The sequence below is a fragment of the Pseudomonas sp. SJZ077 genome (genome assembly GCF_007993905.1).
GTDB lineage: Bacteria > Pseudomonadota > Gammaproteobacteria > Pseudomonadales > Pseudomonadaceae > Aquipseudomonas > Aquipseudomonas mandelii.
The window spans coordinates 1-57,671 of sequence record NZ_VIUJ01000005.1; the positions used below are offsets into that span (position 1 = coordinate 1).

The 57,671-nt window shown below is 59.0% G+C and carries 53 protein-coding genes (1 of these 53 running past the window's edge); 42 read left to right on the forward strand and 11 right to left on the reverse strand.

All coding sequences use genetic code 11. The annotated features are described in order from the left end of the window. Positions 1-98: 98 nt before the first annotated feature. From FBY01_RS09835 to FBY01_RS09850, 4 genes are all read right to left on the reverse strand, one after another. Complete coding sequence (locus FBY01_RS09835) at positions 99-503, reverse strand: SufE family protein (RefSeq protein WP_010462851.1); 405 nt, start codon at positions 501-503, stop codon at positions 99-101. Then, a complete protein-coding gene (locus tag FBY01_RS09840; RefSeq protein WP_145307570.1) occupies positions 500-1,705 on the reverse strand; it encodes an aminotransferase class V-fold PLP-dependent enzyme in 1,206 nt (401 codons plus the stop codon). Before FBY01_RS09840 ends, FBY01_RS09835 begins: the two co-directional genes overlap by 4 nt. A 148-nt stretch (positions 1,706-1,853) precedes the next feature. Beyond that, positions 1,854-2,888, reverse strand: a complete 1,035-nt coding sequence (gene dapD / locus FBY01_RS09845; RefSeq protein ID WP_010462847.1) for a 2,3,4,5-tetrahydropyridine-2,6-dicarboxylate N-succinyltransferase — start codon at positions 2,886-2,888, stop codon at positions 1,854-1,856. A 33-nt stretch (positions 2,889-2,921) separates the two neighbouring features. Further along, positions 2,922-3,284 (reverse strand): ArsC family reductase, encoded by a 363-nt coding sequence (locus FBY01_RS09850; RefSeq protein ID WP_010462846.1) that lies wholly within the window; start codon positions 3,282-3,284, stop codon positions 2,922-2,924. A gap of 211 nt (positions 3,285-3,495) precedes the next feature. Between FBY01_RS09850 and FBY01_RS09855 the strand changes: the two genes are divergently transcribed. Beyond that, a complete protein-coding gene (locus FBY01_RS09855; RefSeq protein ID WP_010462844.1) occupies positions 3,496-5,130 on the forward strand; it encodes a Na+/H+ antiporter in 1,635 nt (544 codons plus the stop codon). Between the two features lie 23 nt (positions 5,131-5,153). Here the strand turns inward: FBY01_RS09855 and FBY01_RS09860 are convergent, their stop codons facing one another. The 4 genes from FBY01_RS09860 to map form a co-directional block, all read right to left on the reverse strand. Further along, positions 5,154-5,897, reverse strand: coding sequence for a M12 family metallopeptidase (locus FBY01_RS09860; protein ID WP_145307568.1), 744 nt, complete (start codon positions 5,895-5,897; stop codon positions 5,154-5,156). A 370-nt stretch (positions 5,898-6,267) separates the two neighbouring features. Next, complete coding sequence (gene dapC / locus FBY01_RS09865; protein WP_102595804.1) at positions 6,268-7,467, reverse strand: succinyldiaminopimelate transaminase; 1,200 nt, start codon at positions 7,465-7,467, stop codon at positions 6,268-6,270. 122 nt (positions 7,468-7,589) lie between these two features. Continuing rightward, positions 7,590-10,292: a [protein-PII] uridylyltransferase gene (locus FBY01_RS09870; protein WP_010462838.1), complete on the reverse strand. Its 2,703-nt coding sequence runs from the start codon at positions 10,290-10,292 to the stop codon at positions 7,590-7,592. A 50-nt stretch (positions 10,293-10,342) separates the two neighbouring features. Next, positions 10,343-11,125, reverse strand: coding sequence for a type I methionyl aminopeptidase (gene map / locus FBY01_RS09875; protein ID WP_010462836.1), 783 nt, complete (start codon positions 11,123-11,125; stop codon positions 10,343-10,345). A gap of 373 nt (positions 11,126-11,498) precedes the next feature. On the opposite strand from map, the gene rpsB reads away from it, so the two are divergent. The 23 genes from rpsB to ispD all read left to right on the forward strand — a co-directional run bounded on the left by rpsB (position 11,499) and on the right by ispD (position 37,636). Then, a complete protein-coding gene (gene rpsB / locus FBY01_RS09880) occupies positions 11,499-12,236 on the forward strand; it encodes a 30S ribosomal protein S2 (RefSeq protein WP_007907989.1) in 738 nt (245 codons plus the stop codon). Positions 12,237-12,426: 190 nt separating this feature from the next. Continuing rightward, positions 12,427-13,290 (forward strand): translation elongation factor Ts, encoded by an 864-nt coding sequence (tsf, locus tag FBY01_RS09885; protein WP_010462832.1) that lies wholly within the window; start codon positions 12,427-12,429, stop codon positions 13,288-13,290. A gap of 209 nt (positions 13,291-13,499) precedes the next feature. Then, positions 13,500-14,243: a UMP kinase gene (pyrH, locus tag FBY01_RS09890; protein WP_003172271.1), complete on the forward strand. Its 744-nt coding sequence runs from the start codon at positions 13,500-13,502 to the stop codon at positions 14,241-14,243. Beyond that, entirely contained in the window at positions 14,240-14,797 is a 558-nt protein-coding gene (frr, locus tag FBY01_RS09895) for a ribosome recycling factor (RefSeq protein WP_010462824.1), read from the forward strand. Before pyrH ends, frr begins: the two co-directional genes overlap by 4 nt. Positions 14,798-14,810: 13 nt before the next feature. Further along, positions 14,811-15,566 (forward strand): polyprenyl diphosphate synthase, encoded by a 756-nt coding sequence (gene uppS, locus FBY01_RS09900; RefSeq protein ID WP_010462822.1) that lies wholly within the window; start codon positions 14,811-14,813, stop codon positions 15,564-15,566. Continuing rightward, positions 15,566-16,372 (forward strand): phosphatidate cytidylyltransferase, encoded by an 807-nt coding sequence (locus FBY01_RS09905; protein ID WP_010462821.1) that lies wholly within the window; start codon positions 15,566-15,568, stop codon positions 16,370-16,372. The genes uppS and FBY01_RS09905 overlap by 1 nt, the downstream gene beginning before the upstream one ends. Continuing rightward, the gene (ispC, locus tag FBY01_RS09910; RefSeq protein ID WP_010462818.1) at positions 16,369-17,559 is read left to right on the forward strand and encodes a 1-deoxy-D-xylulose-5-phosphate reductoisomerase; all 1,191 of its coding nucleotides are present in this window, start codon (positions 16,369-16,371) and stop codon (positions 17,557-17,559) included. The genes FBY01_RS09905 and ispC overlap by 4 nt, the downstream gene beginning before the upstream one ends. Positions 17,560-17,612: 53 nt before the next feature. Beyond that, entirely contained in the window at positions 17,613-18,965 is a 1,353-nt protein-coding gene (rseP, locus tag FBY01_RS09915; RefSeq protein WP_010462816.1) for a sigma E protease regulator RseP, read from the forward strand. Between the two features lie 74 nt (positions 18,966-19,039). After that, positions 19,040-21,430, forward strand: coding sequence for an outer membrane protein assembly factor BamA (bamA, locus tag FBY01_RS09920; protein WP_145307566.1), 2,391 nt, complete (start codon positions 19,040-19,042; stop codon positions 21,428-21,430). A gap of 45 nt (positions 21,431-21,475) precedes the next feature. Continuing rightward, positions 21,476-21,979: an OmpH family outer membrane protein gene (locus FBY01_RS09925; RefSeq protein WP_010462812.1), complete on the forward strand. Its 504-nt coding sequence runs from the start codon at positions 21,476-21,478 to the stop codon at positions 21,977-21,979. Between the two features lie 3 nt (positions 21,980-21,982). After that, positions 21,983-23,038 (forward strand): UDP-3-O-(3-hydroxymyristoyl)glucosamine N-acyltransferase, encoded by a 1,056-nt coding sequence (lpxD, locus tag FBY01_RS09930; RefSeq protein WP_077748330.1) that lies wholly within the window; start codon positions 21,983-21,985, stop codon positions 23,036-23,038. 108 nt (positions 23,039-23,146) lie between these two features. Beyond that, positions 23,147-23,587 carry a 3-hydroxyacyl-ACP dehydratase FabZ gene (gene fabZ, locus FBY01_RS09935; RefSeq protein ID WP_008154051.1) on the forward strand — a complete coding sequence of 147 codons (441 nt, stop codon included), beginning with the start codon at positions 23,147-23,149 and terminating at the stop codon, positions 23,585-23,587. Then, positions 23,584-24,360, forward strand: a complete 777-nt coding sequence (lpxA, locus tag FBY01_RS09940; protein ID WP_010462807.1) for an acyl-ACP--UDP-N-acetylglucosamine O-acyltransferase — start codon at positions 23,584-23,586, stop codon at positions 24,358-24,360. The genes fabZ and lpxA overlap by 4 nt, the downstream gene beginning before the upstream one ends. A gap of 2 nt (positions 24,361-24,362) precedes the next feature. Beyond that, positions 24,363-25,493: a lipid-A-disaccharide synthase gene (gene lpxB / locus FBY01_RS09945; RefSeq protein WP_145307565.1), complete on the forward strand. Its 1,131-nt coding sequence runs from the start codon at positions 24,363-24,365 to the stop codon at positions 25,491-25,493. Positions 25,494-25,504: 11 nt separating this feature from the next. Then, a complete protein-coding gene (gene rnhB / locus FBY01_RS09950) occupies positions 25,505-26,131 on the forward strand; it encodes a ribonuclease HII (RefSeq protein WP_010462803.1) in 627 nt (208 codons plus the stop codon). Between the two features lie 76 nt (positions 26,132-26,207). Then, entirely contained in the window at positions 26,208-29,729 is a 3,522-nt protein-coding gene (dnaE, locus tag FBY01_RS09955; RefSeq protein WP_010462801.1) for a DNA polymerase III subunit alpha, read from the forward strand. 139 nt (positions 29,730-29,868) lie between these two features. Then, positions 29,869-30,816: an acetyl-CoA carboxylase carboxyltransferase subunit alpha gene (locus FBY01_RS09960; protein WP_010462799.1), complete on the forward strand. Its 948-nt coding sequence runs from the start codon at positions 29,869-29,871 to the stop codon at positions 30,814-30,816. Between the two features lie 133 nt (positions 30,817-30,949). Beyond that, complete coding sequence (tilS, locus tag FBY01_RS09965) at positions 30,950-32,278, forward strand: tRNA lysidine(34) synthetase TilS (protein ID WP_145307563.1); 1,329 nt, start codon at positions 30,950-30,952, stop codon at positions 32,276-32,278. 275 nt (positions 32,279-32,553) lie between these two features. Next, on the forward strand, positions 32,554-34,185 hold the full coding sequence (locus tag FBY01_RS09975; RefSeq protein WP_010462795.1) for a CTP synthase: 1,632 nt from the start codon (positions 32,554-32,556) through the stop codon (positions 34,183-34,185). 5 nt (positions 34,186-34,190) lie between these two features. Continuing rightward, on the forward strand, positions 34,191-35,036 hold the full coding sequence (gene kdsA / locus FBY01_RS09980; protein ID WP_010462794.1) for a 3-deoxy-8-phosphooctulonate synthase: 846 nt from the start codon (positions 34,191-34,193) through the stop codon (positions 35,034-35,036). A gap of 156 nt (positions 35,037-35,192) precedes the next feature. Next, on the forward strand, positions 35,193-36,482 hold the full coding sequence (eno, locus tag FBY01_RS09985; RefSeq protein WP_010462792.1) for a phosphopyruvate hydratase: 1,290 nt from the start codon (positions 35,193-35,195) through the stop codon (positions 36,480-36,482). Positions 36,483-36,653: 171 nt separating this feature from the next. Next, positions 36,654-36,932, forward strand: coding sequence for a cell division protein FtsB (gene ftsB / locus FBY01_RS09990; protein WP_008028992.1), 279 nt, complete (start codon positions 36,654-36,656; stop codon positions 36,930-36,932). Beyond that, positions 36,929-37,636, forward strand: coding sequence for a 2-C-methyl-D-erythritol 4-phosphate cytidylyltransferase (gene ispD, locus FBY01_RS09995; protein ID WP_145307559.1), 708 nt, complete (start codon positions 36,929-36,931; stop codon positions 37,634-37,636). Before ftsB ends, ispD begins: the two co-directional genes overlap by 4 nt. Positions 37,637-37,772: 136 nt before the next feature. On the opposite strand, the gene FBY01_RS10000 is transcribed toward ispD, so the two are convergent. Next, entirely contained in the window at positions 37,773-38,669 is an 897-nt protein-coding gene (locus FBY01_RS10000; protein ID WP_010462786.1) for a LysR substrate-binding domain-containing protein, read from the reverse strand. Positions 38,670-38,776: 107 nt separating this feature from the next. Between FBY01_RS10000 and FBY01_RS10005 the strand changes: the two genes are divergently transcribed. The 8 genes from FBY01_RS10005 (at position 38,777) to rpoS (ending at position 45,911) form a co-directional block, all read left to right on the forward strand. Continuing rightward, complete coding sequence (locus FBY01_RS10005) at positions 38,777-39,889, forward strand: S-(hydroxymethyl)glutathione dehydrogenase/class III alcohol dehydrogenase (protein ID WP_033059912.1); 1,113 nt, start codon at positions 38,777-38,779, stop codon at positions 39,887-39,889. 8 nt (positions 39,890-39,897) lie between these two features. Further along, positions 39,898-40,743, forward strand: coding sequence for an S-formylglutathione hydrolase (fghA, locus tag FBY01_RS10010; protein WP_010462782.1), 846 nt, complete (start codon positions 39,898-39,900; stop codon positions 40,741-40,743). Between the two features lie 43 nt (positions 40,744-40,786). Next, positions 40,787-41,260, forward strand: coding sequence for a 2-C-methyl-D-erythritol 2,4-cyclodiphosphate synthase (gene ispF, locus FBY01_RS10015; RefSeq protein WP_010462780.1), 474 nt, complete (start codon positions 40,787-40,789; stop codon positions 41,258-41,260). Beyond that, positions 41,257-42,315, forward strand: a complete 1,059-nt coding sequence (gene truD, locus FBY01_RS10020) for a tRNA pseudouridine(13) synthase TruD (protein ID WP_077748334.1) — start codon at positions 41,257-41,259, stop codon at positions 42,313-42,315. The genes ispF and truD overlap by 4 nt, the downstream gene beginning before the upstream one ends. After that, the gene (gene surE / locus FBY01_RS10025) at positions 42,303-43,052 is read left to right on the forward strand and encodes a 5'/3'-nucleotidase SurE (protein WP_077748335.1); all 750 of its coding nucleotides are present in this window, start codon (positions 42,303-42,305) and stop codon (positions 43,050-43,052) included. The genes truD and surE overlap by 13 nt, the downstream gene beginning before the upstream one ends. Positions 43,053-43,093: 41 nt before the next feature. Beyond that, positions 43,094-43,729 (forward strand): protein-L-isoaspartate(D-aspartate) O-methyltransferase, encoded by a 636-nt coding sequence (locus tag FBY01_RS10030; RefSeq protein ID WP_172901226.1) that lies wholly within the window; start codon positions 43,094-43,096, stop codon positions 43,727-43,729. A 211-nt stretch (positions 43,730-43,940) separates the two neighbouring features. Next, the gene (locus FBY01_RS10035; protein ID WP_077748336.1) at positions 43,941-44,798 is read left to right on the forward strand and encodes a peptidoglycan DD-metalloendopeptidase family protein; all 858 of its coding nucleotides are present in this window, start codon (positions 43,941-43,943) and stop codon (positions 44,796-44,798) included. A 105-nt stretch (positions 44,799-44,903) separates the two neighbouring features. Continuing rightward, a complete protein-coding gene (gene rpoS / locus FBY01_RS10040; protein ID WP_010462770.1) occupies positions 44,904-45,911 on the forward strand; it encodes an RNA polymerase sigma factor RpoS in 1,008 nt (335 codons plus the stop codon). Positions 45,912-46,384: 473 nt separating this feature from the next. Here the strand turns inward: rpoS and fdxA are convergent, their stop codons facing one another. Continuing rightward, the gene (fdxA, locus tag FBY01_RS10050) at positions 46,385-46,708 is read right to left on the reverse strand and encodes a ferredoxin FdxA (RefSeq protein ID WP_008154011.1); all 324 of its coding nucleotides are present in this window, start codon (positions 46,706-46,708) and stop codon (positions 46,385-46,387) included. A 142-nt stretch (positions 46,709-46,850) separates the two neighbouring features. Further along, positions 46,851-49,418, reverse strand: a complete 2,568-nt coding sequence (mutS, locus tag FBY01_RS10055; RefSeq protein ID WP_178113237.1) for a DNA mismatch repair protein MutS — start codon at positions 49,416-49,418, stop codon at positions 46,851-46,853. Positions 49,419-49,629: 211 nt separating this feature from the next. Here mutS and FBY01_RS10060 point away from each other — a divergent pair, with 211 nt between their 5' ends. The 10 genes from FBY01_RS10060 to FBY01_RS10105 form a co-directional block, all read left to right on the forward strand. Beyond that, on the forward strand, positions 49,630-50,364 hold the full coding sequence (locus FBY01_RS10060; RefSeq protein ID WP_077748338.1) for an XRE family transcriptional regulator: 735 nt from the start codon (positions 49,630-49,632) through the stop codon (positions 50,362-50,364). Between the two features lie 498 nt (positions 50,365-50,862). Continuing rightward, positions 50,863-51,210: a phage holin family protein gene (locus FBY01_RS10065; RefSeq protein WP_010462762.1), complete on the forward strand. Its 348-nt coding sequence runs from the start codon at positions 50,863-50,865 to the stop codon at positions 51,208-51,210. Positions 51,211-51,341: 131 nt separating this feature from the next. Then, a complete protein-coding gene (locus tag FBY01_RS10070; protein ID WP_010462760.1) occupies positions 51,342-51,926 on the forward strand; it encodes a hypothetical protein in 585 nt (194 codons plus the stop codon). Then, positions 51,923-52,105 carry a DUF2635 domain-containing protein gene (locus FBY01_RS10075; protein ID WP_010462758.1) on the forward strand — a complete coding sequence of 61 codons (183 nt, stop codon included), beginning with the start codon at positions 51,923-51,925 and terminating at the stop codon, positions 52,103-52,105. Before FBY01_RS10070 ends, FBY01_RS10075 begins: the two co-directional genes overlap by 4 nt. Further along, positions 52,105-53,601: a phage tail sheath subtilisin-like domain-containing protein gene (locus FBY01_RS10080; RefSeq protein ID WP_077748339.1), complete on the forward strand. Its 1,497-nt coding sequence runs from the start codon at positions 52,105-52,107 to the stop codon at positions 53,599-53,601. The genes FBY01_RS10075 and FBY01_RS10080 overlap by 1 nt, the downstream gene beginning before the upstream one ends. Before the next feature lie 80 nt (positions 53,602-53,681). Beyond that, complete coding sequence (locus FBY01_RS10085) at positions 53,682-54,029, forward strand: phage tail tube protein (protein ID WP_010462754.1); 348 nt, start codon at positions 53,682-53,684, stop codon at positions 54,027-54,029. Then, positions 54,026-54,322 carry a phage tail assembly protein gene (locus tag FBY01_RS10090; protein ID WP_010462752.1) on the forward strand — a complete coding sequence of 99 codons (297 nt, stop codon included), beginning with the start codon at positions 54,026-54,028 and terminating at the stop codon, positions 54,320-54,322. The genes FBY01_RS10085 and FBY01_RS10090 overlap by 4 nt, the downstream gene beginning before the upstream one ends. A 130-nt stretch (positions 54,323-54,452) precedes the next feature. Next, positions 54,453-56,330: a hypothetical protein gene (locus FBY01_RS10095; protein ID WP_077748340.1), complete on the forward strand. Its 1,878-nt coding sequence runs from the start codon at positions 54,453-54,455 to the stop codon at positions 56,328-56,330. Then, positions 56,317-57,552, forward strand: coding sequence for a DNA circularization protein (locus tag FBY01_RS10100; RefSeq protein WP_010462749.1), 1,236 nt, complete (start codon positions 56,317-56,319; stop codon positions 57,550-57,552). Before FBY01_RS10095 ends, FBY01_RS10100 begins: the two co-directional genes overlap by 14 nt. A gap of 2 nt (positions 57,553-57,554) precedes the next feature. Continuing rightward, positions 57,555-57,671 carry the start of a phage baseplate assembly protein gene (locus FBY01_RS10105; RefSeq protein ID WP_010462746.1) on the forward strand. Its footprint extends 927 nt past the window's final position, so the window shows 117 of its 1,044 coding nt (coding positions 1-117); the start codon lies at positions 57,555-57,557; its stop codon lies beyond the right edge, outside the window.

Here is a 57,671-nt window from a genome sequence, read left to right on the forward strand (position 1 = left end):
TCTCCCACGGTCTGTACTGGTCAGAGTCAGATGACGAGCTTTAGTCCCACCCACCCCTTCAAGTCTAAACATACAAGCGAGCCTGCTCGCGATGGCGATTAACCAGCCAACTCATTCATCCGCTGCAGCACCGCATTGAGGCCATTACTGCGCGAAGGCGACAGTTGCCGCGAAAGCCCAAGCTGATTGAACCACTCCGGCAAATCCACCTGGCGCAACTCATCCGCCGACAAGCCGTTGACCCGCGCCAGCAGCAACGCCACCAACCCGCGAATCAACCGCGCATCGCTGCTCGCTGCAAACTGCCAGTGACCGTCATTCAACGAACCCACCAGCCACACCTGACTTTCACAGCCATGCACGCGGTTGGCGTCGACTTTATCCACATCACTCAACGCAGGCAGACGGTCGCCCCATTGCATCAGCAGCCGCGCCCGCTGCTCCCAACCGGCGGCAGCCTGAAAGGTGTCGAGTGCCATGACGGCATCAGCCGGTAAGCTCATCGCAACAACTCCAGCGCCTGATCCAGCGCTTCAAAGAACCGTTCGAGGTCTTCTGAGTCGTTGTACAGCGCCAACGACACCCGGATCGCCCCGGCCAGTTCGAAGCTTTTGAGCAACGGCATCGCACAGTGATGACCGGCGCGCACGGCGATGCCCTGTTCGGTCAGCAAATGCGCCAGGTCAGAGTTATGCACACCCTCGACGACAAAACTGGCCAACGCCAATTGCGGTTTGCCCAGCAGTCGAATGCCATTGCGCGCTTCAAGCCCTTTCAATAAATAGTCATGCAGCGCCGCTTCATGGGCCGAGACCGCGTCCTGATCAAGCCCCGCGAGATAATCCAGTGTCGCCCCCAGGCCGATCACACCGGCAATCGGCGGAGTACCGGCCTCGAAACCCAGAGGCGCAGGGCGAAAGCGTGCGCTGTGGTAATCCGCATCCATCACCATTTCACCGCCGAACTGCCAATGGCGCAGTTGTTTCAGCGCCTCATGGCGACCGAACAGCACGCCCAGACCGTCGGGGCCATAGAGTTTGTGGCTGGAAAATACATAGAAGTCGCAACCCAGCGCCTGCACGTCATGCCGACCATGAACCACGCCTTGCGCGCCATCGACCACGGTCAACGCGTCGTGCGCCTTGGCCATCGCCAGCAAGGCGGGTAACGGCTGCCAGACACCGAGCACATTCGACAGCTGACTGACCGCCAGCAAACGGGTTCGTGGGCCGATCAATTTCGTGGCGGCGTCGAGGTCGATCACCCCATCGGCGTCCAACGGCAGGACCACCAGTTTCAAGTCGCGCCGGTGCGCCAGTTGCTGCCACGGCAGCAGGTTGGCGTGATGCTCCAGGGCGCTGATGACAATCTCATCGCCCGGATTGAATAGATGCTCAAGGCCATAGGCCAGGAGGTTCAGCGCGGAGGTCGCACCGTGGGTAAAGATGATCTGCCCGCAATCGCCGGCATTCAGCCATTGCGCGACTTTGCTGCGGCTGGCCTCGAATGCCTGGGTGGCATGGGCGCCGGGCAAGTGTTGCGCCCGATGTACGTTGGCCGCGCCGTTGGTGTAGTAATGCGTCAGCGCATCCAGCAAGGCTTGAGGTTTTTGCGTGGTGGCGGCGTTATCCAGATAGGTCTGGTCTTGCCGTTGGAGCGCGGCGATAGCCGGAAAGTCGGCGCGCCAGGGAGAGAGAATCATCATGCTGTCGGGCCCTGGTCAACATGGGCGGGTGAACACCTGACCTGATGGTCTGGTCTACGCCGAACCTGTAGGCGCGAAGCTTTTGGCGGCCTCAAGGGCCCCTTCGCGAGCAAGCTTCGCGCCTACAGGGTAATCCGTGTGACGCCGCTTAGTTGTGAGCGTGCAGCGCTTCGTTCAGTTCGATCGCCGATTTGTGGGTTTTGCATTCCACGGCACCGGTTTCCGAATTGCGACGGAACAGCAAGTCAGGCTGGCCAGCGAGTTCACGGGCCTTCACGACTTTCACCAGCTGGTTCTTTTCGTCCAGCAGTGCGACTTTGGTACCGGCGGTCACGTACAGGCCCGACTCGACGGTGTTGCGATCGCCCAACGGAATGCCGATACCGGCGTTCGCGCCGATCAGGCAGCCTTCGCCCACCTTGATCACGATGTTGCCGCCGCCCGACAGGGTGCCCATGGTCGAGCAACCGCCACCCAGGTCAGAACCCTTGCCGACGAAGACGCCAGCGGAAACGCGGCCTTCAATCATGCCCGGGCCTTCGGTGCCGGCGTTGAAGTTGACGAAACCTTCGTGCATCACGGTGGTGCCTTCGCCGACGTAGGCGCCCAGACGAATTCGTGCCGCATCAGCGATACGCACGCCGGCCGGAACCACGTAGTCGGTCATTTTCGGGAACTTGTCTACCGAGAACACTTCCAGCAGCTCGCCGCGCAGACGGGCTTCCAGTTGGTGCTCGGCCAGTTCTGCCAGGTCGATGGCACCCTGGCTGGTCCAGGCTACGTTCGGCAGCAGCGGGAACACGCCCGCCAGGTTCAGGCCGTGCGGCTTGACCAGACGATGGGACAGCAGGTGCAGCTTGAGGTAGGCCTCAGGCGTGGAGGTCAATTGGGCGTCTTCGGCCAGGATGGTCGCGACCAGCGGCTTGTGGCTCTCGGCCAGACGGGTCAACAGGGCGGCTTGTGCCGCATCGACGCCTTTCAACGCTTCAGCCAGTTGCGAGGCCTGAGCGGTAGTGAAGGCGAGGGCCTGATTGCCTTCGGTGTAGCCCAGAACCGGCGCGATGGCCGCGACCAGTTCGGCCGACGGGTTAAGCAGTGGCTGTGCGTAAAACACTTCCAGCCATGCGCCTTGACGGTTTTGAGTGCCGACACCAAAGGCCAGGCTGAACAGGGTAGTGGACATGTAAATACCTCTAACAAAATTGAACGGGCAGGCTTACTTGAGCGCCGCCGCGTAGATATCTGGCTTGAAGCCAATCAGGGTTCGGTCACCGAGATCGAGCACCGGGCGCTTGATCATCGAGGGTTGTGCGAGCATCAGTTCGATCGCTTTCGCTTGGTCGAGATCGGCTTTGCGTTCGTCGTCGAGCTTGCGAAAGGTCGTGCCTGCACGGTTCAACACCACTTGCCAGCCGTGCTCGTCGCACCATTGGGTCAGGTGTTCACGGTCGATTCCGGCCGTCTTGTAATCATGGAAGTCATAGCTGACAGCGTGTTCATCGAGCCAGGTGCGCGCCTTTTTCATGGTGTCGCAGGCTTTGATGCCGAAAAGGTGCAACGTTTTGCTTGAAACGGTCAAGGAATTGCCCCCTTTGCAGGTGCTGGAAATAAAAGGTGAAGGATTATGCCATGACCGGACGGTTTCGCGGCGGCCGCGGTCGTTTAGTCATCGTAAGCCCGCTGGGTTTGCGCTGTTTCAGGGTGATGCGACATTGGTGCAACGGTCAGCCCGCAGTCTAAGCGGCTAATATGGCACTTCAATGCTGTCGATTACCTGGGAACCGCGCTTTATGCAAACCGCCTACACCGTCCTGATCCTGCTGATGCTGGTGGGCCTTTCACGCCTGATCGGACGGGTGATCCCGCTGCCGTTGCCCTTGGTGCAAATTGCCGCGGGTGCGTTGCTCGCCTGGCCGACCCTGGGTCTGCATGTGGCGCTGGATCCGGAATTGTTTCTCTTTCTGTTCCTGCCGCCGCTGCTGTTCTCCGACGGCTGGCGTATGCCCAAACGTGAACTGTGGCGCCTGCGCGGGCCGATCCTTACCCTGGCGGTGGGGCTGGTGTTGTTTACGGTGGTCGGCGCTGGCTATTTCATACACTGGTTGTTGCCGAGTATTCCTCTGCCGGTGGCCTTTGCGCTGGCGGCCGTGTTGTCGCCGACGGATGCCGTGGCGGTCTCGGCGATTTCCCAGAACCGTTTGCCGACGCCGCTGATGCACATGCTGCAAGGCGAGGCGTTGATGAACGATGCCACGGGCCTGGTGACGTTCAAGTTTGCGTTGGCCGCAGCGGTGACCGGGGTGTTTTCGCTGGCGAATGCCAGTGTGACCTTTGTGCTGGTGGCGCTCGGCGGCCTGGCCGTCGGTGTGGCCTTGAGCTGGCTGGTGGGACGCCTGCGTTCCTGGATGATCGCTCGCGGCTGGGATGATCCGGCGACGCATGTGGTGTTCATGTTGCTGCTGCCGTTCGCGGCTTATGTGCTGGCTGAGCGTCTTGGCGCTTCCGGCATCTTGTCCGCCGTGGCTGCGGGGATGATGCAGAGCTGGCTCGACCTGCTCCCGCGCCAGACCAGCACTCGATTGCTCAACCGTAGCGTCTGGTCGTTGCTTGAGTTTGCTTTCAACGGCTTGATCTTTCTGCTGCTGGGATTGCAACTGCCGGACATCATCAAGGCGGTGGTCAGCCACGAAACATCGCTATGGCCGACGTTGCTGTATCGCTGTCTGGACGTAGTGGCGATTTTTCTGGTGCTGCTGTTGTTGCGCTTTGTCTGGGTGCAGAGCATCTGGCGCTTGTCTGTTTTGCTGCGACGCCTGCGCGGTAAAGGCGAAGTGACTCAAGTGCCGACCGCGCGCTCCTGCTGGCTGCTGACGGTCGGTGGCGTACGCGGGGCGGTGACACTGGCAGGCGTGCTTTCGGTGCCGCTGCTGATGGGCGGCGACGCATTCCCCGAGCGGGACCTGCTGATCTTCATCGCCGCCGGGGTGATTCTGCTGTCCCTGATCGCCGCCTGCATCGCTTTGCCGCTGTTGCTGCGCGGCATCGAAAAAAGCCCTGACGACAAGCGCCGCAATGAAGTGCGTGATGCCTGGCGCAAAACCGCTGAAGCGGCGATTCATGCACTGGAAGTCGAGGAAGCCAAGCCTGCGGATGCGGCCGAGGCCGCGTTGGCCGTCGAACTCAAAGCGCGGATCATGTCCGAATATCGGCATCAACTGGAGGTCTTCAATGACTCGGCCGAGGCCCAGGCATTGGCATTTCAGATGGACTTGCTGGAGCGGCGTCTGCGGTTGAAGGCGCTGCGAGCGCAGCGCCTGGAGTTGTACAAACTCAGTCGTCATCACCAGATTGGTGATGACGTGTTGCGAGAAGTGTTGGGTGAGCTGGATTTGAGTGAGGCCAACCTGGGTCAAGTGAAGGCATGAGCGAAGGGTCGACCTGGCGGTTTTCAGCGTGGGTAAATCGAGCTGATGAACTTGATATCTTGCTCGGACAGTTGGTTGTTTTGAGGGACTTCGATCTTGTCCCACATGACACTCGCAGGAAAGGCGTAGTGCATGATTGATTTCGGGTCGTAGGGTGTTTGCCGGGTGTGGCTGTAATCAAATTTTTTCAGGACATTCCGGTAAATCTCTTCTTCGGTCCAGCCGTGTTCTTTGAATTCGCGATAGAGAGCGGATAAATTCCAGTCCAGTGGCGCGTCGGGATGCTGATGTTCATGTTCAACCCCTAGTGCATGGCCGAACTCATGCATGGCAGCTACCGTGAAAAAAGAAGACTGGTAGTCGGTGCCCAGTATCATTGTGGGCAGGTGCGGGAGAATGTTTCGTGCGTCTGTCCCAATGACAGAGCTGCCTGCGCCATCTTTGAAGTGAGACAGTAATATTCGTATGTCCCCGTCATACAACTCGTCGTTATCGTCCAGCTCGATGAATTCGAATTTCAGGTTTACGTGGGGCGCCCATTGGTTGATGGCGGCGACGACGGCCTGGAACATGGCTTCGTCATAGCGTGTGATAGCAATGCGCAGCGTTTGGCCGTTGGTCCAGAATTTGGCAGGCGCCGCGACGCTTCGTGTCGTGCGGGAAAGGGAGTTGCCGATAGCCTCGTGATCGAGTGCTTCGGAGGCGTTAGTAGTAGAGCCGGCATCGTTGAGGCCGTAAGTACGGCAGCAGGGTTTTGGGATGTTCATATATTATTGCTACTTGTGGGTGTTTAAATATTTTGATGTTTTTAAGGCGCAAAAAAAATGCTCGCATGGCAGTTACATGTGTTCTGCGTTCGATAAGTAGTAATCGATATAAAGACAAGTAGCGAATATTGTGGTGTTTCAGTATGTTTTGGTTTGAAGGTGTTGTGTTGTGCGTTGTGAATGCTAAAGGTTTTTTTGCGTGGTTATGTATTTAGGAGTGGCTATATATACTGGGTGGTTTCTTTTATTTCGAGTATGCAGAAGTGCTACTGGTAAGAAGTGCATTCAAGTAATTTGAATGTCTGTAACGTGGTGAGTTCGGCTTTATAAACAAGCCCCGCGCCATGGGGTATGGCGCGGGGTGTCAGTGTTATTTATTGCGCGTAATAAAGGCGCGGATGCGTTCTGCGGCTTCTATGCATTCTGCCAGTGGCGCAACCAGCGCCAAGCGTACACGGCCTGCGCCCGGGTTGAAGCCATCAACTGCGCGGGACAGATAAGAACCCGGCACCACGGTCACGTGTTCTTCCACAAACAGATCACGGCAGAACGCCTCGTCATCGCCTTCAACATTCGGCCACAGGTAAAAACCACCATCCGGACGCTGTACATCCATCACCGGGCTGAGGATTGCCAGCACCGCATCGTACTTCTCGCGGTACAGCGCACGGTTGGCGCGCACATGTACTTCGTCATTCCACGCGGCGACGCTGGCCAATTGGGTTTGAACGGGCATGGCGCAGCCGTGGTAGGTGCGATAGAGCAGGAAGCCCTTGAGGATGTCGGCGTCACCGGCGACAAAACCTGAACGCAGGCCCGGCAGGTTGGAGCGCTTGGACAGGCTGTGGAACACCACGCAGCGTTTGAAGTCCTTGCGGCCCAGTTCCACGCAAGCGCTGAGCAGGCCCGGCGGCGGTGTCTGTTCGTCGAAATACAGCTCGCTGTAGCATTCGTCAGCGGCGATCACGAAGTCGTATTCGTCAGCCAGGGCGATCAGTTTTTTCAGGGTGTCGAGCGGAATCAGCGCGCCGGTCGGGTTGCCTGGCGAGCACAGGAACAGGATCTGGCAGCGTTTCCAGATGTCCGGCGAGACAGCGTCGAAATCCGGGTTGAAGCCGTTTTCGTCCAGGCACGGCAGATAGTGCGGCTTGGCTCCGGCGAGGAACGCCGCGCCTTCGTAGATCTGATAGAACGGATTCGGGCTGACCACCAGCGCGTCTTCGCCACGGTTGACCACGGTCTGGGTGAAGGCAAACAGCGCCTCGCGGGTGCCATTGACTGGCAACACGTTGCGCGCCGGGTCGAGCCAGCCGGTCGGAACGCTGAAGCGGCGTTCGCACCAGGCGGCGATGGCTTCACGCAGGGCGGGAATGCCGAGGGTGGTCGGGTACACGGCCATCTGATCCAGATTGCTTGCCAGGGCTTCAGCGACAAAGCTTGGCGAACGGTGCTTCGGCTCGCCGATGGACAGCGCGATGGCGCGCTTTTCCGGGTTTGGCGTGACGCTGCCGAGCAGGGCGCGGAGCTTCTCGAACGGATAGGGCTGCAACTGGTTCAGAGCGTTGTTCATGAGGGGGCCTCGTTCATTGTGGGAGCGAGCCTGCTCGCGAAGGCGGTGTGTCAGAAACGATGATGTTGACTGACCCTCCGCTATCGCGAGCAGGCTCGCTCCCACAGGGGAAAATTGTGAGTTCAGATACTGATGCGTGACAATTTGATATCGGGTTCGTTACTGACGGTCAGCTGTTCAACGATCGCATCTTGCAAGCGGGTACACAGCAGCGGGTCGGACAATGGCTGGTTGTTCGCGTCGGTGATAAAGAACACGTCTTCCACGCGTTCGCCCAAGGTCGCAATCTTGGCGTTCTGCAGTGACAGGTCGAACTCGAGGAAGATCGTGCCGATCCGCGCCAGCAGGCCCGGGCGGTCCGGAGCACTGAGTTCCAGCACCGTCACCGGACGCTGAGCGTCGTTGTGGATCGTCACCTGTGGCGCAAACGCGAAATGCTTGAGCTGACGCGGCACGCGGCGCTGGATGATGGTCGGGTAGTCGTCCGGGTTGCGCAGGGCTTCGGTCAGACCCTCGCGGATCTGTTTGACCCGCGCCGGGTTATCACCGATCGAGTCGCCGTCAGTGTCGAGCACGATATAGGTGTCGAGGGTGAACTGGCTGCTGGAGGTGATGACCCGGGCGTCGTGAATGTTCAGGTTGAGCTGGTCCATCGCGGCCACGGTCACGGCGAAGAAGTCATGCTGGTCAGGTGCGTAGATGAAGATCTGCGTACCCCCCTCGAATTCACGCTGGGTGGTTTCCTTGATCAGCACCAGCGGCCCGCCATCGGCCGGTTGCTGGAGGATCGCGTCACTGTGCCAGGCGACGTCGCCGGCAGTGTGACGCAGGAAGTAGTCATCGCCCAGTTGCGACCACAGCTGTTCGACATCGTCCGGGTCGGTACCGCCGCGCACCAATATGTCCAGGGCGGCGCTCTGGGTCTGGCGGATCTGCATTTCGCGGTCCACCGGGTTTTCCAGGCCGCGTCGCAAGGCGCGCTTGGTCTCGGTGTAGAGCTGGCGCAAGAGGCTGGCGCGCCATGAGTTCCACAGGGTCGGGTTGGTGGCGTTGATGTCGGCCACGGTCAATACGTACAGGTAGTCGAGACGGGTTTCGTCGCCGACGGCCTGGGCGAAATCGTGGATTACCTGCGGGTCGGACAAGTCCTTGCGCTGGGCGGTGGTCGACATCACCAGGTGATTCTGCACCAGCCAGACGATCAGGCGAGTGTCCCATACCGGCAATTGGTGGCGCTGGCAAAAGGCTTCGGCATCCACCGCGCCGATTTCCGAGTGGTCGCCATGCCGGCCTTTGCCGATGTCGTGGTACAGGCCTGCCAGGTAAATCAGCTCGGGTTTGGGCAGCTTGGCCATGAGCTTGCTGGCCAGCGGGAATTTTTCCGATACCTGGGTGTACTGCAACTTGCGCAGGTGCTTGATCAGATTCAGGGTGTGGGCGTCGACCGTATAGATATGAAAGAGGTCGTGTTGCATCTGCCCGACAATGAAGCCGAACTCCGGCAGGTAACGCCCGAGGATGCCGTAGCGGTTCATCCGGCGCAGGTTGCGGTGGATACCGATCTTGCACTTGAACAGCTCGATGAACAGGCTGGTGTTGCGAATGTCGTTGCGGAAATCGTCGTCGATCAGGTGACGATGCTCGCGTAGCAGACGAATGGTGTCGGCGCGCACGCCTTTGATTTCCGGTTGCTGGGCCATCAGCACGAAGATCTCGAGCATGGCGAACGGCGTGCGACGGAACACGTTGTCGTTGCGCGCTTCGATATAGCCATCGTGTAGCTGGAACCGCGAGTTGATCGGCTGCGGCGGCGCTTCGTCTTCCGGGGCGAGAATGACTTCTTCGAAGTGCTGGATGATCAGGTCGCTGAGCTGGGCAATGCTCATGACCACCCGGTAATACTGCTGCATGAAGTTTTCGATGGCTTGCTTGGCGTCATCGCCCTCGAAACCCAGCAGCCCGGCAATCGAGCGCTGGTGGTCGAACAGCAAGCGGTCTTCGGAACGACCGGCGAGCATGTGCAGCGCGTACCGGACCTTCCACAAAAACTCCTGGGACGAGGCGAGCAGGGCGTTTTCGCTTTCGACCAGAAAGCCTTCGCCGGCCAGTGCTCGCAGGTTCAGGGTGCCGTATTCGCGACGGGCCACCCACAGAATCGTCTGAATGTCCCGCAGGCCGCCGGGCGAACCTTTGACGTTGGGTTCCAGGTTGTATTCGGTGTCGTTGTATTTGTGGTGACGGGCCTTTTGCTCGGCACGCTTGGCCAGGAAGAACTCCTTGCTCGGCCACATGTGCGCGGTGCTGGTGACGTCAAGCATGCGCTGGCGCAAGCGCTCGGGACCGCAGATGGTGCGGCTTTCCATCAGGTTGGTGACCACCGTCAGGTCGGCGCGGGCTTCAATGGCGCATTCGTCCACCGAGCGAACGCTCTGGCCGACTTCCAGGCCGATGTCCCACAACAGCGTCAGAAAACGCTCGATGGAATCGCGGAAAACTTCGTGATCGGCGCTGTCCAGCAGGATCAGCAGGTCGATGTCGGAATAAGGGTGCAACTCACCGCGACCGTAGCCACCGACCGCGACCAGCGCGATGTCGGCGTCTTCGCTCCAGTTGAACTGCTCCCAGGCCTTTTGCAGGATGTTATCGACGAACCAGGCGCGATCCTCGATCAGCCGGCGAATGTCCCGGCCGCTGCGAAAGCGCCCGTCGAGCACCTCGCGGGCCTGGCGGATCGCCTTCTTGAAGGCCGCGATCGGGCTTGCCTTCAGGGCCAGTTCAGCCTGGAACTGGCCGCGGTCGAAGAGTTCGGGATCCACCTGCGGCATCGATTGGCTTTCCTATCTATCTATAAGGCTGGGAGCTGCCTGGGTTCGGATCAGGCCGAAACGCGCGGGATGGTGTCATCGGCGCGCAAGGTGAAGATCTCGTAACCGGTCTCGGTCACCAGCAGGGTGTGCTCCCACTGGGCCGACAACTTGCGGTCCTTGGTGATCGCGGTCCAGCCGTCGCCCAATACCTTGGTGTCAGCCTTGCCCTGGTTAATCATCGGCTCGATGGTGAAGGTCATGCCCGCTTTCAGCTCCATGCCGGTGCCGGCGCGGCCGTAATGCAGGATTTGCGGCTCTTCGTGAAACACCTTGCCGATGCCATGGCCGCAGAACTCGCGAACCACCGAGAAACCGTTCTTTTCAGCGTGTTTCTGGATGATTTCACCGATGTCGCCCAGGCGGCAGCCGGGTTTGACGATCTCGATGGCCTTGTACATGCATTCCTGAGTCACTTGCGACAGGCGCTCGGCCCAGACCGGCACGCTGCCGACGTGGAACATGCGGCTGGTGTCGCCGTGGAAACCGTCCTTGATGACGGTGACGTCGATGTTCAGGGTGTCGCCATCCTTCAGCGGCTTCTCGTTCGGGATGCCGTGGCAGACCACGTGGTTGATCGAGGTGCAGATCGACTTCGGGTAGCCTTTGTAGTTGAGCGGGGCAGGGATGGCTTTCTGCTCGTTGACGATGTAGTCGTGGCAGATGCGGTCCAGCTCTTCGGTGGTGATCCCCGGCTTGACATGTTCGGCAATCATTTCCAGCACATCGGCGGCCAGTTTGCCGGCGACACGCATCTTTGCGATGTCCTCGGGGGTTTTGAGGGTGACGGTCATACAGGCTCTCTCTGCGCTCAATGGCGCTTGCTAAAACGAAATGGGCATTGCGCGTTCGATCTTCGCGGCCCTGAAAAACGCAATTCTAACAGACGATCAGCGCAAATCTGAGCCTCTGTGCATCGCTTCTCTCTATAGATTGGCGCATTCTTGGGCGATTCCAAGTGCGCGGTTGAAGTCACGCATCAGGAATTGAGAATCCGGGTTCCGTTTTTTGCATCCCTGTGATATAAAATGCGCCGCTTTCCGGGGATACCCCGAAAGGCTTAAATCCACACACGTGTCGACACGATGACCTGGGTGCCTTCAGCTGATGCTGCTGGTTGGTCATTGGGATACGTGGAGGCCAAACCCGACTTATTAAGGAACTATCATGTCCCAAGTCAACATGCGCGATATGCTGAAGGCCGGTGTGCACTTCGGTCACCAGACCCGTTACTGGAACCCGAAAATGGGTAAGTACATTTTCGGCGCGCGTAACAAGATCCACATTATCAACCTTGAAAAAACCCTGCCAATGTTCAACGAAGCTCTGACTTTCGTAGAGCGTCTGGCCCAGGGCAAAAACAAGATCCTGTTCGTCGGCACCAAGCGCTCCGCTGGCAAGATCGTTGCTGAAGAAGCAGCACGTTGCGGTTCGCCGTACGTCGATCACCGCTGGTTGGGCGGCATGCTGACCAACTTCAAAACCATCCGTGCTTCCATCAAGCGTCTGCGTGACCTTGAAGTGCAAGCCGAAGACGGTACTTTCGCCAAGCTGACCAAGAAAGAAGCGCTGATGCGCACTCGCGATCTTGAGAAGCTCGATCGTTCCCTGGGTGGTATCAAGGACATGGGCGGTCTGCCAGACGCTCTGTTCGTTATCGACGTTGATCACGAGCGCATCGCGATCACCGAAGCCAACAAGCTGGGCATCCCGGTTATCGGCGTAGTCGATACCAACAGCAGCCCGGAAGGCGTTGACTACATCATCCCGGGCAACGATGACGCAATCCGCGCTATCCAGTTGTACATGGGTTCGATGGCTGACGCAGTCATCCGCGGTCGCAACCACGTTGCTGGCGGCACCGAGCAGTTCGTTGAAGAAGCTCCGGCGGCTGCAGCTGAGTAATTGACGCCCTGGCGTTGACTCAGTAAGCAAAAAGGGGGCTTGGCCCCCTTTTTGCCACCTCGAAAACCGTTTGTGGGCAGCGCAGCTACAGCCTTTGTAACGTGCAGCCGCTAACAAATGGGGTCGGGAAGAATTGATCGCCCGTTTGATCGGGTGGAATGGTTGAAAACCTATCCAAGAGGATTTTGAAATGGCAGAGATTACTGCAGCGTTGGTTAAAGAACTGCGTGAGCGTACCGGCGAAGGCATGATGGATTGCAAAAAGGCCTTGACCAAGGCCGGCGGCGACATCGAAAAAGCCATTGATGACATGCGTGCTTCCGGCGCCATCAAGGCTGCCAAGAAAGCAGGCAACGTAGCTGCTGAAGGCGCTATCGCTCTTAAAGAAGACGGTAAAACCGCCGTTCTGTTGGAAGTTAACTCGCAGACTGACTTCCTGGCCCTGCAAGACGACTTCAAGGCATTTGTTGCTTCCAGCGTTGAAAAAGCGTTCGCTGACAAGCTGACTGATGTCGCTCCGCTGATCGAAGCTCAAGAAGCCGATCGCCTGGTCCTGGTCGGCAAGGTTGGCGAAAACGTCAACATCCGTCGCCTGGCTCGCGTTGAAGGTGATGTTGTTGGTGGTTACCTGCACGGCAACAAGATCGGTGTTGCGGTTGTTCTCAAAGGCGGCACCGTTGAGCTGGCCAAAGACATTGCCATGCACGTAGCGGCCACCAACCCTGAATTCCTGCTGCCATCGGAAGTTTCCGCTGAAGCGGTCGAGCGCGAAAAAGGCGTTTTCCTGACCCTCAACGCTGACAAGATCGCTGGCAAGCCAGAAAACATCGTTGAAAACATGGTCAAAGGCCGTATCAGCAAGTTCCTGGCTGAAGCGAGCCTGGTTGAGCAGGCGTTCGTCAAGAACCCTGAAATCAAGGTTGGCGAACTGGCCAAGAAAGCCGGTGCTGAAATCGTTTCTTTCACCTACTTCAAAGTAGGCGAAGGCATCGAGAAGCCGGTCGACAACTTCGCTGAAGAAGTTGCTGCCCAGCTGGCTGCCGCCAAGCAATAAGACGGTTTTTAACTGTCGCCCTGAAGAGGCTGCCCGCTTACGCGCGCAGCCTCTTTTCAGATGGGGCACCAATTTTTATTGGTTTCCCTTTGGAACTGGCTTACAAAGCCATGTTCCGATGGCGCTGAAGCAGCGCCAAGCTAGAGTGAACGCCAGCTGTAAACAGCTCGCAAAGAATTTTTAAAAATACGCCGCAGGAGAGATTCGCAATGGCTCAGCAGGGCAGTGGTTATCAGGCTCGCTATAAACGCATTCTACTCAAGCTTAGCGGCGAGGCCCTGATGGGCTCGGAAGAGTTCGGGATCGATCCGAAAGTTCTGGATCGCATGGCGCTTGAAGTCGGCCAACTGGTCGGCATCGGTGTTCAGGTCGGTCTGGTGATCGGCGGTGGCAACCTGTTCCGCGGTGCAGCGCTGAGCGCGGCCGGCATGGATCGGGTAACGGGCGACCACATGGGCATGCTGGCCACTGTGATGAACGCCTTGGCCATGCGCGATGCGCTGGAACGTGCCAATATCTCGGCCATCGTGATGTCGGCCATTTCCATGGTGGGCGTGACTGATCACTACGATCGTCGCAAAGCCATGCGTCACCTGAACGCCAAGGAAGTGGTGATTTTCGCCGCCGGTACCGGGAATCCGTTCTTCACTACGGATTCGGCAGCCTGCTTGCGAGCAATCGAAATCGACGCCGATGTCGTGCTCAAGGCGACCAAGGTCGATGGCGTCTACACCGCTGACCCATTCAAAGACCCGCATGCCGAGAAGTTCGATCATCTGACTTACGATGAAGTGCTGGATCGCAAGCTGGGCGTGATGGATTTGACGGCCATTTGCCTGTGCCGCGACCACAAGATGCCGTTGCGCGTCTTTAACATGAACAAGCCCGGCGCCCTGCTGAACATCGTGCATGGCGGCGCTGAAGGGACCCTGATCGAGGAAGGCCAACAATGATCAATGAAATCAAGAAAGACGCTCAAGAGCGCATGAAGAAATCCGTGGAATCGCTACTGCACAACTTCGGCCGTATTCGTACCGGCCAGGCGCACCCAAGCATTCTTGAAGGCGTGATGGTGCCGTATTACGGTTCCGACACCCCGATCAAGCAGGTGGCGAACATCACCGTCAAAGACGCCCGTACCCTGCAAGTCGTGGCCTTTGAGCGCAACATGCTGGGTGCCGTCGACAAGGCCATCGGTAGTGCGGGTCTGAACCTCAACCCGACCAACCTGGGCGAGTTGTTGCTGATCTCCATGCCGGCCCTGACCGAAGAAACCCGCAAGGGCTTCACCAAGCAGGCTCGTGACGTCGCTGAAGATGCCCGTGTTGCCGTGCGCAACATCCGTCGCGATGCCAACAGCTCGCTGAAGGATCTGGTCAAGGAAAAAGAAATCAGCGAAGACGAAGAGCGTCGCGCCACTGGCGAGATCGACGATTTGACCAAGAAGTATGTGGCTGAAATCGACGCGCATCTGGCACAGAAAGAAAAAGACCTGATGGCCGTATAAGGGTCGCGTTTTCATGGAAAAGACTAAGCAGACTGCGCCGTCCGCGGTGCCGCGCCATGTCGCGATCATCATGGATGGTAATAATCGCTGGGCGAAAAAACGCTTTATGCCGGGTGTCGCCGGGCATAAAGCGGGCGTGGATGCAGTTCGCGCAGTGATTGAGGTGTGTGCCGAGGCCGGGGTCGAGGTATTGACCCTGTTCGCCTTCTCCAGTGAGAACTGGCAGCGCCCGGCCGATGAAGTCAGTGCCTTGATGGATCTGTTCTTCAAGGCATTGCGTCGCGAGGCCAAGCGCCTCAATGACAACAACATCAGTCTGCGCATCATCGGTGATCGTTCGCGCTTTCATCCCGAGCTTCAAGTGGCCATGCGTGAAGCCGAGGCGATGACTGCTGGTGCCAACCGCTTTGTCCTGCAGATTGCCGCCAACTACGGCGGCCAGTGGGACATCGCGCAAGCCGCGCAGCGTCTGGCGCGGGAGGTTCAGGCCGGGCACCTGCGTCCGGAGGACATCACTCCGGAGCTGTTGCAGACCTGTCTGGCCACCGGCGATCTGCCGTTGCCAGATTTGTGCATCCGCACCGGTGGCGAGCACCGCATCAGTAACTTCCTGCTCTGGCAACTGGCTTATGCCGAGTTGTACTTCTCCGACCTGTTCTGGCCGGACTTCAAACACGACGCCATGCGTAACGCGCTGGCCGATTTCGCTTCTCGCCAGCGTCGCTTCGGTAAAACGAGCGAGCAGGTCGAGGCTGGAGCCCGGGTTTAATGCTCAAACAACGAATCATCACCGCGCTGATCCTGCTGCCGATCGCTTTGTGCGGGTTTTTCCTGCTCGAAGGCACAGGCTTTGCGCTGTTCATCGGGCTGGTCGTGACCCTCGGCGCATGGGAGTGGGCTCGCCTGGCAGGCTTCAACGCCCAGCCGATTCGCGTGGCCTACGCGGTTGTGGTCGCCTTGATGTTGTTTGTCATGCACATCCTGCCGGGGCTCGCGCCCTGGGTATTGGGCGCTTCGGTGCTCTGGTGGGGTGTGGCGACGTATCTGGTGCTGACCTACCCGCGTTCCAGCGAGCACTGGTCCAGCGCCGCCTGCAAGCTGGTGATCGGTTTGCTGATCCTGCTGCCGGCCTGGCAGGGGCTGGTCCAGATCAAGCAGCAACCTTTGGGTAACTGGTTGATCATGGCGGTGATGGTCCTGGTCTGGGGTGCCGATATCGGCGCGTATTTTTCCGGCCGGGCCTTTGGCAAGCGCAAGCTGGCGCCGCAGGTCAGTCCTGGCAAGAGCTGGGAAGGCGTGTACGGCGGCTTGCTGTTGAGTCTGGTGATCACGGCGATCGTTGGTTTTGTGCGTGACTGGAGTTTCGTGCAAATGCTGATGGGCCTGATCGGTGCGGCAGTGATCGTTTTCATCTCGGTCGTGGGCGACCTCACCGAGAGCATGTTCAAGCGTCAATCGGGGATCAAGGACAGCAGTAACTTGCTGCCGGGCCACGGCGGGGTGCTGGATCGCATCGACAGCCTGACGGCCGCGATCCCGGTCTTTGCCGTGTTGTTGTGGATGGCTGCACCGTGAACCGCCCACAACAAATTACCGTTCTGGGGGCGACCGGCTCCATCGGTCTGAGCACCCTGGACGTGATCGCTCGCCATCCCGAGCGTTATCAGGTGTTCGCCTTGAGCGGTTTTACTCGCCTGAGTGAGCTGCTGGCTTTGTGCGTGCGTCATACGCCGCAGTTTGCCGTCGTGCCGGAAGCGGGCGCAGCCCGAGCCTTGCAGGTCGACTTGCGCGCCGCAGGCCTCTCGACCCGCGTGCTGGTTGGGGAGGAGGGGCTGTGTCAGGTGGCTTCCGACCCTGAGGTCGATGCGGTCATGGCGGCCATCGTCGGCGCGGCGGGCTTGCGTCCGACCCTGGCGGCAGTCGAGGCGGGCAAGAAGATTCTGCTGGCCAATAAAGAAGCGCTGGTCATGTCGGGTGCGCTGTTCATGCAGGCCGTGCGCAAAAGCGGTTCAGTGCTGCTGCCGATCGACAGCGAGCACAACGCGATTTTTCAATGCATGCCACAGGATTTCGCCCGCGGACTTGGCGCGGTGGGCGTGCGTCGGATTCTGCTGACAGCTTCTGGTGGTCCGTTCCGACAGACACCGATGGCCGAACTGGTGCATGTTTCCCCTGAGCAAGCGTGCGCTCATCCGAACTGGTCCATGGGGCGTAAGATTTCGGTTGATTCGGCCAGCATGATGAACAAAGGGCTCGAGTTGATCGAGGCCTGCTGGCTGTTCGACGCCAAGCCATCCCAGGTCGAAGTGGTGATTCATCCTCAGAGCGTGATTCATTCGCTGGTCGACTATATCGATGGCTCGGTACTGGCCCAGTTGGGCAATCCTGACATGCGCACGCCGATCGCCAACGCCCTGGCCTGGCCAGAGCGCATCGATTCTGGTGTGGCGCCACTGGATCTGTTTGCCATCGCGCGACTGGACTTCCAGGCGCCCGATGAAGAGCGTTTCCCTTGCCTGCGCCTTGCGCGTCAGGCTGCCGAAGCCGGCAATAGCGCGCCGGCCATGCTCAATGCGGCGAATGAAGTGGCTGTCGCGGCGTTTCTCGACGAGCGGGTTCGCTACCCGGAAATCGCGAGTATCATCGAGGAAGTGTTAAACCTTGAGCCGGTCGTTGCGGTGGATGATCTCGAGGCGGTGTTTACCGCCGACGCGAAAGCGCGGGTACTCGCCGAACAATGGTTGAGTCGTCACGGGCGGTAAGTGCTGCAATACGTTGACCCATGCGGCATTGGACAGGATTGCGGAGAAAGTAGATGAGCGCGCTCTATATGATTGTCGGCACCCTGGTTGCACTGGGCGTGCTGGTCACCTTCCACGAGTTTGGCCATTTCTGGGTCGCACGTCGCTGTGGGGTCAAAGTGCTGCGTTTCTCCGTAGGCTTCGGCATGCCGCTGCTGCGCTGGCACGACAAGAAAGGCACCGAGTTCGTGGTGGCTGCCATTCCGTTGGGCGGCTACGTGAAGATGCTCGACGAGCGCGAAGGTGATGTGCCAGCCGATCAGCTCGATCAATCCTTCAATCGCAAATCGGTCCGCCAGCGCATTGCCATCGTGGCTGCCGGACCGATCGCCAACTTTTTATTGGCAATGGCTTTTTTCTGGGTATTGGCCATGCTCGGCAGCGAGCAGGTGCGGCCGGTCATCGGTGCGGTCGAGTCCGGCAGTATCGCCGCCAAGGCCGGTCTGGGTGCTGGTCAGGAAATTATTGCCATCGATGGCGAGCCAACTTCTGGCTGGGCCGCAGTGAATCTGCAGCTGATCCGTCGTCTTGGCGAGAGCGGTTCTATTCAATTGCTGGTGCGTGAGCAGGGCTCCACGGCGGATTCACCCCGTGAGCTGATGCTGGATAAATGGCTCAAGGGTGCTGACGAACCGGATCCGATTCGTTCGCTGGGTATTCGCCCTTGGCGTCCGGCGTTGCCGCCCGTGCTGGCTGAACTTGATTCGAAAGGGCCGGCACAGGCAGCGGGCCTGAAGACCGGTGATCGGTTGTTGGCACTTGATGGCAAGTCACTTGATGACTGGCAGCAGGTGGTCGACACGGTCCGTATGCATCCGGATACCAAAATCATGCTGCGCGTTGAGCGTGATGGTGCTCAAATCGACGTCCCTGTGACCTTGGCCGCTCGCGGCGAAAGCAAAGCGCCCACCGGTTATCTGGGCGCGGGGGTGAAAGCGGTCGATTGGCCACCAGAGATGATTCGCGAGGTCAGTTATGGCCCCGTGGCCGCAATTGGCGAGGGTGCACGACGCACCTGGACCATGAGCGTGCTGACCCTCGATTCGCTCAAGAAAATGTTGTTCGGCGAGCTCTCGGTAAAAAACTTGAGTGGACCGATAACCATTGCTAAAGTGGCGGGCGCTTCTGCCCAGTCGGGTGTCGCTGATTTCCTGAATTTCCTTGCTTATCTGAGTATTAGCCTGGGGGTTCTGAATTTGTTGCCCATTCCTGTACTGGATGGGGGACATTTGTTGTTTTATCTGATCGAGTGGGCGCGTGGTCGTCCCTTGTCGGATCGGGTGCAGGGTTGGGGGATACAGATCGGTATCAGTTTGGTGGTCGGGGTGATGTTGCTTGCTCTGGTCAATGATTTGGGCCGTCTGTAACACTTCGCTGAATTGCGAATCTGCCGCATTTTGCGGCAGTTTGTTTATTGCCAGTTGGAATAAGAAAGGACTTCATGAAACGTCTGCTGCTAACTGCGGTTCTCACCGTATTGATGATCGCCGAAGTTCACGCCGAGTCCTTCACTATCTCTGATATTCGCGTCAATGGCCTCCAGCGGGTCTCCGCGGGTAGCGTCTTTGGTGCTTTGCCGTTAAACGTCGGTGAACAGGCGGATGATCGTCGCCTGGTGGAATCCACTCGTGCGCTGTTCAAAACCGGGTTCTTTCAAGATATCCAGCTGGGCCGCGATGGCAACGTCCTTGTCATCACGGTAGTCGAGCGCCCGTCAGTCGCCAGTATCGAGATCGAAGGTAACAAGGCGATCTCTACTGAAGACCTGATGAAGGGACTCAAACAATCCGGTCTGGCCGAAGGCGAGATCTTCCAGCGTGCCACCCTCGAAGGTGTGCGTAACGAACTGCAGCGCCAATATGTCGCCCAGGGTCGCTACTCCGCCACCGTCGACACCGAAGTGGTGCCGCAGCCGCGTAACCGCGTCGGCCTGAAGGTCAACATCAACGAAGGCACCGTTGCGGCTATCCAGCACATCAACGTGGTGGGTAACACGGTCTTCCCTGACGAAGACCTGATCGACCTGTTTGAATTGAAGACTACCAACTGGCTGTCGTTCTTCAAGAACGATGACAAGTACGCCCGTGAAAAACTGTCCGGTGACCTGGAGCGTCTGCGCTCCTACTACCTGGACCGTGGCTATATCAACATGGATATCGCTTCGACCCAGGTGTCCATTACTCCAGACAAGAAACACGTCTACATCACCGTCAACGTCAACGAAGGCGAGAAGTACACCGTTCGTGACGTCAAGCTGAGCGGCGACCTGAAAGTCCCTGAGGACCAGGTCAAGTCCCTGCTGCTGGTTCAGAAAGGCCAGGTGTTCTCGCGCAAGCTGATGACCACCACGTCCGAGCTGATCACCCGTCGCCTGGGTAACGAGGGTTACACCTTCGCCAACGTCAGCGGCGTGCCTCAGCCGAACGATGAAGACCACACGGTCGACATCACTTTTGCTGTCGATCCGGGCAAGCGTGCTTACGTCAACCGCATCAACTTCCGTGGCAACACCAAGTCCGAAGACGAAGTGTTGCGCCGTGAAATGCGTCAGATGGAGGGCGGCTGGGCTTCGACCTACCTGATCGACCAATCCAAGACCCGTCTTGAGCGTCTGGGCTTCTTTAAAGAAGTCAACGTCGAAACCCCGGCTGTACCGGGTGTCGACGACCAGGTTGACGTGAACTACAGCGTTGAAGAACAGGCTTCCGGTTCGATCACCGCCAGCGTCGGTTTCGCTCAGAGCGCCGGTCTGATCCTCGGTGGTTCGATCACCCAGAACAACTTCCTGGGGACCGGTAACAAGGTCAGCATCGGTTTGACCCGCAGTGAATACCAGAGCCGTTATAACTTCGGTTATGTCGACCCGTACTGGACTGCTGATGGCGTGAGCCTGGGCTACAACGCTTTCTATCGCACCACTGACTACAAAGACCTTGATGTCGACGTAGCCAGCTATGCCGTAGACAGCCTGGGTGCTGGCGTCAACGTCGGCTACCCGATCAGCGAGACGTCGCGACTGACCTTTGGCCTGAGCGCGCAACAGGACAAGATCAAGACCGGTCAGTACACCGTTGACGAGATTTTCGACTTCGTGAACAAGGAAGGCGACAACTACCTGAACTTCAAAGCGTCGGCCGGGTGGTCCGAGTCGACTTTGAACAAAGGTGTGCTGGCGACCCGTGGCCATTCCCAGAGTCTGACTCTGGAAACCACTACGCCGGGTAGCGACCTGTCGTTCTTTAAACTGGATTACCGTGGTCAGCTGTTCCAGCCAATCACCGAAAACTACACCGTTCGTCTTCACACCGAACTGGGCTACGGCGACGGTTACGGTTCGACCGATGGCTTGCCGTTCTATGAAAACTACTATGCTGGTGGTTTCAACTCGGTTCGTGGCTTTAAGGACAGTACCCTGGGGCCGCGCAGTACACCTAGCCGTGGTCAGGATGCAACGGGTAACGCCGGTACACTCGCCGACCCGGACCAGGATCCGCTGCCGTTCGGTGGTAACGTTCTGATCCAGGGTGGGGTCGAGTTGCTGTTCCCGCTGCCATTCGTCAAGGATCAGCGTTCCCTGCGTACTTCGGTATTCTGGGACGTGGGTAACGTATTCGATTCCAAGTGCGACAAAACGACAAACGCCAATGTCGGTTCGACCTCTCAAACAGAGTGCAACGACATCAGCTTGAGCAACGTTGCGAGCTCTGTCGGTGTCGGCGTGACCTGGGTCACCGCACTGGGTCCTCTGAGCTTCGCGTTGGCCATGCCGATCAAGAAACCGGATGACGCTGAGACTCAAGTGTTCCAATTCTCTCTCGGCCAGACGTTCTAAGCGTCTGCCCCAAAATAACGACAATGGATTTTGTAGGAGTACATCGTGCGTAAGTTGACTCAATTGGTTCTCCTGGCGACCGTACTGGTAGCAGGTCCGGCTTTTGCCGACATGAAAATCGCCGTTCTGAACTATCAGATGGCCCTGCTGGAATCCGACGCGGCCAAGAAATACGCCGTGGACGCCGAGAAGAAGTTTGGTCCGCAACTGTCCAAGCTCAAGACGCTGGAAAGCAGCGCCAAAGGCATCCAGGACCGTCTGATGGCTGGCGGCGACAAGATGCAGCAAGGCGAGCGTGAACGCCTTGAGCTCGAGTTCAAGCAAAAGGCCCGCGACTTCCAGTTCCAGTCCAAGGAGCTGAACGAAGCCAAAGCCGTTGCCGACCGTGAAATGCTGAAGCAGCTCAAGCCGAAACTGGACAGCGCTGTGGAAGAAGTCATCAAGAAAGGTGCTTTTGACCTGGTCTTCGAGCGTGGCGCAGTGATTGATGTCAAACCTCAGTACGACATCACTCGCCAGGTTATCGAGCGCATGAATCAGCTGAAGTAATCCATGACAGCGACTATAAAGCTCGGCCAGTTGGCCGAGTTCCTCGGCGCCACGCTACGTGGCGACCCGGAGAAAGAAATTACTGGGCTAGCCACTTTGCAAGAGGCTGGCCCAGCTCAGTTGAGCTTTCTCGCAAACCCCCAATACCGAAAATACCTGGCGGACTGCCGGGCTGCAGCGCTGTTGCTGAAGGCCGCTGACGCTGAAGGTTATGCCGGTAATGCGCTGGTGGTGCCTGATCCGTATCTGGCCTATGCGCGTATTTCCCATCTGTTCGATCCCAAGCCCAAGGCGCCGGCCGGTATTCATCCGACAGCGGTAGTGGCCGCGGACGCAGTGGTTGATCCGGCTGCGAGCATCGGTGCCTTTGCGGTGATCGAAAGCGGCGCGCGTATTGCTGCCGGTGTGACCGTGGGGGCGCATTGCTTCATCGGTGCCCGTAGCGAAATCGGCGAAGGCGGCTGGCTGGCCCCGCGGGTCACGCTGTACCACGACGTGCGCATCGGCAAGCGGGTAGTGATTCAGTCCGGTGCCGTGCTGGGTGGCGAAGGCTTCGGCTTTGCCAACGAGAAAGGTGTCTGGCAGAAAATCGCCCAGATCGGCGGTGTATTGGTCGGTGATGATGTGGAGATTGGCGTGAATACCGCTATCGATCGCGGTGCGCTGGCCGATACCGTACTGGGTAACGGTGTGAAGCTCGACAATCAGATTCAGATCGCCCACAACGTACAGGTTGGTGATCACACCGCCATGGCCGCGTGTGTGGGGATCTCCGGCAGCACCAAAATCGGCAAGCATTGCATGCTCGCCGGGGGCGTTGGGCTGGTGGGGCATATCGAAATTTGCGACAACGTTTTTATCACCGGGATGACCATGGTGACCCATTCGATTACCGAAAAGGGTTCCTATTCTTCCGGTACGGCGATGCAACCAGCCGCCGAATGGCGCAAAAGCGCGGCCCGTATCCGTCAGCTCGATGACATCGCGCGACGTCTGCGACAGCTGGAAAAGCGTGTAGGGGACGTGACCCCTGACGGTAATGCTTCATCAGATGGCTGATACCATTTCCATATCAAGTGTGCACAGCCGCTAGACTGCCTCCTTGATTTGCTAGAGGGGTGCGCGTCAGTCGCGCGCTCCCAATCTTTACATAGGCTTCCCCCCGAAATGATGGACATCAACGAGATTCGCGAATACCTGCCTCACCGTTACCCGTTCCTGCTGGTGGATCGGGTCGTGGATCTGGATGTGGAAGGCAAGCGCATTCGCGCCTACAAGAATGTCAGCATCAACGAACCGTTCTTCAATGGTCACTTCCCCGCGCATCCAATCATGCCGGGCGTACTGATCATCGAAGCGATGGCTCAGGCTGCCGGTATCCTTGGTTTCAAAATGCTCGACGTGAAGCCTGCCGACGGCACGCTCTACTACTTCGTCGGCTCCGACAAGCTGCGTTTTCGCCAGCCCGTCACTCCAGGCGATCAATTGATCCTCGAAGCCCGTTTCATCAGCTGCAAGCGTCAGATCTGGAAGTTCGAGTGCCAGGCTTCGGTCGATGGCAAGCCAGTCTGCTCCGCTGAAATCATCTGCGCGGAACGCAAACTATGAGTTTGATTGACCCTCGCGCAATCATCGATCCGACGGCCGTTCTGGCTGAAGGTGTCGAGGTCGGCCCATGGTCGATCGTCGGCGCAGGTGTGGAAATCGGCGAGGGGACAGTGATCGGGCCGCATGTGATTCTCAAGGGCCCGACCCGAATCGGTAAGCACAACCGTATCTACCAGTTTTCCTCGGTAGGTGAGGACACGCCCGATCTGAAATACAAAGGCGAAGAAACACGTCTGGTCATCGGTGACCACAACATCATCCGTGAAGGCGTGACGATTCACCGTGGCACGGTTCAGGACCGTTCGGAAACGACCCTGGGCGATCACAACCTGATCATGGCCTATGCCCACATCGGCCACGACAGTGTCATCGGTAACCACTGCATCCTCGTCAACAACACTGCGTTGGCTGGCCATGTGCACGTTGAAGACTGGGCGATCCTGTCCGGCTTTACCCTGGTTCACCAGTATTGCCACATCGGCGCCCACAGCTTTTCCGGCATGGGTACCGCCATTGGCAAGGACGTTCCAGCCTACGTCACGGTGTTCGGCAACCCGGCCGAAGCCCGTAGCATGAACTTCGAAGGCATGCGCCGTCGTGGTTTCAGCGAAGACGCGATCCACGCCCTGCGTCGTGCCTATAAGGTGGTTTACCGCCAAGGCCTGACGGTTGAGCAGGCACTCACCGAATTGGCCGAGCCTTCGGACCAGTTCCCGGAAGTCGCGGTGTTCCGTGATTCCATCCAGTCTTCGACCCGCGGCATCACACGTTAATCATGGCTAATCTGCGTATTGCGCTGGTGGCGGGTGAGGCTTCCGGTGACATTCTGGGCGCGGGCATCATGCGCGCACTCAAGGCTCAGCATCCGGCAGTGGAGTTCATCGGTGTCGGTGGTCCGCTGATGCAGGCCGAAGGCCTGACTTCGTATTTCCCGATGGAACGTCTTTCGGTCATGGGCCTGGTGGAAGTGCTGGGTCGATTGCGTGAACTGATGGCGCGTCGCAAAAAGCTGATCGCCCACCTGATCGCCGAAAAGCCGGACGCATTTATCGGCATCGATGCCCCGGACTTCAACCTAACTATCGAACTCAAGCTGCGTCAGGCCGGGATCAAGACCGTGCATTACGTCAGCCCGTCGGTGTGGGCGTGGCGGCAGAAGCGGGTGCTGAAGATTCGCGAAGGCTGCGACCTGATGCTGACGCTGTTTCCATTCGAAGCGAAGTTCTACGAAGAAAAGGGCGTGCCGGTGCGGTTTGTCGGGCATTCCCTGGCTGATGCGATCCCGCTTGAAGCCGATCGCGCCGCCGCTCGGGCCGAACTCGGCTTGCCGGACGGACCGCTGGTTGCGTTGATGCCGGGCAGTCGTGGCGGCGAAGTCGGTCGTCTCGGTGCGTTGTTCCTCGATACCGCCCAACGCCTGCGGGCCTTGCGCCCCGGCGTTCGGTTCGTCATGCCTTGCGCCAGCCCGGAACGCCGCGCGCAGCTTGAAGAGTTGCTGGCCGGTCGCGATCTGCCGCTGACCCTGCTCGATGGCAAATCCCATCTGGCTCTTGCCGCCTGCGACGCCGTGTTGATTGCCTCCGGCACGGCGACCCTTGAAGCGCTGTTGTACAAGCGGCCGATGGTGGTCGCTTATCGCCTGGCGCCGCTGACGTTCTGGATTCTCAAGCGCATGGTGAAAAGCCCCTACATCTCGTTGCCGAACTTGCTGGCCCAACGCCTTTTGGTGCCCGAGTTGCTGCAAGACGACGCAACGGTCGAAGCCCTGGCCCAGACCTTGTCACCGTTGATCGAGGGTGGCGAAGAACAGACCCGTGGCTTCGACGAAATCCACCGGACCTTGCGTCTGGATGCCTCCAACCAGGCGGCGGATGCCGTGCTGAAATTGATTGGCCCAGTACAATGAGTAAAACAAGCATGCAAATGGGGCTGGATTTCACCTTGGTCGCTGAAGTGGAAGATCTGGTTGCCGGTGTCGACGAAGTCGGTCGCGGCCCGCTCTGCGGCGCCGTGGTCACGGCTGCGGTAATTCTCGATCCGAATCGGCCGATTCTTGGTCTGAACGACTCGAAGAAACTCACCGAAGCCCGCCGCGAAAAGCTCTACGACGAAATTTGCGAAAAAGCCCTGAGCTGGTGCATCGCCCGGGCCGAAGTTGAAGAAATCGATGAGCTGAATATTCTGCATGCCACCATGTTGGCCATGCAGCGCGCGATCGAAGGGCTGCACATCCAACCGAAACTGGCGATGATCGACGGCAACCGCTGCCCGAAACTGTCCATGCGCGCCGAAGCGGTGGTGCAGGGCGACGGCAAGGTGCCGGCCATCGCTGCGGCGTCGATTCTGGCCAAGGTCAGCCGTGACCGTGAAATGGCCGCTTTCGAATTGATTTACCCAGGTTACGGGATCGGCGGCCACAAAGGCTACCCGACCCCCGTTCATCTGGAAGCTCTGGCCCGATTGGGACCAACGCCGATTCACCGTCGTTCTTTCGCACCGGTGCGCCTGGCTTACGAGGCTCGCGAAAACCTGATCGAGAGTTAGTCGCGAGGCTGATGTTTTACTCAAGGCCCGGTACAATCCGGGCCTTGTTGTCTTCACGTTTCTAGACAGGATCACTATGCCGGCTTCATTCGTTCATCTACGCCTGCACACTGAGTATTCCCTGGTCGACGGTCTGGTGCGGATCAAACCGCTGGTCAAGACCCTGGTCGGCATGAACATGCCTGCCGTCGCGGTCACCGACCAGAACAACATGTGTTCCCTGGTCAAATTCTATAAAGCCGCCATGGGCGCAGGCATCAAGCCGATCTGCGGTGCCGACCTGTGGTTGTCGAACAAGGACCCGGACAACGCCCTGAGCCGGATCAGCCTGCTGGTGATGAACGCTGTCGGCTATCGCAACCTCACCGAACTGATTTCCCGCGGCTTCATCGACGGCCAGCGCAATGGCTCGGTCATCATCGAGCGCGAGTGGGTGGCCGAAGCCAGCGAAGGCTTGATCATGCTGTCGGCGGCCAAAGAGGGCGAGATCGGCCTGGCCATGCTCAGCGGCAATCCGGCAGAAGCGGAAAACCTCGCGCGCGAATGGATGGCCGTGTTCCCGGATCGTTTCTATCTGGAGATCCAGCGCACCAACCGCCCCAACGACGAAGAGCAGTTGCACGGCGCCGTGGCGCTGGCCGAGAAGATCGGTGCGCCGCTGGTCGCCACCAACGACGTGCGTTTCATCAAGCAGGAAGACTTTGCCGCTCACGAAACCCGCGTCTGCATCGGTGAGGGCCGCGCCCTCGACGATCCGCGGCGTTCGAAGAATTACAGCGATCAGCAATACCTCAAAAGCGCCGAGGAAATGGCCGAGCTGTTCAGCGACATTCCCGAAGCGCTGGCCAACACCGTCGAGATCGCCAAGCGCTGCAACATCGAAGTGAAGCTGGGCACTCACTTCCTGCCCAACTTCCCGATCCCTGATGGCATGACCATCGACGAGTATTTCCGCAAAGTCTCGTTCGATGGCCTGGAAGAGCGTCTCAGCGTTCTGCTGCCCCGAGACACCACCGAAGACTACGAAACCAAGCGTCAGGTCTACGTCGACCGGTTGAATTTCGAACTGGATATCATCATCCAGATGGGCTTCCCCGGTTACTTCCTGATCGTGATGGACTTCATCCAGTGGGCCAAGAGCAACGGCGTGCCGGTCGGGCCTGGCCGGGGGTCGGGTGCCGGGTCGCTGGTGGCCTATGTGCAGAAGATCACCGACCTCGACCCGCTGGAATATGACCTGCTGTTCGAACGTTTCCTTAACCCGGAACGGGTTTCCATGCCCGACTTCGACGTCGACTTCTGCATGGACGGTCGTGACCGTGTGATCGACTACGTGGCCGAGAAATACGGCCGTAATGCGGTGAGCCAGATCATCACCTTCGGTTCCATGGCCGCCAAGGCGGTGGTCCGAGACGTGGCGCGGGTGCAGGGCAAGTCCTACGGTCTGGCGGATCGTCTGTCGAAGATGATTCCGTTCGAAGTCGGCATGACCCTGGAAAAAGCCTACGAGCAGGAAGAAATCCTGCGCGACTTCATCAAGGTCGATGAAGAAGCCGCGGAAATCTGGGAAATGGCGCGCAAGCTTGAAGGCGTTGTGCGTAACGTCGGCAAGCACGCCGGTGGTGTGGTGATCGCGCCGACCAAGCTGACTGACTTCTCGCCAATCTATTGCGATGAGGCCGGCGACGGTCTGGTGACCCAGTTCGACAAGGACGACGTTGAAGCCGCCGGCCTGGTGAAGTTCGACTTCCTGGGCCTGCGGACCCTGACGGTCATCGACTGGGCGCTGAAAACCATCAACCGCGACCGCGCCAAGGTCGATCAGCCGCCGCTGGATATCGCGTTCATCCCGCTGGATGACAAACCGACCTACCAGCTGCTGCAAAAAGCTGAAACCACCGCGGTGTTCCAGCTCGAGTCGCGCGGCATGAAAGAGCTGATCAAAAAGCTCAAGCCCGACTGCCTGGAAGACTTGATCGCACTGGTGGCCCTGTTCCGTCCGGGCCCTTTGCAGTCGGGCATGGTGGACGACTTTATCAACCGTAAGCACGGTCGCGCCGAACTCGCGTACCCGCACTCGGATTACCAGTACGAAGGCCTCAAGCCCGTATTGGCACCGACTTACGGCATCATCCTGTATCAGGAACAGGTGATGCAGATTGCCCAGGTCATGGCCGGTTACACCCTTGGCGGCGCGGACATGCTGCGACGGGCCATGGGTAAGAAAAAGCCGGAAGAAATGGCCAAGCAGCGCGGCGGTTTCATTGACGGTTGCAAGACCAACAATATCGACGCCGACCTGGCCGGTAACATTTTCGACCTGGTAGAAAAATTCGCCGGTTACGGCTTCAACAAATCCCACTCCGCCGCTTATGGCCTGGTTTCATACCAGACCGCTTGGCTGAAGACGCACTACCCGGCGCCGTTCATGGCCGCGGTACTGTCGGCGGATATGCACAACACCGACAAGGTCGTGACCTTGATCGAAGAAATTCGCACCATGAAGCTGCGTCTCGACGCGCCGGATGTGAATACTTCCGAGTTCAAGTTCACGGTGAATGACGAAGGCCGGATTATTTACGGCCTCGGTGCGATCAAGGGGGTGGGCGAAGGCCCGGTCGAGGCGATTACCGAGGCGCGTCAGGACGGTCCGTTCAAGGACCTGTTCGATTTCTGTGCCCGTGTCGACCTCAAGCGAATCAACAAGCGCACCCTGGACGGTTTGATCCGTAGCGGTGCACTGGATCGTCTGGGGCCTTATTTCCATGACGAGCAGAAAGCCTATCAGGCCAATATCGACCGTAACCGGGCGGTCTTGCTGAACGCCATGGAAGGGGCGATCAAGGCGGCTGAACAAACCGCGCGTACTCATGACAGCGGTCATGTCGACCTGTTTGGTGGTCTGTTCGTTGAAGAAGACGCCGACGTCTACGCCAATCATCGCAAAGCCAAGGAGTTGACCCTCAAGGAGCGCCTGAAAGGGGAGAAAGACACCCTCGGCCTGTACCTGACCGGTCACCCGATTGACGAGTACGAAGGCGAGATCCGCCGTTTTGCCCGTCAGCGCATCATCGACCTGAAGCCGGCTCGTGATACGCAAACCGTCGCCGGCATGATCATCGCCTTGCGGGTGATGAAGAACAAAAAGGGCGACAAGATGGGGTTCATCACCCTCGACGATCGCTCCGGGCGGATCGAGGCTTCGCTGTTTGCCGAAGCGTTCCATTCAGCGCAATCGCTGTTGCAGACCGATGCGATGGTGGTGGTCGAAGGCGAAGTCAGCAACGACGACTTCTCCGGTGGCCTGCGGCTGCGGGTCAAGCGGGTGATGAGCATGGAAGATGCGCGCACCAACCTCGCCGAAAGCCTGCGCCTGAAGCTGCAGACCAAGGATTTGAAGGGCGATCAGCTACGCTGGCTGGGTGAGTTGTTCAAGCGTCATCGCGGCGCGTGCCCGATCACCATGGAGTACACGAGCCCCGATGCGAAGGCCTTGCTGCAGTTTGGCGAGACCTGGCGGATCGATCCGGCGGATGCGTTGATTCAAGCCCTGCGTGACCAGTTCGGGCGAGACAACGTCTTCCTCCAATACCGTTGACGGTCGGGGCTGTCTGTAGGCTCCGATCTCGACCAGAATTTTTAATCTCGACCTGAACGCGCCTGTCCCTTAAGGTAGGGCGCGAATAGACAACCGGCCGGCCCAAGCTCTCTTGGACGTCGACCCAAGACGGACGCCTATGAACCCGAATTTTCTAGATTTCGAACAGCCGATCGCCGACCTGCAAGCCAAGATCGAAGAGTTGCGCTTGGTCGGTAACGACAATTCGCTGAATATCGGCGATGAGATCTCCCGCCTGCAGGACAAAAGCAGCACGCTGACCGAAGACATCTTCGGCAAGCTGACCAGCTGGCAGATCGCACGTCTCGCGCGTCACCCGAAACGTCCGTATACCCTGGACTACATCGAACACATCTTCACCGAGTTCGACGAACTGCACGGCGACCGTCACTTCTCCGACGACGCTGCGATCGTGGGCGGCATTGCCCGTCTGGACGATCAGCCAGTGATGATCATCGGCCACCAGAAAGGCCGTGAAGTGCGCGAGAAAGTCCGCCGCAACTTCGGTATGCCGCGTCCTGAAGGCTACCGCAAGGCGTGCCGCCTGATGGAAATGGCCGAACGTTTCAAAATGCCGATCCTGACCTTCATTGACACGCCGGGCGCTTACCCTGGCATCGATGCTGAGGAGCGTAACCAGAGCGAGGCGATTGCCTGGAACCTGCGCGTCATGGCCCGCCTGAAAACCCCAATTATCGCCACCGTGATCGGTGAAGGTGGTTCGGGTGGCGCGCTGGCGATCGGCGTCTGCGATCAGCTGAACATGCTGCAGTACTCGACCTACGCGGTGATCTCGCCGGAAGGTTGCGCCTCGATTCTGTGGAAAACCGCCGAGAAAGCGCCGGACGCGGCTGAAGCCATGGGCATCACCGCCGAGCGCCTGAAAGGCCTGGGCATCGTCGACAAAGTGATCGGCGAGCCATTGGGCGGCGCTCACCGCGATCCGGCAGCGGCGGCGGCTTCGATCCGTGCCGAGCTGAGCTCGCAACTGGCGATGCTGAAGAAGTTCGATAACGAGGCGCTGCTGGCCCGTCGTTACGAGCGTCTGATGAGCTACGGTCTCTGATCTGACCGCGCTTCACCCATGTGGGAGCGAGCCTGCTCGCGAAAGCGGTATAACAGCCAACAGATAAGTTGAATGTTAAGCCGCCATCGCGAGCAGGCTCGCTCCCACATTTGATTTGTGCGAAGTGATCGATATGAGTCTGCCAACCCGTGATCTCTCCACCAGGCTTCTGCTGAATCTCGCGCCGTGGCGCAACGCCACAACCTGGCGCGTCGCGTTCTCCGGCGGACTCGACTCCACCGTCCTGCTGCACCTCCTTGCCCACCTCGCAAAAAACCAATCCCTGCCGGTGCTCAGCGCCATTTATGTTCACCACGGCCTTCAGGCTGCGGCTGATGCGTGGCCGCAACATTGTCAGTCGGTCTGTGACGCGCTGGGTGTGCCGCTGCAGGTGGTTCACGTTCAGGTTCGGCCCGGCGCCAGCCTTGAGCGTGCCGCCCGGGATGCGCGCTATGGCGCCTTCGTTGAAGCCACTCAAGCCAATGAGCTGCTACTCACCGCGCAGCACCGGGACGACCAAGCGGAAACCCTGTTGTTTCGGCTGTTGCGCGGGGCAGGGGTGAGGGGCTTGTCGGGCATGCCGCGCGAGCGCGTCCTGGGTCGCGGGCATCTTTTGCGTCCGTTGCTCGATGTCACACGCGCCGAGCTTGAGGCTTATGCGGCCGAGCATCGGTTGAGCTGGATCGAGGACCCTTCGAACCAGGACCGTCAGTTCTCACGCAACTACCTACGGCATCAAGTGTTCCCGGTATTGACCGAGCGCTGGCCGCAAGCGACGGCAACCATGGCTCGCACTGCCGCGCATCTGAGCGAAGCGCAGGGGTTGCTCGATGAGCTGGCCCACATCGATCTGGCCAGCGCCAATACCGCCAATGAATTCGATTGGCTGGGTCTGCCATCCCTGGAGTTGGCGCCGCTGGTCAGGCTTTCTGCCGCGCGCCAGCGCAACGCATTGAGTCACTGGCTTGCAGCATTGACGCGGCTGCCGGATAGCGACCATTGGTCGGGTTGGAATGATTTGCGCGATGCCACGGGTGATGCCCGTCCGGTCTGGCGATTGGCGGAGGGCGAATTGCATCGGGCGGGCGGGCGTATCTGGTGGCTGTCGGGTCGTTGGCTGCGCGTTCCCCCCCCAGTTGGCCTTTGGACTGATCCTTCGACAACGCTGGTTTTACCGGAAAACGGCGAGCTTACGATCACCGGCCAAATCCCCGCCGGCCCGCTGCAAATCCGCTATCGTGAAGGAGGCGAGGTCATGAATCTGCCTGAGCGCGGCCACCGGGATCTCAAGCGTTTGCTCAACGAACGCGGGGTTCCGGGCTTCGTCCGTGGCAGATTGCCGCTGCTTTACCGGGACGCGCAATTGCTGGCGGTGGCCAACCTGCGGGGCCTCGATGGCAACGAGCAGGAGGGCTGGCATTTGCAGTGGGACCCACTGAGCGAAGATCAAGGTTTGAGCTGAAAGGGGCTTTCCGGTAGACTACGCTCCCTTCTTGATACAACTTCTGTGGATTCGCCTGAATTACAGAAGTTGCCGATTACCAAGCAGTCTTTGCTGGGCGATTCCAAAAAATGTGTAGCGAGCAACGTACCGGTGTTTCATCTGCCGGTCTGTCCCAACGCGGCGGTTTTTTTTGAAAGGTGCACTGTGATTAATGCAGGTGATCGGGGGCTTCGGCCTTCCTTCGCTTTCCCCGGCGGCTCGGACCGCTTTAACGCAGACTTCTAGGGTTTTTCATGACGCGCTACATATTCGTCACGGGCGGTGTTGTTTCTTCATTGGGGAAAGGCATTGCCTCGGCTTCATTGGCGGCCATCCTGGAGGCGCGGGGACTTAAGGTCACCATGCTGAAGCTGGACCCGTACATCAACGTTGACCCGGGCACCATGAGCCCGTTCCAGCACGGTGAAGTGTTCGTCACCCACGACGGCGCCGAGACCGACCTGGACCTGGGCCACTACGAGCGGTTCATCCGCACGACCATGACCCAGAACAACAACTTCACCACCGGCCGTGTCTACGAACACGTCCTGCGCAAAGAGCGCCGTGGTGATTACCTGGGTGCAACCATCCAGGTGATCCCGCACATCACCGACGAAATCAAGCGCCGCATCATCAAGGGTGCCGGCGATGCTGACGTGGCGATGGTCGAGATCGGTGGCACCGTGGGTGACATCGAGTCGCAACCGTTCCTCGAAGCGATCCGTCAATTGCGTTTCGAAGTCGGCGCCAAGCGCGCGATGCTGATGCACCTGACGCTGGTGCCGTACATCGCCACTGCCGGCGAAACCAAAACCAAACCAACCCAGCACTCGGTCAAGGAACTGCGTTCCATCGGCCTGCAGCCAGACGTGCTGGTGTGCCGTTCCGATCACCCGATCGACATCTCGTCGCGTCGCAAGATCGCGCAGTTCACCAACGTTGAAGAACGTGCGGTGATCGCGCTGGAAGATGCCGACACCATCTACAAGATCCCGGGCATCCTGCACTCCCAGGGCCTGGACGATTTCGTCGTCGAGCGTTTCGGCCTGCAATGCGGCAGCGCGGACCTGTCCGAGTGGGAAGCCGTGGTTGACGCCAAGCTGAACCCGGAACACGAAGTCACCATCGCGATGGTCGGCAAGTACATGGAACTGCTGGACGCCTACAAGTCGCTGATCGAAGCGATGAGTCACGCCGGCATCAGCAACCGCACCAAGGTCAACCTGCGCTACATCGATTCCGAAGACATCGAAAACCAGGGCACCGCGCTGCTGGAAGGTGTCGACGCGATCCTCGTACCGGGCGGCTTCGGTCTGCGTGGCGTGGAAGGCAAGATCACCGCCGTTCAATACGCTCGCGAAAACAAGGTTCCGTACCTCGGCATCTGCCTGGGCATGCAAGTGGCCGTGATCGAGTTCGCTCGTAACGTGCTGGGCTGGAAAGACGCCAACTCCACCGAGTTCGATCGCGCCAGCGGTCATCCGGTCGTGGGTCTGATCACCGAGTGGGAAGATGCCACCGGCGCCGTCGAAACCCGTACCGAATCGTCCGACCTGGGCGGCACCATGCGCCTCGGCGCTCAGGATTGCCTGCTGGAACCGGGTTCCCTGGTGCACGATTGCTACGCCAAGGACGTGATCGTCGAGCGTCACCGTCATCGCTACGAAGTGAACAACAACTTGCTGCCGCAAATCATGGAAGCCGGCCTGAAAATCTCCGGTCGTTCCGGTGATGGCGCGCTGGTCGAAGTGGTTGAAGCCCCGGATCATCCATGGTTCGTCGCTTGCCAGTTCCACCCTGAGTTCACCTCGACACCACGCGACGGTCACCCGTTGTTCAGCGGTTTCGTTAAAGCAGCTTTGGTTCAACACCAGAAGAAGGCGTAAATCCGATGGCGCAGAAGATCATCCGTGTAGGCGATATCGAGATTGCCAACGACAAGCCAATGGTGCTTTTCGGTGGCATGAACGTGCTGGAAAGCCGCGACATGGCGATGCAGGTCTGCGAAGAATACGTAAAGGTCACCGAGAAACTCGGTATCCCTTACGTGTTCAAGGCCAGCTTCGACAAGGCCAACCGTTCCTCCGTGGCCTCTTACCGTGGCCCCGGCCTGGAAGAGGGCATGCGGATTTTCCAGGACATCAAGCAAGCCTTCGGCGTGCCGATCATCACCGACGTCCACGAACCTGACCAGGCCGCGGTCGTCGCTGAAGTCTGCGACATCATCCAACTGCCGGCCTTCCTGTCGCGCCAGACCGACCTGGTGGTCGCAATGGCCAAGACCGGCGCGGTGATCAACATCAAGAAAGCCCAGTTCCTCGCCCCGCATGAGATGAAACACATCCTGAGCAAATGCGTGGAAGCGGGTAACGATCAGTTGATCCTCTGCGAACGCGGTTCGAGCTTTGGCTACAACAACCTGGTCGTCGACATGCTTGGCTTCGGCATCATGAAGCAGTTCGAATACCCGGTGTTCTTCGACGTGACCCACGCGCTGCAAATGCCCGGTGGTCGCTCCGATTCCGCCGGCGGTCGTCGCGCCCAGGTCACTGACCTGGCCAAGGCAGGCATGAGCCAGTCGCTGGCCGGTCTGTTCCTCGAAGCCCACCCGGACCCGGACAACGCCAAGTGCGACGGCCCTTGCGCCTTGCGCCTGGACAAACTGGAGCCATTCCTGGCCCAGCTCAAAGCCCTGGACGAACTGGTGAAGAGTTTTCCGACGGTAGAGACCGCGTAAACCTCATTTCTCCGGTAAAGTACCGCACGATTTGTTGCTCAGGCCCTCGGGCCTGAGCCTTATCGTCCGCAAGTCTGCCTGCTGCACACCACTTGCCGACGGTAAAAGATTTCCTCTAGCTGCGTCGTTTTCGTCAACTTTGGAGTGTTTACAACAATGGCAAAAATCGTCGACATCAAAGGTCGTGAAGTTCTCGACTCCCGTGGCAATCCCACCGTGGAAGCGGACGTGCTTCTCGATAACGGCATCATCGGTAGCGCGTGCGCGCCGTCCGGTGCTTCCACTGGCTCGCGTGAAGCGCTCGAGCTGCGTGATGGCGACAAGAGCCGTTACCTGGGCAAAGGCGTACTCAAAGCCGTTGCCAACATCAACGGTCCGATCCGCGATCTGTTGCTGGGTACAGACCCAAGCGACCAGAAAGCACTGGATCACGCGATGATCAAGCTTGATGGCACCGAAAACAAAGGCTCCCTGGGCGCCAACGCGATCCTCGCCGTTTCCCTGGCCGCCGCCAAGGCCGCCGCACAGGACCAGGACCTGCCGCTGTACGCGCACATCGCCAACCTGAACGGCACCCCGGGTGTCTACTCGATGCCGGTTCCGATGATGAACATCATCAACGGTGGCGAGCACGCCGATAACAATGTCGACATCCAGGAATTCATGGTTCAGCCGGTTGGCGCCAAGTCTTTCTCGGAAGGCCTGCGCATGGGCACCGAGATTTTCCATCACCTCAAAGCTGTTCTGAAGGCCCGTGGCCTGAGCACCGCAGTGGGTGACGAAGGTGGTTTCGCACCGAACCTGGCTTCCAACGAAGACGCGTTGAAAGTGATCTCCGAGGCCGTGGCCAACGCCGGTTACAAGCTGGGCACCGACGTGACCCTGGCACTGGACTGCGCGGCCAGCGAATTCTACGAAGACGGTAAATACAACCTGTCCGGCGAAGGCCAGGTGTTCACCGCCGAAGGTTTCGCTGACTACCTCAAAGGCCTGACCGAGCGTTATCCGATCATCTCGATCGAAGACGGCCTGGACGAGTCCGACTGGGCTGGCTGGAAAATCCTCACCGACAAGATCGGCGAGAAGACCCAGCTGGTGGGCGACGACCTGTTCGTGACCAACACCAAGATCCTGAAAGAAGGCATCGATAAAAAGATCGCCAACTCGATCCTGATCAAGTTCAACCAGATCGGCACCCTGACCGAAACCCTGGAAGCCATCCAGATGGCCAAGGCCGCTGGTTACACTGCCGTGATCTCGCACCGCTCCGGCGAAACCGAAGATTCGACCATTGCCGACCTGGCGGTGGGCACTGCGGCTGGCCAGATCAAGACCGGTTCCCTGTGCCGTTCGGACCGCGTGTCCAAGTACAACCAACTGCTGCGTATCGAAGAGCAGTTGAATGGCAAAGCCAAGTACAACGGTCGCAGCGAATTCCGCGGTTAATCGTTAACTGGTAAAAAGACACCGGATTGTGTCGGAAAAATCGCTACAGCGATGGATTTGCCACTAATCTGATGCCTTATAAGCACAAGCCTGGGTCTTCCAGGCTTCGTGCTATCAGAAGCTTCAAAGTTTTGGCATGGCTGTCTTTTTTCACTGGATACCTGATATTCGATGCGCAGTCCCAATTGGTTGTTCCTCGTCTTGCTCTTGCTGCTGGCTGGCCTGCAATACCGCCTGTGGGTGGGAAATGGCAGTCTGGCGCAAGTGGCCGAGCTGACTCAGCAGATCGCAGATCAGCACGCTGAGAACGAAGGGTTGCTGGAACGCAATCGGGTCATGGACGCCGAAGTCAGCGAGTTGAAAAAAGGCATGGAGACCGTGGAAGAGCGGGCTCGTCATGAGTTGGGCATGGTCAAGGACGGTGAAACCCTTTACCAGTTGGCTCAATGAATAACTCTTTACCGGCCTTCTGGGCCGTGATTCCTGCCGCGGGCGTCGGTGCCCGTATGGCCGCAGACCGTCCCAAGCAATACTTGCAATTGGGCGGGCGCACTATTCTCGAACACAGCCTTGGCTGTTTCCTTGATCATCCTGCCCTGAAGGGGTTGGTGGTCAGTCTTGCTGTTGATGATCCCTACTGGCCGAACCTGGCGTGTGCTGCCGATCCGCGTATTCAGCGGGTCGAGGGCGGCGACGAGCGTTCCGGGTCAGTGCTCAATGCCTTGCTGCATCTGCACGCTCAAGGTGCTGACGATGAAGACTGGGTGCTGGTTCACGATGCTGCACGGCCGAATCTTTCGCGTGATGATCTTGATAAGTTGCTGGGTGAGTTGGCGGACGATCCAGTGGGCGGGCTGCTGGCAGTTCCTGCCCGCGATACGCTCAAACGGGTCGACAAGCACGGTCGTGTGGTTGAAACCGTGGATCGTAGCGTGATCTGGCAGGCGTACACGCCGCAGATGTTTCGCCTCGGCGCGTTGCATCGAGCATTGGCGGACAGTCTGGTGGCGGATGCCTTGGTGACTGATGAAGCGTCGGCCATGGAGTGGGCTGGGTTGGCGCCGCGTCTGATTGAAGGGCGGTCCGATAATCTCAAGGTTACTCGCCCTGAAGATCTTGAATGGCTTCGCCAGCGTTGGGCTACTCGCCGCTGAGTCGCTCATTGGCTGTTCAACCGCCATCGCGAGCAGGCTCACTCCTTCATTGGAATGAATTTCCCTGTAGCACTGAGCCTGCTCGCGATGGCGTTCTATCAGTCAGCATAACTGTCACTGAAAGCGGCAATCCGAGCTAAGTTCGATACTCCGGCCGCTCAGCCAACCCTTGCTTCAAATAATCCACCAACTTGCGCACCTTCGGCGACAGATGCCGCTGCTGTGGATACAGCGCCCAAACCGCCGTGTTCGGTGGCTGGTGCGCCTCCAGCAATGAAATCAATTCGCCGTTTTTCAGGTGCTCCAGCACGTAATAGTCTGGCAGCTGACACAACCCGACACCCTGTAGTGCCGCATCCAGAACCGCTTGCCCACTGTTGCAGCGCCAGTTTCCCTGCACCCGTTGCGAAAATTCCCGCCCGTTCTGCTCCAGTTGCCACATGTCCGAACTGCCGATCAGGCAATTGTGGCGGCTGAGTTCCGACAAACTGTGTGGGCGACCATACCGTTCCACGTAGGACGGCGACGCGCACAAATACATCCGCCGTGGTGCCAGGCGCGTGGCGACCAGTCGCGAATCCTGGAGACGCCCGAGGCGGATTGCCAGGTCCAGCCCTTCGTGCACCAGGTCGAGAGGACGGTTGCTCAATTCAATGTCGACGCGCAGTTGTGGATAAAGGCCCATGAAACGGGTCACCAATGGCACGATGAAGCGTTCGCCATACGCCACGGCGCAGGTCATGCGCAGCATGCCCTTAGGCTCGCTGGTCAGGTCGCCGACCGCGCGCAAGGCTTCTTCGCGACCGTCCTGCAAGCGCTGGCAATGTTGCAAAAAGGTTTGCCCGGCTTCGGTCAGCGTCACCCGGCGAGTGCTGCGGTAAAGCAGTCGCGTCTGAAGGCGCTCTTCGAGGCGTGCGATTTGTCGACTGATGTGAGAGGAAGAAACCCCAAGGCGTTCCGCCGCCGCCGTGAATTGGCTGCACTCGGCCACGGCGACGAACTCGTCGATTCCTTCCCAGCGGTTTTCAGACATCCAGGATTATCCCTGTGTGGCAATAATGTTTTGCTTTTGCCCGGATTATTCCTCGTAGCGCGCTGTATTACACTCCCTGTCTCGTTTTTATTCACTGGAGAATCCACATGATCAAGTCGCGCGCTGCCGTTGCCTTCGAGGCCAAGAAACCCCTCGAGATCGTCGAAGTCGATGTCGCTATGCCCAAGGCCGGTGAAGTTCTGTTGCGAGTGGTGGCCTCCGGTGTCTGCCATACCGATGCCTACACCCTGTCGGGCGCTGACCCGGAAGGCATCTTCCCGTCGATCCTCGGTCACGAAGGTGGCGCGGTGGTTGAGGCGATCGGTGAGGGCGTGACCTCCGTCGCGGTCGGCGACCATGTGATCCCGCTGTACACCCCGGAATGCCGTCAGTGCAAATTCTGTCTGTCGGGCAAAACCAACCTGTGTCAGGCGATTCGCGCGACTCAAGGCAAGGGCCTGATGCCGGATGGCACTTCGCGCTTTTCCTACAAGGGTCAGCCAATTTTCCACTACATGGGGACTTCGACATTCTCCGAATACACCGTGCTGCCGGAAATCTCCGTCGCCAAAATTCCAAAAGAAGCACCACTGGAAAAAGTCTGCCTGCTGGGCTGCGGTGTCACCACCGGTATCGGTGCAGTCCTCAATACCGCCAAGGTAAAACCAGGTGATACCGTCGCCATTTTCGGTCTCGGCGGCATCGGCCTCTCGGCCGTGATCGGCGCGGTCAAGGCCAAGGCTGCGCGCATCATCGCCATCGACATCAACCCGGCAAAGTTCGAGATCGCCAAGCAGCTCGGTGCAACCGACTGCGTGAACCCGAAAGATTTCGACCGTCCGATCCAGGAAGTCATCGTCGACATGACTGACGGCGGCGTCGACTTTTCCTTCGAGTGCATCGGCAATGTGCAATTGATGCGTGCGGCCCTTGAGTGCTGCCACAAGGGTTGGGGTGAGTCGGTGATTATCGGTGTGGCCGGTGCCGGCCAGGAAATCTCAACCCGTCCATTCCAGCTGGTGACCGGTCGTGTCTGGCGCGGTTCGGCATTCGGCGGCGTGCGCGGTCGTACCGAATTGCCAAGCTACGTCGAGATGGCCGAAACCGGCGAAATCCCGCTGGATACGTTTATCACCCACACCATGGGCCTGGAAGACATCAACAAGGCTTTCGACCTGATGCACGAAGGCAAAAGCATCCGTAGCGTCATCCATTTCTGAGGTCGGTCATGAGCCTGGAAAATATCTCCTGCCAGAAAAGCTTCGGTGGCTGGCACAAACGCTACAAGCACCGCTCCGATGTCCTCGGCTGCGACATGGTGTTCGCCGTGTACCTGCCGCCGCAGGCGGAGCAGGGCGGCAAGTTGCCGGTGCTGTATTGGTTGTCCGGCCTGACCTGTACCGACGAAAACTTCATGCACAAGGCCGGCGCGATGCGCATGGCCGCCGAGCTTGGGTTGATCATCGTTGCGCCGGACACCAGCCCTCGCGGACCCGATGTTCCAGGTGATCCGGACGGCGCCTGGGACTTCGGTCTCGGTGCCGGGTTTTATCTGAATGCCACGCAGGAACCCTGGTCCCGGCACTATCGGATGCATGACTATGTCGTGCAGGAATTGCCGGCATTGGTCGAAGCCCATTTCCCGGCGTCGGACAAGCGCGGCATCAGCGGTCACTCCATGGGTGGCCACGGTGCACTGGTCTGCGCCTTGCGCAATCCGGGGCGTTACCAATCGGTGTCGGCGTTCTCGCCGATCAACAATCCGATGGATTGCCCGTGGGGTCAGAAAGCGTTTTCCCGCTACTTGGGGGAGGACCGCTCGAAGTGGCGCGAATGGGATGCCTGCGCACTGATCGCCGAGGCCGACGAAAAGTTGCCGTTGCTGGTCGATCAAGGTGACCGTGATGATTTCCTGGCGACTCAACTCAAGCCTGAAGCCTTGCAACAGGCGGCCAAACTGGCCGGTCATCCGCTGACGTTGCGCCTGCAACCGGGCTACGACCACAGCTATTTCTTCATCGCCAGCTTCATTGACGACCACTTGCAGCATCACGCACGCGCTCTAGGCGCCTAATGCAGGTAGAATCACGCCCTGACAAAAATCGGGGCGTTTTTTTATGCGTATTGGCCACGGCTATGATGTGCACCGTTTCGCTGAAGGCGATTTCATTACTCTGGGCGGTGTGCGCATTGCACACGGCTTCGGGCTGCTCGCTCACTCCGACGGTGACGTCCTGCTGCACGCCTTGAGCGATGCCTTGCTCGGCGCCGCTGCGCTGGGTGATATCGGCAAGCACTTCCCGGACACCGACCCGACATTCAAGGGCGCCGACAGCCGCGTGCTGTTGCGTCACGTCGTCGCACTGATCCACGCCAAAGGCTGGAAAGTCGGCAACGTCGATAACACCATCGTCGCCCAGGCGCCGAAAATGGCCCCGCATATCGAATCGATGCGCGCGCTGATTGCCGCGGATCTTCAAGTTGAGTTGGATCAAGTGAACGTGAAAGCTACCACCACCGAAAAGCTTGGCTTTGTCGGTCGCGAAGAAGGCATTGCCGTGCATTCCGTTGCCTTGTTGCTGCGCGCATGAACGAAGCGCAATTGCTCGGCCCGCGAGCCTATGGCGACGCCCTCGGTACGGCGGTTCTGAAAGCCACCGCAGAAGATTTTCAGGTCGATGAAGTGCTCGATATCCCCCTCAGTGGCGATGGCGAACACTTGTGGATCTGGGTGGAAAAGCGCGGCCTCAATACCGAAGAAGCGGCACGGCGCATTGCCAAGGCGGCGGGTGTGCCATTGCGCACCGTCAGCTATGCAGGCCTCAAGGATCGTCAGGCGCTGACTCGCCAGTGGTTCAGCGTGCAGCTGCCGGGCAAGGCCGATCCTGATTTGTCGGCGGCCGAAAACGACACGCTGAAAATCCTCAAGACCGGTCGGCACAAGCGCAAGCTGCAACGCGGTGCCCATTCGGCGAATGGCTTCACCTTGCGCCTGACGCAATTCGCTGGCGACAAAGCCGCGATTGAAGAGCGGCTGCAGCTGATCGCCAAGCAAGGTATTCCCAATTATTTCGGTGCCCAGCGTTTCGGCTTTGATGGCGGTAATGTGGTCGATGCCCGTGCCTGGGCCGCGCGCAAGGCGTTGCCTGAGCAGCGCAATGTCCGTTCGCGTCTGCTCTCCACTGCCCGCAGCTTCCTGTTCAACCAGGTATTGGCGGCGCGTGTGGCCGATGGCACCTGGCAGCAAGCGCAGGTTGGCGATCTGCTGGCCTTCACCGACAGCCGCAGTTTTTTTCCGGCAGGTGAAGCCGAGTGCAGCGACCCGCGCCTGGCAATTCTCGACCTGCACCCGACCGGTCCCCAGTGGGGCGAAGGTGACTCGCCGGCGACCGGCGCTGTCCATGTACTGGAGCAGGCAATCGCCGCTCGCGAAGCGGATCTGCGCGATTGGTTGATTAACGCCGGAATGAACCACGAACGTCGCATCCTGCGGCTGCCCATTGGTGGGTTGACGTGGCATTATCCGGAGCCTGACATTCTGCAACTGGAATTCGTCCTCCCGGCCGGATGCTTTGCCACCGTATTGGTGCGCGAGCTTGTTGATCTGGTGCCGGTGGGGCAGACGGACAGCCCATGCGTATTCTGATTTCTAACGACGATGGGGTAGCCGCACCCGGTCTCGCCGCGCTTTATGCTGCGCTGGCGGATTACACCGAGTGCGTGGTTATCGCCCCGGACCAGGACAAAAGCGGCGCCAGCAGTTCGCTGACGCTCGACCGTCCGTTGCACCCGCAAACCCTGGCCAACGGCTTTATCAGCCTGAACGGCACACCCACCGATTGCGTGCACCTGGGCCTTAACGGCTTGCTGGAGCGCGAACCGGACATGGTGGTTTCCGGCATCAACCTGGGCGCCAACCTGGGCGACGACGTGCTGTATTCCGGCACCGTTGCGGCGGCACTCGAGGGGCGTTTCCTTGAGCGTCCTTCGTTCGCCTTTTCGTTGGTCTCACGGCAAGTGGAGAACCTTCCCACGGCCGCTTACTTTGCGCGCAAACTGGTCGAGGCCCACGCTGACCTCGACTTGCCACCGCGTACGGTACTGAGCGTGAATATTCCCAATTTGCCGCTGGACCACATTCGCGGTATTCAGCTGACCCGCCTCGGGCACCGCGCACGTGCTGCGGCACCGATGAAAGTGGTCGACCCGCGCGGCAAGTCCGGTTACTGGATCGCCGCCGCCGGGGACGCCGAGGATGGTGGCCCGGGCACCGACTTTCATGCGGTGATGCAGGGCTTTGTCTCGATTACTCCGCTGCAACTGGATCGCACCTTCAATGATGCCTTCAGAAGTCTCGATGGCTGGTTGGAGGGGTTGCGCTAATGGCTCGTGAACAAGACGATATTTTGCGTCGCGGCATCGGGATGACCTCGCAACGAACCCGCGAGCGCCTGATTCAGCGTCTGTATGAGGAAGGGGTTTCCAACGCCAAGGTGCTGGAAGTCATCCGTCGTACACCGCGTCACCTGTTCGTCGACGAAGCGCTGGCTCATCGCGCCTACGAAGACACGGCCCTGCCGATCGGACACAACCAGACCATCTCCCAGCCTTATATGGTGGCGCGCATGAGCGAGCTGCTGCTGGAGGCCGGTCCCTTGGACAAGGTGATGGAAATCGGTACCGGCTCGGGTTACCAGACGGCGGTGCTGTCGCAGCTGGTTGAACGGGTGTTCTCCGTGGAGCGCATCAAGGTGTTGCAGGACCGGGCCAAAGAACGCCTGGTGGAGCTGAACCTGCGCAACGTGGTGTTCCGCTGGGGCGATGGCTGGGAAGGCTGGCCGGCACTGGCGCCATACAACGGCATTATCGTGACCGCAGTGGCGACCGATGTACCCCAGGCGTTGCTGGATCAATTGGCGCCTGGCGGGCGACTGGTGATTCCTGTCGGCTCCGGTGAGGTGCAGCAACTGATGCTGATCATCCGCGAAGAACAAGGCTTTTCACGTCGTGTTCTGGGGGCGGTTCGCTTCGTGCCACTGCTCAACGGGCCGCTGGCCTGAGCATTTGTTCAAGTACGCTGAATTCTCTTCGATTGCCCGGGTCTTACAGCGGCATAGATGGGTTAAACAGGATTCATCGGCAGGCAGCAAACGTGTGCGCGAAGCGATTTCGCTTCATTAAAGGTAAAGCCTGTTCGGCCCGTTATACTTGCGACATTTCGTGCCGAAACACGGCAATCCACTATTTCAGCCACCAAAAAGGGAGCGGCGGGTGAGTCTCACAGTCATTGCGCAGCGTATGGGTACAAAGAGCTTTCAGCGCCTGGTGACTGGCCTCGTCTTGAGCACCTTGCTGGTCGGTTGCTCCAGTTCCAAAACGAGTGACGTGCGTGTCGTCGATCGTAACAAGTCCGTCGCCCAGCGTCCGGCGGTGACCACGGGTCAATACGTCGTTCGACCAAAAGATACGTTGTTCTCGATCGCTTTTCGCTACGGCTGGGACTACAAAGCCCTCGCCGCACGGAACAATATTCCTACGCCGTACACGATCCATCCGGGTCAGACAATTCGCTTTGACGGTCGCACCGGATCAACGTCGGCGGCGGTAGCCAGTGCTACCGATTCAACGCCTTCGTCGTCGCTGAAAACCACGGTAATCCGACGCCAGCCAAATGGCGCAACCACCAGCACAGCGGTGGTTGCACCGTCCGTCGCCAGCAAACCGACCCCCGCTCCGATGCCTCCTGCCGGCCCAGCCCCGACCGGCTGGGGATGGCCATCTAATGGCATTCTGATTGGAAAGTTCTCCTCAAACGGTAGTTTGAATAAAGGAATTGATATCGCCGGGGATTTGGGACAGCCTGTTTTAGCTGCGTCTGATGGGACGGTGGTATACGCCGGGAGTGGCTTAAGGGGCTACGGCGAATTAGTCATCATCAAACACAGCGACACCTACGTCAGTGCCTACGGACATAACCGCAGGCTGTTGGTTCGGGAGGGGCAGCAGGTCAAGGTCGGACAGACAATTGCCGAAATGGGGTCAACGGGTACAGACCGGGTGAAACTGCATTTTGAGATTCGCCGACAAGGTAAACCTGTAGATCCACTGCAGTTCCTGCCACGTCGTTGATTTGTTACCAGCCTGTTCCGTCACGTAGAGGGGACAGGCTCCAGCGTTGCCAAGGATAAAGGCGCCGCTTGAGCTTGGGGTCGAACTCACCAAAGGACTATAACAATGGCTCTCAGTAAAGAAGTGCCGGAGTTTGACATCGACGATGAGGTTCTCCTTATGGAGACCGGCATCGCTACGGATTCGATGTCGAATGATGAAGGGGCTGCTCCACCTTCCGTTCGTGCCAAATCCAAACACTCCGCTTCGCTAAAGCAACACAAGTACATCGACTACACGCGGGCACTTGATGCCACGCAACTGTACCTCAACGAAATCGGCTTTTCCCCGCTGCTCTCCCCGGAAGAAGAAGTTCATTTTGCGCGTCTGTCGCAAAGTGGTGATCCGGCCGGGCGCAAACGCATGATTGAAAGCAACCTGCGGCTGGTGGTGAAAATCGCCCGGCGTTACGTCAATCGTGGGTTGTCGCTGCTGGACCTGATCGAAGAGGGCAACCTCGGACTGATCCGGGCAGTGGAGAAATTCGATCCTGAGCGCGGCTTCCGCTTTTCAACCTACGCAACCTGGTGGATTCGTCAGACCATCGAGCGCGCAATCATGAATCAGACCCGGACCATCCGGTTGCCGATCCATGTGGTCAAAGAGCTCAACGTGTACCTGCGGGCTGCACGAGAGCTGACCCAAAAACTCGATCACGAACCCTCACCCGAAGAAATCGCCAACCTGCTGGAAAAACCAGTGGCAGAGGTCAAGCGCATGCTTGGCTTGAACGAGCGGGTTTCTTCGGTCGACGTCTCGCTGGGTCCGGATTCGGATAAAACCCTGCTGGACACCCTTACAGATGACCGACCAACCGATCCATGTGAGCTGTTGCAGGATGACGACCTGTCCCAGAGCATCGATCAATGGCTTTCGGAACTGACCGACAAGCAACGCGAAGTGGTGGTACGCCGCTTCGGCCTGCGCGGTCACGAGAGCAGCACACTTGAAGATGTGGGCCTGGAGATCGGCCTGACCCGGGAACGGGTCAGACAGATTCAGGTGGAAGGCCTGAAACGTCTTCGGGAGATTCTCGAGAAGAACGGCCTGTCGAGCGAGTCGCTGTTTCAGTAAGCAACGCGCTTGAGTAGCATTAAAAAACCTCGACTGGTTCGGGGTTTTTTAATGCCTGGGAGATGGCTGGCAAGCGCCTCAGGATTGTAGTTTCGCGCTGTAAGTCTTTGCTTACTCTTTCGTAAGTGTTCGTTATTTTTACAGTGTGGCAGTCGCTCATCTGTTACGTCTGCTCGAGTTATCTAATTGATTTATATAGTTATTAATAAAGATTAAAAGCATATGACAGAGCGTTTTGCGGATTGGGAGCGATTGCGCTTGGTGGGGAACTCTCTAGTATCTGAACTGTGTCAACGGACAGACACACCCTTCAAGGATGAGGGGAATGGACATCGCAGGAAGCGATTCATCAGGACGATGAAAAGGAACACAGGGAATAGGGAAAAAATGTGGGCGGGTCAAACCGCCCCTTTTTTTTTCCTGCAGAAAAGCAAAAAGGCCCGCTAGGGGCCTTTTCGAGAACGCGGGGGAAATCAGCGTTCGAGGTCTTTGATCTTGCCTTTGACGCCATCCCACTCTTCAGCGTCGGGCAGCGATTCTTTCTTCTCGGTGATGTTGGGCCAGATTTCGGCCAACTCAACGTTCAGCTGAATGAACTGCTGCATGTCTTCCGGGACTTCATCTTCAGAGAAGATGGCCACGGCAGGGCATTCTGGTTCGCACAATGCGCAGTCGATGCACTCATCCGGGTGAATCACCAGGAAGTTCGGGCCTTCGTAAAAGCAGTCCACCGGACAGACTTCTACGCAGTCGGTGTACTTGCACTTGATGCAGTTGTCGGTGACGACGAAGGTCATTTCTAATTTTCTCCTCAGGCGGCGGCAGCGGAGCCCCTTCTTGTTGGGGTCGCCAGGTTTGAGAGCGATAGTCTGCAGGCCAGGCTATTAGCCTGCAGCATCCCAAACCGCGCGAGATTCTAACAGCTTGCAGGCAAGTGCGTTAGATCCGTGTCTTTAGTGTATAGAGCATTTCTAACGCGCGACGCGGTGTCATGTCATCCAGATCCAGTTTGGCCAGTTCATCCAGCACCGGATGCGGCAGGCTGGCGAACATATCGCTCTGCTGCGGCGCGGCCGGTTTGCCTCTGGTTGGTTTAGGAACTTCATGGGGCAGGGCAGTCGCTTCCAGTCGGCCCAGGTGCTCGCGAGCACGCACGATCACTTCACTCGGCACACCGGCCAACTGCGCAACCGCCAGGCCGTAGCTCTGGCTGGCAGGCCCGGGCAGCACGTGGTGCAGGAACACGATGCGCTCGTTGTGCTCGGTGGCATTAAGGTGAACGTTGGCCACCAGCGGCTGGGCTTCCGGTAACACCGTCAGCTCAAAGTAGTGGGTGGCAAACAGCGTGTAAGCCCGCAGATGCGCCAGACGTTCGGCGGCAGCCCAGGCCAGGGACAGGCCATCGAAGGTGCTGGTGCCGCGACCGACTTCGTCCATCAGTACCAGGCTACGTTCGGTGGCGTTGTGCAGAATGTTCGCGGTTTCGCTCATTTCGACCATGAAAGTCGATCGCCCGCCCGCCAGGTCATCGCTGGAACCGATCCGGGTGAAGATCCGGTCCACCAGAGACAATTCGCAACTGGCTGCCGGCACGAAACTGCCAATGTGCGCCAGCAGCACGATCAACGCGGTCTGGCGCATGTAGGTGGATTTACCGCCCATGTTCGGACCGGTGATCACCAGCATGCGCGTGTTGTCGTCGAGGCTCAGGTCGTTCGCCACGAACGGCGTGGTCAGCACTTGCTCGACCACCGGGTGGCGACCCTGGGAGATGCGCATGCACGGCTCGTCAACGAAGCTCGGGCAGTTCAGGTCGAGGTTCAGCGCACGCTCGGCAAGGTTGCTCAGCACGTCCAGCTCGGCCAGTGCCGCGGCGGTGTCTTGCAACGGCGGCAATTGGGCGATCAGGTCTTCGAGCAGTGCTTCGTACAGCATCTTCTCGCGGGCCAGGGCGCGGCTCTTGGCTGACAACGCCTTGTCCTCGAACGCTTTCAGTTCCGGCGTGATGAATCGCTCGGCACCTTTGAGCGTCTGGCGGCGGATGTAGTCGGCCGGTGCCGATTCAGCCTGCTTGCTCGGCAACTCGATGAAGTAACCGTGAATGCGGTTGTAGCCGACCTTCAGGTGTGACAGGCCGGTGCGAGCCTTCTCCCGTGCTTCCAGGTCGATCAGGAACTGCCCGGCGTTTTCGCTGAGCGATTGCAAGTCGTCCAACTCGGCGTCGTAACCGGTCTTCAACACGCCGCCGTCACGGATCACCGCCGGCGGGTTGTCGATGATGGCTTTTTCCAGCAGCGCCGCAAGTTCCGGGTAGGTGCTGGTGGTCTTCGCCAGTTGAATGATGTGCGGCGCTTCCAGTTCAGTCATCGCCACTTGCAATTCTGGCAATGCACCGAGCGCATCGCGCAGGCGAGCCAAGTCGCGAGGACGGGCATTGCGCAGGCCGATCCGCGCCAGAATCCGCTCGATGTCACCGATTTCCTTGAGCTGCGGTTGCAGTTTTTCGAAACGGTAACCGTCGAGCAGGCAGGTGATCGAGGTCTGTCGCGCCAGCAATACGGTCAGATCCCGCAGCGGACGGTTCAGCCAGCGGGTCAGCAGGCGGCTGCCCATGGCGGTCTGGCAGCGGTCTACCACCGACTGCAACGTGTTGTCGCGGCCTCCGGCCAGGTTGGTGTCCAGTTCCAGGTTGCGACGGCTCGCGCCGTCCAGCACCACGGTCTCATCCAGGCGTTCATGGCGCAGGCTGCGCAAATGGGGCAGGGCGGTGCGCTGGGTTTCCTTGGCGTAGCTGAGCAGGCAACCGGCGGCGCCAATGGCCAGGGTCAGGTTCTCGCAACCGAAGCCTTTCAGGTCTTGGGTGGAGAATTGCTGGCAAAGGCTTTTCAGTGCCGAGTCGCGTTCGAAATCCCACGGCGCACGGCGACGAACCCCGCGACGTTTTTCCGCCGGCAGGTCCTTTGGCCAGTCATCGGGAATCATCAGCTCCACCGGATTGACCCGCTCCAGCTCCGCCAGCAGGTTTTCCCAGCCCTTTATTTCCAGCACGGTGAAGTTGCCGCTGGTGATGTCCAGCACCGCCAGACCGAACAGACGTTCGTCACCCAACACCGCCGCGATCAGGTTGTCCCGACGCTCATCCAGCAGCGCTTCATCGCTGACCGTGCCCGGCGTGATGATCCGCACCACCTGACGATCCACCGGCCCCTTGCTGGTGGCCGGATCGCCGACCTGTTCACAGATCACCACCGACTCGCCGAGCTTCACCAGTTTCGCCAGGTAGCCTTCGGCGGCGTGGTAAGGAATCCCACACATCGGAATCGCCTGACCGGCCGACTGCCCACGGGCCGTCAGGGTGATGTCCAGCAACTTGGCGGCCTTCTTCGCGTCTTCATAGAAGATCTCGTAGAAGTCGCCCATGCGGTAGAACATCAGCTGGTCGGGGTGCTGGTTCTTCAGGCGCCAGTATTGCTGCATCATTGGCGTGTGGGAGGACAGATCGGACAGTGCTTTATTCATCGGATATCAGGCAAATTCGTTGAAAGGTGTAGGGCAAAGGAGGGACATCAGCCCGGCTTTTCCGCGATGGGCGCAAGGTTAACATGAGCGGTCTGCCGGACGCAGGCATGAAAGCCCTGCCGCACATTTCCAATATTTATGCATGATTTATGCGAATCAGCATTTGTCTTCCGAAAAAAGTTCAAGCACTATGCCCGTTATGCAAAAACGCAATGTTTCTACCGTCTTAAGAGCGCTGCTCGATCAGCACGGGATCTCCCCCACGGAGCTTCACCGTCGCACCGGCGTGCCTCAATCCACTCTCTCGCGAATCCTCAGCGGGAAGATCGTCGACCCTTCGGATAAACACATTTCGAAGATCGCCGAGTACTTCGCTGTGAGCACCGATCAGTTGCGCGGGCGCGCGGATGTCGCTGCCATCGCCAATACCGGGCGCGATCAATTGCATTCCGAACTCAAGGACATAAGTCTGTGGGACGACGACACGCCCGTCGATGATGACGAGGTGTCGGTCCCCTTTCTTCGCGAGGTTGAATTGGCTGCTGGATCAGGAAGATTCGTTATCGAAGAAAGCGAACGCTCTAGCCTGCGCTTCGGTAAGCGCAGCTTGCGCCATAACGGTGTGCAATTCGATCAGGCCAAATGCGTGACGGTGCGCGGCAACAGTATGCTGCCGGTGCTGCGCGATGGCGCCACCGTTGGCGTGAATGCGGGCAAGTGCGGGATTGGCGACATCATTGATGGCGACTTGTATGCCATCAATCACAATGGCCAATTGCGGGTGAAACAGCTTTATCGCTTGCCGACCGGTATTCGTCTGCGCAGCTTCAATCGGGATGAACACCCGGACGAGGACTACACTTTTCAGGAAGTCCAGGAAGAGCAAATCGTCATCCTCGGTCACGTCTTCTGGTGGGGCATGTACGCCCGTTAACCTCACCGCCCTGCAATAAAACCCGCCACCGAGCGGGTTTTTTTTCGCCTGCCACAAACCGTCAGCGCCTTTGTTTGCAGGGGTTTCATGCGCCAGTGCATTTATAGCGCATAAATAAATGCATTTGCGCATTGACTGTATATGCATCCATGCATATTCTTTGTCTCAAGCCGCTCAACAAAGCAGCTCGAAACGAAGCTCTTTAGTTCCACCACAAAAGGCAGCGATGAACCGGCCTCAACGGTTCAGAGGGTTGGCAACTGACCCGGGTGTGCAGCGTAAAGCACCAGAAGCAGTTATCCGGCGGGCAGGGACCGCGGTCGGAAAAACAATCTGAATGGACTCGTACCGCGCCAGTAGCGCCGAAAAGTCAGCAGGACCGCATTACTGAAAAGCCCGGAACGCTCCGGGCTTTTTGGAATGCCTACCTTCAACACCCCAAGAGACACCGTTTGAAAGAACCACACATCACTCATCAATCACCCCGGGAGGCGTGACATGACAAACGAGCAACAAGCGTTGCTGGACATGCCGATCTGGCTTGTCATCGTCCTCGCCCTGGTGGGCGGGGTGTCCGGCGAAATGTGGCGCGCCGACAAGGACGGCGCCCGCGGCTGGTCACTGCTGCGGCGTCTGGCCTTGCGCTCCGGGGCCTGCGTTATCTGCGGGGTCTCGGCCATCATGCTGCTGTATGCCGCCGGCGTGTCGATCTGGGCCGCTTGCGCATTTGGCTGCCTAACGGCGATGGCCGGGGCGGACGTGGCCATTGGTCTCTATGAGCGCTGGGCGGCCAAGCGGATTGGCGTTTGCGAAGTGCCGCCGCGCGATTCTCGCCAGGATCACTGAAACCCAAGACCAATGGATTGGCGAGCAGCGGTGCCGACCGGCATCCGCCCCGCAAGGACGCGGGTTTCCCATGGCCAGTACCTTTGAATCAAACCCGCCCTCAGCGGGTTTTTAATGCCCGGTGAAAACCCATGAAAATCACTCCACTGATTTCGCAACTGCGTGATCACTGCCCAACCCTCGCCAATCGCGTGGCCGCCGGCATCGACCTCACCACACTGCAAGCCGACAACCCACTGCAAACCCCTTGCGCCTACGTCGTACCGATCGCCGATCTGGCGAGCAAAAGCGTGGCGCAGAACCTGAACCTGCAACCGATCCGCGACAACTTTGAAGTGACCCTGGTGCTCGACACCACGGACGCTACAAAAGCGCTGGATCTGATGCACGACCTGCGGGCCGAGCTGTGGCGTGCGCTGGTGGGTTTCAAGCCCGGCAGCGACTACCAGGCCATCGCGTATGACGGTGGCGAACTGGTTTCCATTAATAGCAGCCGTGCGCTGTATCGCCTGCGCTTTTTTACCGAGTTCCAGCTCGGCCGCAATCTGCCTGGTCAGCCTGCGGAGAGCTGGCACGAACGTGAACTGGACGGCTTGTCGTCCTTTACCGGGGTCACGGTGCGGGTCGATGCGATCGATCCGGCGGACCCCAATCTGAAACGCCCGGGGCCCGACGGGCGCCTGGAACTGACTTTCTCTGGAGACGTAACCCCATGAGCAAACGCATCACCGTGCTGCCGGCCCCAGGCCGTGCCGTGCCCGACCCGGAAGCGGGCGATCTGTTGCCCCTCGAGGGCCGTGAAGTGCCGGACAACGCCTGGTGGCGTCGACGTCTGGCTGATGGCGATATCACTACCAAAGCCGTGAAAGCGGCAAAACCACAGGGAGCCCAATAATGGCGATCGGATTCAGCAACATCCCCGCGGACATTCGTGTTCCGCTGTTCTACGCCGAGATGGATAACTCGACGGCCAATAGCGCATCCTCGGCCATGCGCCGTCTGATCGTCGCCCAGGTCAACGACAACATTGCGCCGGCCGACGTCGGCAAGCTGGTGCTGGTGTCCAGCGTGGCGCTGGCCAAAAGCGTCGGTGGCCAAGGCTCGATGCTGGCCTCTATGTACGAGACGTTTCGCAAGACCGATCCGGTCGGCGAGATCTGGTGTCTGCCGCTGCACAACACAGAAGGCAGCATTGCCAAAGGCGTGCTGACCCTGACTGGCGCGGCCACCCAAAGCGGTGTGCTCAACCTCTATGTGGGTGGCGTTCGCGTTCAAGCGGCCATCGTCAACGGCGCGACGGCGACTCAAGCGGCAACGACGCTGGCGCTGAAAATCAACGCAGCTGCCGATCTGCCGGTCACCGCCGCTGCGGCTGAAGGTGTCGTGACCCTGAGTGCCAAGTGGACCGGCGACAGCGGCAACGACATCAGCCTGCAATTCAATCGCCTGGGCAAGAGCAATGGCGAAGAAACGCCGGCCGGCCTGACCTCGGCAATCACCGCCATGACCGGCGGCGCCGGGGTCCCGGATCAGGTTGGAGCCGTGGCAGCGCTGGGCGATGAGCCGTTCGAGTTCATCTGCATGCCGTGGTCGGACCTGTCGACCCTCAACACCTGGCAAGCCGTCATGGATGACAGCACCGGTCGTTGGTCCTGGGCCAAGCAATTGTTCGGTCACGTCTACAGCGCCAAGCGCGGCACTATCGGAACACTGGTTGCCGCTGGTCAGGCGCGTAACGATCAGCACATGACCATTCAGGCGCTGGAACCGGGCGTACCGCAACCGTTCTGGGTTCAGGCCGCTGCACTGGCTGCACGCACGTCGGTGTTCATCTCCGCCGATGCCAGTCGTCCGACTCAAAGCGGTAGCCTGCCAGGTCTCGATCCGGCTCCGGCGAGCGAACGTTTTACCCTGACTGAGCGTCAGTCGCTGCTGAACTACGGCATCGCCACTGCCTACTACGAAGGCGGCTACGTGCGCATTCAGCGCTCGATCACCACCTACCAGAAGAATGCCTACGGCCAAGCCGACAATTCCTACCTGGACAGCGAAACCATGCACCAGTCGGCGTTCATTGTGCGGCGCCTGCAAAGCGTGATTACCAGCAAGTACGGTCGCCACAAACTGGCTTCCGACGGCACCCGTTTCGGCGCCGGCCAGCCGATTGTGACCCCGAGCACTATTCGCGGTGAGCTGATCGCCCAGTACGCCAAGCTCGAACTGGAAGGCCACGTCGAAAACGCCGAGCTGTTCGCCCAGCACCTGATCGTCGAGCGCGACGTGCAGGACCCGAGCCGGGTCAATGTGCTGTTCCCGCCGGACTACATCAACGGCTTGCGCGTGTTCGCGCTGCTCAACCAATTCCGTCTGCAGTACGACGACGCGGCGTGATCGCTGCCGTTCTCTGACTGTAAAGACTGTGTGATTTCAGCCCACCGCGCGTGGGCTTTTTATTTGAAGGGAGAAACACCATGGGTCAACTGATTGCAGGCACCTGCTACGTCAAAGTGGACGGCGCTCAACTGACCATCAACGGCGGCTGCGAAGCGCCTTTGATGGCGGTGAAACGGGAAACCGTCGTACCCGGCTTCTACAAGGAAACCGATATCGCACCGTCGTTTAAAGTCACAGCGCTGCACACCGCGGACTTCCCGCTCAAACAGCTGATAGCCGGTTCCGACATGACCGTCACCTGCGAGTTCAGCAACGGCAAAGTCTACGTGCTGGCCGGTGCGTATCTAGTTGAAGAGCCGGCCTCCAAGGGCGATGACGCCACCATCGAACTGAAATTCGAAGGCATCAAGGGGACCTGGCAATGAGCGACGCCGTGAAGCTTCAAGTTGCGATCGAAGCTCACGGCGAGCCCTTGACCGAACTCAACCTGCGCCGTCCGACGGTGCAGGAAGTTCGAGCGATAAAGGCGCTGCCGTACAAGATCGACAAGAGCGAAGAAGTGAGCTTGGACATGGACGTCGCGGCCAAATACATCGCGATCTGCGCCGGCATCCCGCCGTCGTCGGTCAACCAGTTGGACCTGGCTGACCTCAATGCGCTGAGCTGGGCCGTCGCCAGTTTTTTCATGAGTGCGGCGTCGGCGCCATCACCGACCTGATCGCAGTCGCCTATGACCTGGCCTGGTTCTGGAAGGTTGACCCCGAACAGATGATGGCCAGGCCACTGGATGTGCTCCGCGAATCGCTGGAGCACGCGCAACGGATCAATGCGATGCAGCAGGTGCAGTGATGGCGAATACACAGATAAACATGAGCCAGACGAATATCCAGGCCACGGTGAACATGATCGTGGTGATGCAGGGCGCCAAGAAACTGGACGCCGAGCTGAAGGGCATTCGTGGCAAGGTCGCATCGTTTAAAAAGAGCATGGAGGACAGCGGTCTCAAGCCGCTGGATCTCTCTGGATTTATCTCCGGCGGCGGTTTGCTGAAGCCGTTTCAGGACAGCATCAAAAAAGCGATCGCGTTTCAGGATGAGTTGGCGAAAAAGGCCAGCAGTCTCAAAGGGCTCAAAGTCCCCAAAGTCGGCCTCGGGGAAACGTCCGCCAACCTCGCCAAATTCAACAAGGCGCTGGATGACATTTCGTTGAAAGTCGGCCAGGCATTGCTCCCGGCCCTCAACAGCATCGTCACTGCGCTCGCGCCGGTAATGACCTCTATCGGCCAGTTTGTGGCGGCCAACCCTTATCTGGTGGAAGGATTGGCCGCCGCCGCGGTGGCTTTCACCGTTGTCACGGTGGCAGCGATGGGCCTGGCCACGGTGATGGGCATTTTGACCTCGCCGATTGGCTTGATTGCCGCTGCTGTCGCGGCGGTCGTCGCGGTCCTCGTTATCGGCGCCCGATTGATAATGGACAACTGGCAGCCGATTTCAGGATTTTTCACCGGGCTCTGGCAAGGCATTTCAAGTGAGTCCGACGCTGCGATTACCCGGGTCAAGGCACTGTTCGACTGGAAGCCGGGTGAAGTTGTGAAGAAATATTGGAATGAAGCGGGCGACTATATGTCCGGCGCCATAGACAGGGGTGGCGCCTTCACCCGCAAGTCACTGGATGAGGTGAAGTCTGCCTTCTTCGAAGCCGGTATCAGCGTCACCACCACGGTTGCCGGATGGCTGGGCACAATCAAACCCTACTTTGACTGGTCGCCAAAAGAGCAGGTCGACAAGGCGATTGGGGCGGTCGTTCGTATTTACAACGATGTCGGTAACAACTTGATCAACACTGTTGCCGGATGGCTGGACACACTCAAATCGTACTTCGACTGGTCGCCAAAAGGGCAAATCGACAAGGCGATGAGCGCGGTCGTCGGCGTCTATACCGATGTCTTTGACGGCATTACCGCTCGTGTCGTTGCGGGGCTGGAAACCCTCAAGTCAGTGTTCACCTGGTCGCCCAAGGCGCTCATCGAAGAAACCTGGCAACCGGTGGCGGGTGTTTTCACTGCGCTATGGGACGTCATCTGGGCACTGAGCGCGTCGGTGGCGGACCGTCTCAAAGGTTTGTTCGATTGGTCGGCGCAGGAACGGGTCCGCGTTTGCTGGGAAGGCGTGGAAGGTTTTTTTGCCGGTTTGTGGGAATCCTTGACTGGCCCGCTACAGACAGTAAAAGACCTGTTCCAGTCGCTATTCGGTTGGTCGCCCAAGGACCAGTTCACAGCAAACTGGGAACCCCTGTTGGGTTGGTTCAGCGATTTGTCGGCGAAACTACAGGCTGTGATAGGGCCAATCAGAGCGCTGCTGGATGGCAACCTTTCCGGTTTTGTCGCGACAATCACCGGCAACGTTGACAGTGTCACCGAGCAGAGTGGCAAGCCAGGTGCTGACGGCGAAAATGGCCTGGCGCCTTCGTTCTTCCGCAAGAACACGCCGGCCCCGCAAGCGACTTCAGTGTCGTCCGGCAATCTCCCCCAACACTCCAGCGCCCTGATCCAGCAAACCGCTACCAACAACCGCACGCAACTCGAAGGCGGCCTGACCGTGCGCTTCGAAAATGCTCCGGCGGGCATGCGCACCGATCAACCACAAACCAATCAACCGGCGCTGGCGCTCACTTCGCGCATCGGCTACCGCTCACTTTCACTTGGAGGTTCCAATGAGCTGGCGTGATCGTTTGATGCCGGCGTCCTTTCGGGGTGTCGGATTCTGGGTTGATCAGGCGAAATCCCCGGTCGGCCAAAAAGGCCAGTTGCACGAGTATCCGCAGCGAGACCTGCCGTACTTCGAAGGCCTTGGCCAACAGGCGAAGATTCACGATCTGACGGCGTTCATCGTCGGCCCCGATTGCCTGGAGCAGCGCGACAAGTTGCTCAAGGCGCTGGAGCAGGGCAGTGGCGAGCTGGTCCATCCGTGGCTCGGACGGCTACAGGTCAAGGTCGGCGAATGCGACATGACCCACACCCGCCAGGACGGCGGGTTGGTGACGTTTGCCCTGAAGTTCTACCCGGATGTGCCGGTGCCGTTTCCGGTCGCGGCGATCAGTACACAGAAACTGTTGCTGGCGTCCGCGGACACTTTCCTGGGCTCGGCGGTGGCGCGCTTCGAAGATGCCATGAGCCTGATCCAGGCGGCGCGGATCGGCATTGCCGACCTGCGCAACAGCATCAAGGACATCTACGGGGTGATCCAGCAACAGCTGCAACCGTTGATCGACCAATACCGCCAGATCAGCGACCTGGTCAAAGCCGTGAAGGAATTGCCCAAGGAAGTAGCGGCGGAGTTCAAGGCGTTGCTCGGCGACATCAAGGAGCTCAAGGACTTCGCTCGTGAGGGGTATCGTGGCGTGATTGCCAACGTCTCCCAGCAGGTCGAAGCGATCCGCAAGGCCGATGCACCGAAGCTGACTACCGGCAAAGACACCATGGCCGCGGCTCAGGCACTGACCAACCTGGTGCAGGATGCCTTGGTGGTGCAGGCCGCCAAATGGGTGGCCTTGTTGCCGATTGCGACGTTGCCGGTGAAGGTTTCTCCGTCACCGCTGGATCTGCAGGTAGAGCAGCCGGTCACCCGCCCGGAGGTGCCGGTGATTGATGATGTGCAAAGGGCGCTCAAGGAAATTGAAGAGGCGATCAAACTGGTCGAGGACAAGGCCAATCCTGCGCACTATCAGGCCGCGGCTGATCTGCGCCAGAAGCTGAAAGCGCACCTAAAGGCCGTTGCATCGTCTGGCATCAGGCTGGTGAGCAAGTCTTTTCAGGACAGCCTGCCGGCGCTGGTTGCGATCTACAGACAGGTGGCTGACGCCACTCGGGTCCTGGAAGTGACTCAGCGCAACGGCATTGTCCACCCAGGCTTTCTCCCGCCGCGCGAACTCAAGATCTCCGGGGAGTAGCCATGAACGAGCAGGATAACCGCGTCACGCTGACCGTCGACAATCTTGAATACGGCGGGTGGAAAAGCGTAGAAATCACGGCGGACCTGGAGCGTCAGTTCCGCACCTTCAAACTCGAC

Bases quoted from the DNA above. Each gene is read 5' to 3' on its own strand.
- FBY01_RS09835 (WP_010462851.1), bottom strand. From the start codon at position 503: ATGAGCTTACCGGCTGATGCCGTCATGGCACTCGACACCTTTCAGGCT.
- FBY01_RS09840 (WP_145307570.1), bottom strand. From the start codon at position 1,705: ATGATGATTCTCTCTCCCTGGCGCGCCGACTTTCCGGCTATCGCCGCG.
- dapD (WP_010462847.1), bottom strand. From the start codon at position 2,888: ATGTCCACTACCCTGTTCAGCCTGGCCTTTGGTGTCGGCACTCAAAAC.
- FBY01_RS09855 (WP_010462844.1), top strand. From the start codon at position 3,496: ATGCAAACCGCCTACACCGTCCTGATCCTGCTGATGCTGGTGGGCCTT.
- FBY01_RS09860 (WP_145307568.1), bottom strand. From the start codon at position 5,897: ATGAACATCCCAAAACCCTGCTGCCGTACTTACGGCCTCAACGATGCC.
- dapC (WP_102595804.1), bottom strand. From the start codon at position 7,467: ATGAACAACGCTCTGAACCAGTTGCAGCCCTATCCGTTCGAGAAGCTC.
- FBY01_RS09870 (WP_010462838.1), bottom strand. From the start codon at position 10,292: ATGCCGCAGGTGGATCCCGAACTCTTCGACCGCGGCCAGTTCCAGGCT.
- map (WP_010462836.1), bottom strand. From the start codon at position 11,125: ATGACCGTCACCCTCAAAACCCCCGAGGACATCGCAAAGATGCGTGTC.
- rpsB (WP_007907989.1), top strand. From the start codon at position 11,499: ATGTCCCAAGTCAACATGCGCGATATGCTGAAGGCCGGTGTGCACTTC.
- tsf (WP_010462832.1), top strand. From the start codon at position 12,427: ATGGCAGAGATTACTGCAGCGTTGGTTAAAGAACTGCGTGAGCGTACC.
- pyrH (WP_003172271.1), top strand. From the start codon at position 13,500: ATGGCTCAGCAGGGCAGTGGTTATCAGGCTCGCTATAAACGCATTCTA.
- frr (WP_010462824.1), top strand. From the start codon at position 14,240: ATGATCAATGAAATCAAGAAAGACGCTCAAGAGCGCATGAAGAAATCC.
- uppS (WP_010462822.1), top strand. From the start codon at position 14,811: ATGGAAAAGACTAAGCAGACTGCGCCGTCCGCGGTGCCGCGCCATGTC.
- FBY01_RS09905 (WP_010462821.1), top strand. From the start codon at position 15,566: ATGCTCAAACAACGAATCATCACCGCGCTGATCCTGCTGCCGATCGCT.
- rseP (WP_010462816.1), top strand. From the start codon at position 17,613: ATGAGCGCGCTCTATATGATTGTCGGCACCCTGGTTGCACTGGGCGTG.
- bamA (WP_145307566.1), top strand. From the start codon at position 19,040: ATGAAACGTCTGCTGCTAACTGCGGTTCTCACCGTATTGATGATCGCC.
- lpxD (WP_077748330.1), top strand. From the start codon at position 21,983: ATGACAGCGACTATAAAGCTCGGCCAGTTGGCCGAGTTCCTCGGCGCC.
- fabZ (WP_008154051.1), top strand. From the start codon at position 23,147: ATGATGGACATCAACGAGATTCGCGAATACCTGCCTCACCGTTACCCG.
- lpxA (WP_010462807.1), top strand. From the start codon at position 23,584: ATGAGTTTGATTGACCCTCGCGCAATCATCGATCCGACGGCCGTTCTG.
- lpxB (WP_145307565.1), top strand. From the start codon at position 24,363: ATGGCTAATCTGCGTATTGCGCTGGTGGCGGGTGAGGCTTCCGGTGAC.
- rnhB (WP_010462803.1), top strand. From the start codon at position 25,505: ATGCAAATGGGGCTGGATTTCACCTTGGTCGCTGAAGTGGAAGATCTG.
- dnaE (WP_010462801.1), top strand. From the start codon at position 26,208: ATGCCGGCTTCATTCGTTCATCTACGCCTGCACACTGAGTATTCCCTG.
- FBY01_RS09960 (WP_010462799.1), top strand. From the start codon at position 29,869: ATGAACCCGAATTTTCTAGATTTCGAACAGCCGATCGCCGACCTGCAA.
- tilS (WP_145307563.1), top strand. From the start codon at position 30,950: ATGAGTCTGCCAACCCGTGATCTCTCCACCAGGCTTCTGCTGAATCTC.
- FBY01_RS09975 (WP_010462795.1), top strand. From the start codon at position 32,554: ATGACGCGCTACATATTCGTCACGGGCGGTGTTGTTTCTTCATTGGGG.
- kdsA (WP_010462794.1), top strand. From the start codon at position 34,191: ATGGCGCAGAAGATCATCCGTGTAGGCGATATCGAGATTGCCAACGAC.
- eno (WP_010462792.1), top strand. From the start codon at position 35,193: ATGGCAAAAATCGTCGACATCAAAGGTCGTGAAGTTCTCGACTCCCGT.
- ftsB (WP_008028992.1), top strand. From the start codon at position 36,654: ATGCGCAGTCCCAATTGGTTGTTCCTCGTCTTGCTCTTGCTGCTGGCT.
- ispD (WP_145307559.1), top strand. From the start codon at position 36,929: ATGAATAACTCTTTACCGGCCTTCTGGGCCGTGATTCCTGCCGCGGGC.
- FBY01_RS10000 (WP_010462786.1), bottom strand. From the start codon at position 38,669: ATGTCTGAAAACCGCTGGGAAGGAATCGACGAGTTCGTCGCCGTGGCC.
- FBY01_RS10005 (WP_033059912.1), top strand. From the start codon at position 38,777: ATGATCAAGTCGCGCGCTGCCGTTGCCTTCGAGGCCAAGAAACCCCTC.
- fghA (WP_010462782.1), top strand. From the start codon at position 39,898: ATGAGCCTGGAAAATATCTCCTGCCAGAAAAGCTTCGGTGGCTGGCAC.
- ispF (WP_010462780.1), top strand. From the start codon at position 40,787: ATGCGTATTGGCCACGGCTATGATGTGCACCGTTTCGCTGAAGGCGAT.
- truD (WP_077748334.1), top strand. From the start codon at position 41,257: ATGAACGAAGCGCAATTGCTCGGCCCGCGAGCCTATGGCGACGCCCTC.
- surE (WP_077748335.1), top strand. From the start codon at position 42,303: ATGCGTATTCTGATTTCTAACGACGATGGGGTAGCCGCACCCGGTCTC.
- FBY01_RS10030 (WP_172901226.1), top strand. From the start codon at position 43,094: ATGACCTCGCAACGAACCCGCGAGCGCCTGATTCAGCGTCTGTATGAG.
- rpoS (WP_010462770.1), top strand. From the start codon at position 44,904: ATGGCTCTCAGTAAAGAAGTGCCGGAGTTTGACATCGACGATGAGGTT.
- fdxA (WP_008154011.1), bottom strand. From the start codon at position 46,708: ATGACCTTCGTCGTCACCGACAACTGCATCAAGTGCAAGTACACCGAC.
- FBY01_RS10060 (WP_077748338.1), top strand. From the start codon at position 49,630: ATGCAAAAACGCAATGTTTCTACCGTCTTAAGAGCGCTGCTCGATCAG.
- FBY01_RS10065 (WP_010462762.1), top strand. From the start codon at position 50,863: ATGACAAACGAGCAACAAGCGTTGCTGGACATGCCGATCTGGCTTGTC.
- FBY01_RS10070 (WP_010462760.1), top strand. From the start codon at position 51,342: ATGAAAATCACTCCACTGATTTCGCAACTGCGTGATCACTGCCCAACC.
- FBY01_RS10075 (WP_010462758.1), top strand. From the start codon at position 51,923: ATGAGCAAACGCATCACCGTGCTGCCGGCCCCAGGCCGTGCCGTGCCC.
- FBY01_RS10080 (WP_077748339.1), top strand. From the start codon at position 52,105: ATGGCGATCGGATTCAGCAACATCCCCGCGGACATTCGTGTTCCGCTG.
- FBY01_RS10085 (WP_010462754.1), top strand. From the start codon at position 53,682: ATGGGTCAACTGATTGCAGGCACCTGCTACGTCAAAGTGGACGGCGCT.
- FBY01_RS10090 (WP_010462752.1), top strand. From the start codon at position 54,026: ATGAGCGACGCCGTGAAGCTTCAAGTTGCGATCGAAGCTCACGGCGAG.
- FBY01_RS10095 (WP_077748340.1), top strand. From the start codon at position 54,453: ATGGCGAATACACAGATAAACATGAGCCAGACGAATATCCAGGCCACG.
- FBY01_RS10100 (WP_010462749.1), top strand. From the start codon at position 56,317: ATGAGCTGGCGTGATCGTTTGATGCCGGCGTCCTTTCGGGGTGTCGGA.